The organism is Sphingobium sp., from assembly GCF_032153725.1.
GTDB lineage: Bacteria > Pseudomonadota > Alphaproteobacteria > Sphingomonadales > Sphingomonadaceae > Sphingobium.
The window spans coordinates 1-56621 of the sequence record NZ_JALDYQ010000021.1 but is presented as its reverse complement, the minus strand read 5'-3'; the positions used below and the strand labels follow the sequence as shown (position 1 = coordinate 56621).

The 56621-nt window shown below is 63.4% G+C and carries 53 protein-coding genes and 1 tRNA gene (1 of these 54 running past the window's edge); 25 read left to right on the top strand and 29 right to left on the bottom strand.

All coding sequences use genetic code 11. From position 1 onward, the window contains the following. On the bottom strand, positions 1-723 hold the 5' portion of the coding sequence (locus RUH75_RS09290) for a nucleotidyltransferase family protein (protein ID WP_313804883.1). The gene continues 66 nt to the left of window position 1, outside the view; the window shows 723 of its 789 coding nt (coding positions 1-723); its start codon is at positions 721-723; its stop codon lies beyond the left edge, outside the window. Between the two features lie 36 nt (positions 724-759). Next, positions 760-2289, bottom strand: a complete 1530-nt coding sequence (locus RUH75_RS09285) for a M23 family metallopeptidase (RefSeq protein WP_313804880.1) — start codon at positions 2287-2289, stop codon at positions 760-762. Positions 2290-2515: 226 nt separating this feature from the next. Between RUH75_RS09285 and RUH75_RS09280 the strand changes: the two genes are divergently transcribed. The 4 genes from RUH75_RS09280 (at position 2516) to RUH75_RS09265 (ending at position 6734) form a co-directional block, all read left to right on the top strand. Beyond that, positions 2516-5143 carry a helicase-related protein gene (locus tag RUH75_RS09280; RefSeq protein ID WP_313804877.1) on the top strand — a complete coding sequence of 876 codons (2628 nt, stop codon included), beginning with the start codon at positions 2516-2518 and terminating at the stop codon, positions 5141-5143. Continuing rightward, entirely contained in the window at positions 5136-5432 is a 297-nt protein-coding gene (locus RUH75_RS09275; RefSeq protein WP_313804874.1) for an RNA-binding S4 domain-containing protein, read from the top strand. Before RUH75_RS09280 ends, RUH75_RS09275 begins: the two co-directional genes overlap by 8 nt. 152 nt (positions 5433-5584) lie before the next feature. Then, a complete protein-coding gene (gene fdxA, locus RUH75_RS09270) occupies positions 5585-5923 on the top strand; it encodes a ferredoxin FdxA (RefSeq protein ID WP_176596310.1) in 339 nt (112 codons plus the stop codon). A gap of 283 nt (positions 5924-6206) precedes the next feature. Next, entirely contained in the window at positions 6207-6734 is a 528-nt protein-coding gene (locus tag RUH75_RS09265) for a CarD family transcriptional regulator (protein WP_313804863.1), read from the top strand. Positions 6735-7087: 353 nt separating this feature from the next. On the opposite strand, the gene RUH75_RS09260 is transcribed toward RUH75_RS09265, so the two are convergent. Continuing rightward, entirely contained in the window at positions 7088-7330 is a 243-nt protein-coding gene (locus RUH75_RS09260) for a hypothetical protein (RefSeq protein ID WP_313804860.1), read from the bottom strand. Positions 7331-7592: 262 nt separating this feature from the next. Here RUH75_RS09260 and betI point away from each other — a divergent pair, with 262 nt between their 5' ends. The 3 genes from betI to ahpF all read left to right on the top strand — a co-directional run bounded on the left by betI (position 7593) and on the right by ahpF (position 10745). Further along, the gene (gene betI / locus RUH75_RS09255; protein WP_313804857.1) at positions 7593-8255 is read left to right on the top strand and encodes a transcriptional regulator BetI; all 663 of its coding nucleotides are present in this window, start codon (positions 7593-7595) and stop codon (positions 8253-8255) included. Positions 8256-8362: 107 nt separating this feature from the next. Next, complete coding sequence (ahpC, locus tag RUH75_RS09250; protein WP_313804854.1) at positions 8363-8926, top strand: alkyl hydroperoxide reductase subunit C; 564 nt, start codon at positions 8363-8365, stop codon at positions 8924-8926. A gap of 241 nt (positions 8927-9167) precedes the next feature. Then, positions 9168-10745, top strand: a complete 1578-nt coding sequence (gene ahpF, locus RUH75_RS09245) for an alkyl hydroperoxide reductase subunit F (RefSeq protein WP_313804851.1) — start codon at positions 9168-9170, stop codon at positions 10743-10745. 215 nt (positions 10746-10960) lie between these two features. On the opposite strand, the gene RUH75_RS09240 is transcribed toward ahpF, so the two are convergent. The 9 genes from RUH75_RS09240 to RUH75_RS09200 all read right to left on the bottom strand — a co-directional run bounded on the left by RUH75_RS09240 (position 10961) and on the right by RUH75_RS09200 (position 18823). Next, entirely contained in the window at positions 10961-11587 is a 627-nt protein-coding gene (locus RUH75_RS09240) for a L,D-transpeptidase family protein (protein WP_313804848.1), read from the bottom strand. Between the two features lie 236 nt (positions 11588-11823). Next, positions 11824-12435, bottom strand: coding sequence for a ribonuclease HII (locus RUH75_RS09235; RefSeq protein ID WP_313804845.1), 612 nt, complete (start codon positions 12433-12435; stop codon positions 11824-11826). After that, a complete protein-coding gene (gene thiD / locus RUH75_RS09230; RefSeq protein ID WP_313804842.1) occupies positions 12428-13189 on the bottom strand; it encodes a bifunctional hydroxymethylpyrimidine kinase/phosphomethylpyrimidine kinase in 762 nt (253 codons plus the stop codon). Before thiD ends, RUH75_RS09235 begins: the two co-directional genes overlap by 8 nt. Before the next feature lie 10 nt (positions 13190-13199). Continuing rightward, positions 13200-13424, bottom strand: a complete 225-nt coding sequence (locus RUH75_RS09225; RefSeq protein WP_313804839.1) for a DUF1272 domain-containing protein — start codon at positions 13422-13424, stop codon at positions 13200-13202. Continuing rightward, positions 13424-14764 (bottom strand): phosphoglucosamine mutase, encoded by a 1341-nt coding sequence (glmM, locus tag RUH75_RS09220; protein ID WP_313804836.1) that lies wholly within the window; start codon positions 14762-14764, stop codon positions 13424-13426. Before glmM ends, RUH75_RS09225 begins: the two co-directional genes overlap by 1 nt. Before the next feature lie 137 nt (positions 14765-14901). Beyond that, the gene (locus tag RUH75_RS09215; RefSeq protein ID WP_313804833.1) at positions 14902-16242 is read right to left on the bottom strand and encodes a Xaa-Pro aminopeptidase; all 1341 of its coding nucleotides are present in this window, start codon (positions 16240-16242) and stop codon (positions 14902-14904) included. 313 nt (positions 16243-16555) lie between these two features. Further along, positions 16556-17083, bottom strand: a complete 528-nt coding sequence (rpsI, locus tag RUH75_RS09210) for a 30S ribosomal protein S9 (RefSeq protein ID WP_313804830.1) — start codon at positions 17081-17083, stop codon at positions 16556-16558. After that, positions 17083-17562: a 50S ribosomal protein L13 gene (rplM, locus tag RUH75_RS09205; protein WP_313804828.1), complete on the bottom strand. Its 480-nt coding sequence runs from the start codon at positions 17560-17562 to the stop codon at positions 17083-17085. Before rplM ends, rpsI begins: the two co-directional genes overlap by 1 nt. A 214-nt stretch (positions 17563-17776) precedes the next feature. Beyond that, positions 17777-18823, bottom strand: coding sequence for a COX15/CtaA family protein (locus RUH75_RS09200; protein WP_313804826.1), 1047 nt, complete (start codon positions 18821-18823; stop codon positions 17777-17779). A 145-nt stretch (positions 18824-18968) separates the two neighbouring features. On the opposite strand from RUH75_RS09200, the gene RUH75_RS09195 reads away from it, so the two are divergent. After that, entirely contained in the window at positions 18969-21011 is a 2043-nt protein-coding gene (locus RUH75_RS09195; RefSeq protein WP_313804824.1) for a PAS domain-containing sensor histidine kinase, read from the top strand. A 14-nt stretch (positions 21012-21025) separates the two neighbouring features. Here the strand turns inward: RUH75_RS09195 and RUH75_RS09190 are convergent, their stop codons facing one another. Continuing rightward, positions 21026-21655: a 2-dehydro-3-deoxy-6-phosphogalactonate aldolase gene (locus RUH75_RS09190; RefSeq protein ID WP_313804822.1), complete on the bottom strand. Its 630-nt coding sequence runs from the start codon at positions 21653-21655 to the stop codon at positions 21026-21028. A gap of 229 nt (positions 21656-21884) precedes the next feature. After that, entirely contained in the window at positions 21885-22775 is an 891-nt protein-coding gene (locus RUH75_RS09185) for a 2-dehydro-3-deoxygalactonokinase (RefSeq protein WP_313804917.1), read from the bottom strand. A gap of 111 nt (positions 22776-22886) precedes the next feature. Between RUH75_RS09185 and RUH75_RS09180 the strand changes: the two genes are divergently transcribed. The 4 genes from RUH75_RS09180 (at position 22887) to RUH75_RS09165 (ending at position 28071) form a co-directional block, all read left to right on the top strand. Then, on the top strand, positions 22887-24689 hold the full coding sequence (locus RUH75_RS09180) for an IlvD/Edd family dehydratase (RefSeq protein WP_313804819.1): 1803 nt from the start codon (positions 22887-22889) through the stop codon (positions 24687-24689). Positions 24690-24799: 110 nt separating this feature from the next. Next, positions 24800-26377 (top strand): aldehyde dehydrogenase (NADP(+)), encoded by a 1578-nt coding sequence (locus RUH75_RS09175; RefSeq protein ID WP_313804817.1) that lies wholly within the window; start codon positions 24800-24802, stop codon positions 26375-26377. Next, a complete protein-coding gene (locus RUH75_RS09170) occupies positions 26374-27297 on the top strand; it encodes a Gfo/Idh/MocA family oxidoreductase (protein WP_313804815.1) in 924 nt (307 codons plus the stop codon). The genes RUH75_RS09175 and RUH75_RS09170 overlap by 4 nt, the downstream gene beginning before the upstream one ends. 18 nt (positions 27298-27315) lie before the next feature. After that, positions 27316-28071, top strand: a complete 756-nt coding sequence (locus RUH75_RS09165) for a FadR/GntR family transcriptional regulator (RefSeq protein WP_313804812.1) — start codon at positions 27316-27318, stop codon at positions 28069-28071. 43 nt (positions 28072-28114) lie between these two features. On the opposite strand, the gene RUH75_RS09160 is transcribed toward RUH75_RS09165, so the two are convergent. The 7 genes from RUH75_RS09160 to RUH75_RS09130 form a co-directional block, all read right to left on the bottom strand. After that, entirely contained in the window at positions 28115-29032 is a 918-nt protein-coding gene (locus RUH75_RS09160) for a carbon-nitrogen hydrolase family protein (protein WP_313804809.1), read from the bottom strand. Between the two features lie 38 nt (positions 29033-29070). Next, positions 29071-29670, bottom strand: coding sequence for a GNAT family N-acetyltransferase (locus RUH75_RS09155; protein WP_313804806.1), 600 nt, complete (start codon positions 29668-29670; stop codon positions 29071-29073). After that, a complete protein-coding gene (locus tag RUH75_RS09150) occupies positions 29670-30071 on the bottom strand; it encodes a ketosteroid isomerase-related protein (protein ID WP_313804803.1) in 402 nt (133 codons plus the stop codon). Before RUH75_RS09150 ends, RUH75_RS09155 begins: the two co-directional genes overlap by 1 nt. After that, positions 30068-30913, bottom strand: a complete 846-nt coding sequence (gene fghA, locus RUH75_RS09145; protein WP_313804914.1) for an S-formylglutathione hydrolase — start codon at positions 30911-30913, stop codon at positions 30068-30070. The genes RUH75_RS09150 and fghA overlap by 4 nt, the downstream gene beginning before the upstream one ends. A gap of 9 nt (positions 30914-30922) precedes the next feature. After that, positions 30923-31324, bottom strand: a complete 402-nt coding sequence (locus tag RUH75_RS09140; RefSeq protein ID WP_313804800.1) for a VOC family protein — start codon at positions 31322-31324, stop codon at positions 30923-30925. Between the two features lie 12 nt (positions 31325-31336). After that, entirely contained in the window at positions 31337-31531 is a 195-nt protein-coding gene (locus tag RUH75_RS09135) for a hypothetical protein (RefSeq protein ID WP_313804797.1), read from the bottom strand. 67 nt (positions 31532-31598) lie between these two features. Beyond that, positions 31599-32711 (bottom strand): S-(hydroxymethyl)glutathione dehydrogenase/class III alcohol dehydrogenase, encoded by a 1113-nt coding sequence (locus tag RUH75_RS09130; RefSeq protein WP_313804794.1) that lies wholly within the window; start codon positions 32709-32711, stop codon positions 31599-31601. Between the two features lie 102 nt (positions 32712-32813). Between RUH75_RS09130 and RUH75_RS09125 the strand changes: the two genes are divergently transcribed. Then, on the top strand, positions 32814-33701 hold the full coding sequence (locus RUH75_RS09125; protein WP_313804791.1) for a LysR family transcriptional regulator: 888 nt from the start codon (positions 32814-32816) through the stop codon (positions 33699-33701). A 24-nt stretch (positions 33702-33725) separates the two neighbouring features. On the opposite strand, the gene RUH75_RS09120 is transcribed toward RUH75_RS09125, so the two are convergent. From RUH75_RS09120 to RUH75_RS09100, 5 genes are all read right to left on the bottom strand, one after another. Then, positions 33726-35273, bottom strand: coding sequence for a carboxylesterase/lipase family protein (locus RUH75_RS09120; RefSeq protein WP_313804788.1), 1548 nt, complete (start codon positions 35271-35273; stop codon positions 33726-33728). 99 nt (positions 35274-35372) lie between these two features. Then, positions 35373-36281 (bottom strand): SDR family NAD(P)-dependent oxidoreductase, encoded by a 909-nt coding sequence (locus RUH75_RS09115; protein ID WP_313804785.1) that lies wholly within the window; start codon positions 36279-36281, stop codon positions 35373-35375. Positions 36282-36373: 92 nt separating this feature from the next. Next, complete coding sequence (locus tag RUH75_RS09110; RefSeq protein WP_313804783.1) at positions 36374-38569, bottom strand: TonB-dependent receptor; 2196 nt, start codon at positions 38567-38569, stop codon at positions 36374-36376. A gap of 160 nt (positions 38570-38729) precedes the next feature. After that, the gene (locus RUH75_RS09105) at positions 38730-39776 is read right to left on the bottom strand and encodes an aromatic ring-hydroxylating dioxygenase subunit alpha (protein ID WP_313804780.1); all 1047 of its coding nucleotides are present in this window, start codon (positions 39774-39776) and stop codon (positions 38730-38732) included. A gap of 58 nt (positions 39777-39834) precedes the next feature. Next, positions 39835-41352 carry an aldehyde dehydrogenase family protein gene (locus RUH75_RS09100; protein ID WP_313804777.1) on the bottom strand — a complete coding sequence of 506 codons (1518 nt, stop codon included), beginning with the start codon at positions 41350-41352 and terminating at the stop codon, positions 39835-39837. 442 nt (positions 41353-41794) lie between these two features. Here RUH75_RS09100 and RUH75_RS09095 point away from each other — a divergent pair, with 442 nt between their 5' ends. From RUH75_RS09095 to trxB, 12 genes are all read left to right on the top strand, one after another. Next, positions 41795-42757, top strand: a complete 963-nt coding sequence (locus tag RUH75_RS09095) for a helix-turn-helix domain-containing protein (RefSeq protein WP_313804774.1) — start codon at positions 41795-41797, stop codon at positions 42755-42757. Positions 42758-42856: 99 nt separating this feature from the next. Next, positions 42857-43309: a carboxymuconolactone decarboxylase family protein gene (locus tag RUH75_RS09090; RefSeq protein WP_313804771.1), complete on the top strand. Its 453-nt coding sequence runs from the start codon at positions 42857-42859 to the stop codon at positions 43307-43309. Continuing rightward, complete coding sequence (locus RUH75_RS09085; protein ID WP_409592344.1) at positions 43309-44160, top strand: sigma-70 family RNA polymerase sigma factor; 852 nt, start codon at positions 43309-43311, stop codon at positions 44158-44160. The genes RUH75_RS09090 and RUH75_RS09085 overlap by 1 nt, the downstream gene beginning before the upstream one ends. A 238-nt stretch (positions 44161-44398) precedes the next feature. Next, positions 44399-44938 carry a sigma-70 family RNA polymerase sigma factor gene (locus tag RUH75_RS09080; protein WP_313804765.1) on the top strand — a complete coding sequence of 180 codons (540 nt, stop codon included), beginning with the start codon at positions 44399-44401 and terminating at the stop codon, positions 44936-44938. Next, on the top strand, positions 44935-45933 hold the full coding sequence (locus RUH75_RS09075; RefSeq protein ID WP_313804762.1) for a FecR family protein: 999 nt from the start codon (positions 44935-44937) through the stop codon (positions 45931-45933). The genes RUH75_RS09080 and RUH75_RS09075 overlap by 4 nt, the downstream gene beginning before the upstream one ends. A gap of 167 nt (positions 45934-46100) precedes the next feature. After that, positions 46101-49349, top strand: a complete 3249-nt coding sequence (locus tag RUH75_RS09070; protein ID WP_313804759.1) for a TonB-dependent receptor — start codon at positions 46101-46103, stop codon at positions 49347-49349. Between the two features lie 13 nt (positions 49350-49362). After that, a complete protein-coding gene (locus RUH75_RS09065) occupies positions 49363-49809 on the top strand; it encodes a nuclear transport factor 2 family protein (protein ID WP_313804756.1) in 447 nt (148 codons plus the stop codon). Continuing rightward, complete coding sequence (locus RUH75_RS09060) at positions 49806-51968, top strand: protein-disulfide reductase DsbD family protein (protein ID WP_313804753.1); 2163 nt, start codon at positions 49806-49808, stop codon at positions 51966-51968. Before RUH75_RS09065 ends, RUH75_RS09060 begins: the two co-directional genes overlap by 4 nt. 32 nt (positions 51969-52000) lie before the next feature. Next, on the top strand, positions 52001-52615 hold the full coding sequence (locus RUH75_RS09055) for a thioredoxin family protein (protein ID WP_313804750.1): 615 nt from the start codon (positions 52001-52003) through the stop codon (positions 52613-52615). Between the two features lie 199 nt (positions 52616-52814). Continuing rightward, a complete protein-coding gene (locus RUH75_RS09050) occupies positions 52815-53306 on the top strand; it encodes a nuclear transport factor 2 family protein (protein WP_313804747.1) in 492 nt (163 codons plus the stop codon). Between the two features lie 38 nt (positions 53307-53344). Then, positions 53345-53980, top strand: coding sequence for a YceI family protein (locus tag RUH75_RS09045; RefSeq protein WP_313804744.1), 636 nt, complete (start codon positions 53345-53347; stop codon positions 53978-53980). Positions 53981-54006: 26 nt separating this feature from the next. Beyond that, positions 54007-54948 (top strand): thioredoxin-disulfide reductase, encoded by a 942-nt coding sequence (gene trxB / locus RUH75_RS09040; protein WP_313804911.1) that lies wholly within the window; start codon positions 54007-54009, stop codon positions 54946-54948. Between the two features lie 180 nt (positions 54949-55128). Here trxB and RUH75_RS09035 read toward each other — a convergent pair. The 3 genes from RUH75_RS09035 to RUH75_RS09025 form a co-directional block, all read right to left on the bottom strand. Continuing rightward, positions 55129-55205 (bottom strand) — tRNA-Arg (locus RUH75_RS09035). Between the two features lie 34 nt (positions 55206-55239). Next, the gene (locus RUH75_RS09030) at positions 55240-55722 is read right to left on the bottom strand and encodes a DUF1178 family protein (RefSeq protein WP_313804741.1); all 483 of its coding nucleotides are present in this window, start codon (positions 55720-55722) and stop codon (positions 55240-55242) included. Continuing rightward, the gene (locus tag RUH75_RS09025; protein ID WP_313804738.1) at positions 55719-56549 is read right to left on the bottom strand and encodes a carbon-nitrogen hydrolase family protein; all 831 of its coding nucleotides are present in this window, start codon (positions 56547-56549) and stop codon (positions 55719-55721) included. The genes RUH75_RS09030 and RUH75_RS09025 overlap by 4 nt, the downstream gene beginning before the upstream one ends. Between the last annotated feature and the right edge of the window lie 72 nt (positions 56550-56621).

Here is a 56621-nt window from a genome sequence, read left to right as displayed (position 1 = left end):
CGCCTGATCCATCGCCACCAGTCGGGCGGAAAGGCTGAAGCGCCGTCCCACCCGCGCCATCCCGCCCCGCAGCGTCGAAATCCGCAGCACCGCGCCCAGCAAAGCCAGTGGTCCGAATGCGGAGAGAATCTTCCACCCCTTCTTCCGGTCCTGCTCGACTTCCTGCCAAAGCGCGATCACCGGCCGCGCCCGCGCGCTGCCGAACCAGAAGATATTGGCCCCCGACCACCAGCCGTCGCGAAATTTGAGCCAGGTTCGCCGCGACCCCGGATAGCGCGCCAGCAAGGTCGCCCGCTCCACCATCGCCACGGCAATGTCGGCGCCCGCAGCCTCCCGCACCATCTGGTCCAGCATCGCACCGTCCAGCAGCACATGATCCGCCGTGGTCATCAGCAGGGGAAAGGGAAACGCCCCGCGATCCAGAAAAGCCATCAGCGAAGAGGCAATCCCGCCCCCACTCTTCTCGAACCGCACCTTGGGGTGCCCGGCCAGCCAGGCCGTCGCCGGATCGGCGGCATATAGGTCCGGCGCCTGCGTCAGCACCACCACCCGCCCGATCGCCGGATGCGCCAGCAAGGCCCGCGCCGGATGGTTGATCATCGGCTGCCCCGCCACCGGCACCAGGGGCTTTACCGCCACGCCCGCGGCCACCGCCAGCGGATCAGGAACAGGGCGCGCCCCGGCCAGCAAAATTGCGGTGATGTTGGAAGCCGGTGCGGTCATCCCCGCCCGTTAGCGAACGGAACGTCCACCGAAAAGCTATTTCCCCGAAACCGCCGGCGCCACGCTCTTCTGCGCCACCTGCACCGGCAGGCCGGCTTGCAGGCTCTTCAACTGCATCAACCGGGCCCGGAACGCCGCCAGTTCGCGGCCGGCGAGCTGCGATGTGGTGGTGAACTTCACCGACAGCGGATTGACCGTCTGCCCATTGCGGTACAGTTCATAATGCAAATGTGGCCCGGTCGACAGTCCCGAAGAACCGACATAGCCGATCACCTGCCCCTGCCGCACCCGCTGCCCCGGCGCCGCCGCGATCCGGCTCATATGCGCATAGCCGGTGGCAAGGCCATGGCCATGCTCCAGCCGCACATAATTGCCGTGCCCGCCATGCCGCCCGGCATAGGACACCACGCCATCGGTCGCCGCATAGATCGGCGAACCATAGGGCGCCGCAAAGTCGATCCCGGCATGCATCCGGGTATACCCCAGGATCGGATGCCGCCGCATGCCGAAGCCGGACGACATGCGCCCCGCCACCGGCGCCGACAGCACGCCGCGCCGCTGGCCCACGCCCGACGCCTCGAACCACTGGGTCCGCCCGTCGCTGTTCCACTTCAGCATGTCGATCCCGCGCCCGCTGGCCCGATGCAGCCCCGCGAACAGCAGGTCGCCCACCTCGACATCGCCGGTATCGGCCCGATGATATTCGGTGATGATGTCATAGCGATCGCCCGCCAGGATCGACCCCAGATCGATCTGCTGCGCCACCACCCTCAGGAAGGTCTGGATCGCCTTGGGCGGCGCCCCCGCGGCCCGCGCCGAATGATAGAGGCTCTCGCCCACCACGCCCTGTATGCGCAGCGGCGTATCATCGACATGGATCGCGGTCCGCTGCACCTGCAACACCCCGCCAGCCCGCGAAACCTCCAGTCCCAGGTCCAGCCGCGCCCGGAAGGCCAGCTTGTCCAGCGGCCGCGGCATATCCCGGCTCGCCCGCCGTCCCAGCACGATATCCAGCGGCGTCCCCGGCTTCAGCCCGGCATGAATATCCCCGGCCACCAGACTGGTCACCGTCGCCACATCGCCACCGCTCACCCCGGCCCGCGTCAGCGCGCTCCCCAGCGAATCGCTTCCCCCGATCTGCGCCCGCAGCTCGATCTGCGGCCGCTCCGGCGTCTCGCGCAGCGGCTGCACGGCATCGGTCGGTCCCATGCGCCGCCCGCTATCCGCGCCCAGCGCCAGGGGCGTGATCATCTGGCTGCGCACTTCGTCAAACTGTCTGGACGTCATCAAAGGCTGCGGCTCGCCCGGCAGGGCATGGAAGCCGGGCGACAGATAAAGCGCCGCCGCGCACAGCCCGAAACAGGTCGCAAGTCCCCGGAACCAGGTGAAACTTCCCACCCGCTGGCCAAGGTCGGGGACAAGCTCGACATCCTCGGCCCAGTCGCGCAGCCTCTCGCGCCAGCCGCGCCGATCGTCGGCAGGCACCGGATTGCGGAGGGAGTCAGTCAGCCACAAGGACGCAGAGGCGCCTCCCTGTTGGGCGTTGATCTGACTGCCATGAAACACGGTAAAAAGGCCCCCGGGGCAAATGTCGCCACGACCCCCGCCGCGCGCTCATCCGCAATTCTGTAAAAGCACAGGGTTAAAGTCAAATAAACGCGGCTTTTTTAACCCTTTTTCTGCGGCCAGACGTGCCACTTGGCGGATCGGCGGACCATTTTGGGGCACCCCGCGGATTTACCACCCCTTTCCCCTTGTGCTGGCCTCCAGCTTCCCCGACATAGCAGGGGTCATGGCCCTATTTGCCCGCTCGCCCATTACCGCCGTTCTGGGCCCCACCAACACCGGCAAGACCCACCTCGCGGTCGAACGCATGTGCGGCCACTCCTCCGGGATGATGGGATTTCCGCTGCGCCTGCTGGCACGCGAGGTCTATGACCGGGTGGTCGGCATGAAGGGCGCCAACCAGGTCGCCCTCATCACCGGCGAGGAAAAGATCGCCCCGCCGGGTGCGCGCTATTTTCTCTGCACAGCGGAATCCATGCCAGTCGAGGGCGACTATGCCTTCGTCGCGCTGGACGAAGCGCAACTGGGCGCCGACCCGGAACGCGGCCATATCTTCACCGACCGCCTTCTCCGCGCGCGTGGCCGGGAGGAAACCATGATCCTCGGCTCGGCCAGCATCAGCCGCGTGGTGAAATCGCTCGTCCCCGATGCCGAGATCATCGGCCGCCCCCGCTTCTCCACCCTCTCCTACGCCGGCGCGAAGAAGCTCTCCCGCCTGCCCAAGCGCTCCGCTGTCGTCGCCTTCTCGGCCGAGGAGGTGTATGCGGTGGCCGAAATGCTCCGCCGTTTCCGGGGCGGCGCGGCGGTGGTGATGGGCGCCCTTTCCCCCCGCACCCGCAACGCGCAGGTGCAGATGTTCCTGAATGGCGAGGTCGACTATCTGGTCGCCACCGACGCGATCGGCATGGGCCTCAACCTCGACGTCGCCCATGTCGCCTTTGCCTCGCTGCGCAAGTTCGATGGCCGCCGCTCCCGCCGCCTGACCGTCAGCGAAATGGCCCAGATCGCGGGCCGCGCCGGTCGCCACCACCGGGACGGCACCTTCGGCAGCCTTGGCCATGAGGATGGCGACGCCGCCTTCACCCCGGAGGAAATCGAGGCAATCGAAGCCCACCGTTTCCCGCCGGTCGAACAGCTTTTCTGGCGCAACGGCACCCCGCGCACCGACCGGCTCGACCATCTCCTCTTCGACCTTGAGCAAAAGCCCGAGCGCCCGGAACTGCGCGCCGCGCCCGAAGCGGTCGACCTGGCCGTCCTCAAACGCCTTGCCGACGACCCGCTCGTGATCGAACGCGCGAGGGGCGGGAAGCAGGTCGAACGCCTCTGGGCCGCCAGCGGCCTGCCCGATTTCCAGAAGCTGGGCGCGGAACATCATGCCCGCACCGTCAGCCGCATCTGGCGCTTCCTTTCAGAGGGCCATGGCCACATCCCCCGCGACTGGTTCGCCCAGCAAATCGCGCGACTCGATTCGGTGCAGGGCGATATCGACACGCTTTCGGGCCGGATCGCCGCCGCGCGCACATGGTCCTATATCGCCCATCGCGCCGACTGGCTCGCCCACCCCGCCGAAATGGCCGAGCGCACCCGCGCGCTGGAGGAAAAGCTCTCCGACGCGCTCCACGCCGCGCTGACGCAGCGTTTCGTGGACCGCCGCACCACGGTTCTGCTAAGGGATATCGGCCAGAGCGCGGCCAATCTGCCGGTCGATATCGAGCCGGATGGGACAGTCTGCGTCGATGGCGAGACGATCGGGCGACTTGACGGATTTCGTTTCTCGGTCGATCCCGCTACCCGGCATCAGGACAGGAAGATGCTGCTGGCGGCCGCGGAACGGCGCCTTGGAAGGATATTGCGAGTGAAGGCTGAAGAATTACTGGGCGCACCCGATACAGATTTCGCGCTCATGGACGAGGCAGGACAGGCGCCCGGCATCAGCTGGCAGGGCAATGCGGTAGCCACGCTGCATGGTGGCGCCACGCTGCTGACCCCGGAAATCCGGCTGGATCGCGCGCTTCTGGCGCTGGGACAGGATGTGCAGAAGCAGATCAGCGCCCGCCTCACGACCTGGTTCGACGCGCAGAAGGAAAAGCACCTCCTGCCGCTCACCAAGATGGTCGCCAGTTCGCAGGACGCCGAAGTCCCCGCCGTCGTCCGCGCCGTCTTCGCGCAGCTCGCTGACGCAGGCGGCGTGATCGCGCGCACGGACCTCGATTCGGCGCTCGGCCATCTCGACAAGGATCAACGCCATCTGCTGCGCCGCGCGGGCATCGATATCGGCGTGCTGGACATCTACCACCCCGGCCTGCTGAAGCCCGGTTCGGCCCGCTGGCGCGCTGCGCTGCTCGCCGCGCGCATCGCCAAGCCCTGCCTGCCGCTGCCCGTCCCCGGCCTCACCATCATCCCGGCAGGCGAAAAGCCCGAACAGATGGGCGCCCGCATCGCCGGTTTCCGGGGCTTTGGCGAACAGATGCTGCGCATCGACATGGCCGAACGCATGGCCCGCACCGCGCATGAAGCCATCGCCAGGAACGAAGCCTTCACCGCGCAAAGCCCGCAGATCGTCTCGCTCGGCCTGTCGGAAGAAGCCTTCCTGCAACTGATGCGCCTCGCGGGCTTCCGCGCCGTGGAAGCCCCGGCCGAGGGCGGCCCCAACTGGGTCTTCCGTGGCCGCCAGAAGCCCCGCCCTCAGCATCAGCACCCCCGCAACGACAAGCGCGGCGCCCCATCGTCCGGCAAGCCCCAGGGCAAACCACGCGGCGACCGGGCACCCCGCCCCGCCGCCTCGTCCGGCCCTGCGCCCACCGGCAACCACGCTTTTGCTGGCCTTGCCGAGCTGCTGGGCCGCAATGGCTGACGCGGGCATGGTGACGGTCCACGGACCAAGCCTGCGCATCGACAAATTCCTCTGGTTCGCGCGCCTCGCGAAGAGCCGATCGGTCGCCCAGAAAATGGCGGAGGACGGCCATATCCGCCTCAACGGCCGCCGCATCGACCGCTCGCACTCTCCCGTGCGGGCGGGCGACCTCATCACCTTCCCGCACCCCAGCGGCGTCCGCGTGGTCCGCATCGTCCAGCTACCGGGCAGGCGCGGCCCCGCCCCGGAAGCCCAGTCCTGCTACGAGGAACTGACCGTCGGCGCCTGACCATCCCCGTCTTCGCGGGAATGACGGGGAAAAATGGAACAGCAGCCTCCACCAACCCCCCGCTACCCGCTTCACAACAATATCCTCATTGACCTTCGCGCCGACCGCGCATAGCAGGGCGCCGATTGTCCTTATGCCAAGAGTGCTGACCCATGACCTACGTCGTGACCGATAACTGCATCCGCTGCAAATATATGGATTGCGTCGAGGTTTGCCCCGTGGACTGTTTCTACGAGGGCGAGAATATGCTGGTCATCAATCCGAACGAATGCATCGACTGCGGCGTGTGCGAGCCGGAATGCCCGGCCGAGGCGATCCTGCCCGATACCGAGAATGGCCTCGAAAAATGGCTGGAACTCAACACGAAATTCTCCGCGGAATGGCCGAACATCACCGTGAAGGGTGACGCCCCCGCCGATGCCGACGCCATGAAAGGCGTGGAAAACAAGCTGGAGCAGTTCTTCTCGCCCGAACCCGGCACTGGAAGCTGATCTCCGGCAGCTGATCTGACGCACCGCAGCGACGCGCGACGCCCGCTCCAAAACCAGCTATTGCGTTTTATTTCCATGCCCATCCCCGGATTTTGTGTCCGGGGGTGGTAATTTTGTTACGAATCTGCTAAATAAGCGCCAACAGGTGGACATGGTCGCGTCCGCTACGGAGACAAATGCCTGATGTATTGATGGTGGCGCCGCGCTTCCCCTGGCTCGTGCAGCTTTTCGCACCTGCAACGCGAATGCCACCGCTCCTCCCGGAATAATGGAAAGGTTTCAAATGGCTGCCAAGGCGCTGTCCTTTGACGTTGGTGATTATGTTGTTTACCCCAAGCATGGCGTTGGCCGCGTCATAGAGCTTCAGAAGGAGCAGATTGCGGGCATGGAGCTGGAGCTTTATGTCCTGCGCTTCGAAAAGGAGCGCATGACGCTCCGCGTGCCCACGAACAAGGCCGAAGGCGTGGGCATGCGCAAGCTGTCCTCCAACAAGACGCTGGAGGAAGCGGTCGAGACGCTCAAGGGCAAGCCCAAGGTGAAGCGCACCATGTGGTCGCGCCGCGCCCAGGAATATGAAGCGAAGATCAATTCGGGCGACCTGGTGTCGATCGCCGAAGTGACCCGGGACCTGTTCCGTGCCGACGATCAGCCCGAACAGAGCTATTCCGAACGGCAGATCTTCGAAGCCGCCTCCAGCCGCCTCGCCCGCGAACTCGGGGCGATGGAAGAAACGGACGAGCCCAGCGCGCTCAAGAAAATCCTGCGCATCCTCAACGAAGCCGCGCCGAAATACGCCAAGGTGGAAGGCTGACGCGCTTCGGCTAGTGGATTGATTTTGACATTTGCGTCCCGCCATCCGGATAGCACGGTAGCAAATGTCAAAATCGTAAAATCCACTAGAATCATAAAGTTGCTAGTGGTCCGAAAAGATTCTGACATTTGCGCGCGACTTGGCCGATAGGGATGCAAATGTCAGAATCGGACCACTAGAGTGATTTCGAGCCGGATGGCATCATCTGGCGGCTCGGCAATCACGGAGGACAAAGAATAGCCAGACATTCCGGTTCAATCTGAACCGGCATGACTCTAAGCCGACATCGGCAGACCAAGGAAAAAGGGCGTCCCTGATCGGGGCGCCCTTTTCTCATACATGGAAACCTGGACCTATTGCTGGTCCTTCACGGCGCCCGCCGCATCCTTGGCCGCGTCGCCGACGTCACCTGCCGCCTGCCCGACCTGCGTGGCGGCGCCTTCCACTGCGCTGTCCTTGCGCGTTTGACTGCTGATCAGGAAGAAAGCGGCAATCGCCACCACCACGATCAGCAAGAGAACGGCTACCATAGTGCCGCCGCCGCCACGCTTTTCGATCACCGTGGTCGTCGCCGGACGCTCCTGATAATCCGCCATATTATCCTCCTCGTCTTCACGCCACCCGACGTCATCAATGCGCAGGCAGGCGAACGGGTTCCTGCCCCTTGTCCGGCAGACGCGCCCGTCACTGTCAGCGGCAGAAGTGCACAGCTGTGATCAAGACGCGTCATTCATCTTTCTCCTTGCAATTGACCCAATAAACCGCTGAACGCGGGCCTTCGATCCATTTTCCTGGAAAGGGGACGGACCGCTTGCCAGCCGGTCCGACAGGGAGCAGGATCATGGGCGGGGAAGAGAGATGGAACAAAAGGTTGAGGGTCGCCCCGAAAGGGCGCGATTTGTTCGCGAATCCGCCGATGTCCGGCGGCAGGCCCTGATCGAAGCAACAGCACGCTGCCTTGCGGAAAAGGGCGTGGGTGCCACCTCCGTCCGGGCGATCTGCGCTTATGCGGGCGTGTCGGCGGGCCTGCTCACCCATTATTTCGACGGTGTCGACGCGCTGATCCTGGCCACCTATCGCGATGTCGGGGAAAAGGTCGCCGCCGCGATGGAACGCGCGGTGGCGGATGCCGGCCCTGACCCCCGGGCCCGTCTCTGGGCCTATCTGCGCTCCAACTTTCAGCCTCCGGTGCTGGACCCGGCCCTGCTGGCAACGTGGATTTCCTTTTGGAGCCTCGTCAAGACCAACCCGGAAATCGCCGCCACCCACGCCGAAACCTATGGCGGCGGGCGGGAGCGCATGGAGGTGCTGCTGCGCGAAGCGGCGCCCCAAATCCCCCGTCCGGCCGCCCGCATCGCCGCCATCGGCCTGACCGCCATGATCGACGGCCTCTGGCTGGAACTGTGCCTCGATTCGTCCACCTTCACGATTGAAGAGGCGCTGGGCCTGATCGGGGAGGCGATGAATTACGTCCTTGAGAAACCAAGAGAGGACTCTGTCGATCAATCACACGGACATTGATCGCTTTTCTCAATCAGGGCAGACAAGAAAACCAATTTCCCTCGAACCGTCATCTTCCCTAGCTAGGCCGGGCAAACAGCAAACCCTTGTAAGGAACTGGAAAGCCCATGGCTCTTATCAACACGACCATCAAGCCGTTCACCGCCACCGCATATAAGCAGGGCAAGTTCGTCGACGTCACCGACGCCGACGTGAAGGGCAAATGGGCCGTCTTCTTCTTCTACCCCGCCGACTTCACCTTCGTCTGCCCGACGGAACTGGAAGATCTGGCTGACATTTACCCCACGCTCCAGAAGCTGAACGTCGAAGTCTACTCGGTGTCGACCGACACGCATTTCAGCCACAAGGCCTGGCACGACACCTCGCCGGCGATCGGCAAGATCAACTATTTCATGCTGGGCGACCAGTCGGGCCAGATCACCAACAATTTCGACGTGATGCGCCCGGGCGTAGGCCTGGCCGACCGCGCGACCTTCCTGGTCGATCCCGAAGGCGTGATCCAGTTCATGGAAATCACCTCGGAAGGCGTGGGCCGCAACGCCACCGAACTGCTCCGCAAGGTGAAGGCTGCGCAATATGTCGCCGCCAACCCCGGCGAAGTCTGCCCTGCCAAGTGGGAAGAAGGCGAAGCCACGCTGGCCCCGTCGCTCGACCTGGTCGGCAAGATCTAAGAGCTGAAACGGCAGCTGCCGGATCGGGTCGAGTTCGCTCCCTGATCCGGCAGGGTACTACAAAACATCGTGTTCCTGCGCAGGCAGGAACCCAGTCCCGCGGTCTGAACTGGACTCCTGCCTGCGCAGGAGCACGTTGTGCCAAGATCAAAAACCTCCGCACCATGCCGGGCCTTCACCCCGCCCCGGCGAGCGGACAGCCGCGCCCCGGATCGGCGCGCTTGGGCCTATGGAGAAAATAATGTTGGACGCAAATCTCAAGGGCCAGCTCAAGGCCTATATGGCGAACATCACCCAGCCGATCGAGCTGGTGGCGTCGCTGGACGATGGCGCCAAGAGCCATGAGCTGAAGACGCTGATCGACGAGATCGCGGAATTGTCCGACAAGGTGTCCGTCACCATCGGCACGGACAGGCGCGTCCCCAGCTTCATGATCCGCCGCACCGGCACCGACATCGGCGTGACCTTCGCCGGCCTGCCCATGGGCCATGAATTCACCTCGCTCGTCCTTGCGCTCCTGCAAGTCGGCGGCCACCCCTCCAAGGCGGCGCAGGACCTGATCCAGCAGATCAGGGACATTGACGGCGATTTCGCCTTCGAAACCTATTTCTCGCTGTCCTGCCAGAACTGCCCCGACGTGGTGCAGGCGCTGAACCTGATGGCCATCCTCAATCCCCGCATCAGCCACGTCGCTATCGACGGCGCGCTGTTCAAGGAGGAGGTCGACGCCCGCAAGGTCATGGCCGTCCCCACCGTGTTCCTGAACGGCGAACCCTTCGCCAGCGGCCGCATGGAGCTGGAACAGATCGTCGCGAAAATCGACAGCGGCGCCGTTTCCCGCGCCGCCGAAAAGATCAAGCGCCAGGACCCGTTCGAGGTGTTGATCGTCGGCGGCGGCCCCGCGGGCGCGGCGGCAGCGATCTACGCGGCCCGCAAGGGCATCCGCACCGGCATCGCGGCGGAACGCTTCGGCGGCCAGGTGCTGGACACCATGGATATCGAGAATTTCATCTCGGTCAGCCATACCGAAGGCTCCAAATTCGCCGCCGCGCTGGAAGCCCATGTGAAGGATTATGATGTAGAGATCATGAACCTCCAGAAAGCCGCCAGGCTGATCCCGGCGAAGACCGAGGGCGGATATCATGAGGTCGTGCTGGAAAACGGCGCCTCGCTGAAGGGCCGCACCGTCATCCTCTCCACCGGCGCGCGCTGGCGGCAGATGGGCGTGCCGGGCGAAGAGGAATATCGCAACAAGGGCGTCGCCTACTGCCCGCATTGCGATGGCCCGCTGTTCAAGGGCAAGCGCGTGGCGGTGATCGGCGGCGGCAACAGCGGCGTGGAGGCGGCGATCGACCTTGCCGGCATCGTCGCCCATGTGACGCTGATCGAATTTGACAGCCAGCTCCGCGCCGACGCGGTGTTGCAGCGGAAACTGGCCAGCCTGCCCAATGTCCGCATCATCACCTCGGCCCTGACGACCCGGGTGGACGGCAATGGCGAACGCGTCACCGGCCTCAGCTACAGGGACCGCACTCACGGCACGGAGCATGATGTCGAACTGGAGGGCATTTTCGTCCAGATCGGCCTTGTCCCCAACACCGAATGGCTGAAGGACGCCATCGCCCTGTCCCCGCGCGGCGAGATCGAGATCGACGCGCGCGGCGAAACCAGCCAGCCGGGCATCTTCGCGGCGGGCGACTGCACGACCGTGCCCTACAAGCAGATCGTGATCGCTTGCGGAGCCGGATCGACGGCAGCGCTCTCCGCCTTCGATTATCTCATCCGCCTGCCCGCGGAAGAGACGGCCGAAGCAGCCTGATCGACAGGGCGGCCGATTCCCCGGCTGAATCGGCCGCCGGCCACGCATCGCTCGCATAGCATGCGCCCAGGCTCCAATTTATTGGATCAAAATGGAACCCTGTTCCTGCGAAGGCAGGAACCCAGTCCCGCCGTCTGAACTTGCTTCCTGCGTTGACTTACGCCGCCTCTCTGGTCGCAGGCACATGCTGCGCTTCAATCCGAACAGGTCACTCCCTATCGCCGGATCAACCGCAGCCGGAAAATCCCCGGATCAACCTCCAGCATCGGCGCCGCCGCGGGAATCTCGTCCCGCTGCGCCAGCACCACCGGCGCTTGCGGCGCAAAGGTCACGACCGCGCTCCCCGGATCGCCCGCCACCAGCGCATCCACCATCAGCGCCGGACTCAACCGATCCGACGTCACGCTGACCAGCGTGCCCACCTCCGTCATCCCGAACAGCTTGCGCGCAAAGGCATAAGGCAGTCTGATACACCCATGGCTCGCCGGATGGCCGGGGTTATGCCCCGCATGCAGCGCGATCCCGTCCCAGGTCAGACGCTGCATGAACGGCATGGGCGCATTGGAATAGATGTTCGACCGGTGCCATTCCCGCTTCTGCAACACCGAAAATTCCCCGGTCGGCGTGCGATGACCCTTCATGCCCGTCGACACGCTGGCGATGCCGACCAACCGATCGCCATCATAGACATGCACCATCTGCCGCTCGACGCTGATCACCATATAGAGCGGCCCGGCGAAGGGCCCCTCCTCCAGCCAGCGATAGCCCCCCGGCGCCACCGGCTCCTGCGCTACGGCGGGCACGGCGATCAGCAATAGAATCCAGGTCAGAAAGGCACGCATATACGCTTTCTTAACCACAAGATGCGCGGATGCCAGTCCCCCAAAAGGCGCATCAGGGTATCAGACTGGGACAGCATCTATTGGCTGTCCTACAGCCCCCGGCCTGCGCTAGAACGCTCGCCAAGCGAACGGATCGAAAACGGTCCAGCGCCAACCCGGCTCTTTGAACTGTCCGGTTCCCCCCATGAAAGCACGCTTTCCCGTGCTTTCATCGTGTCACCTATGTCACCCAAATCCTACAGCAGGCTCAGCTGCGCCACCGGCGCAAAGCTCCTGCGGTGCAACGGCGTCGGTCCATGCTGCCTCAGCGCCGCAAGATGCTGGGGGCTGCCATAGCCCTTGTTGCTTTCCCAGCCATAATGCGGATGCACCGCCGCCGCCTCGATCATCATCCGGTCCCGCGCCTCCTTCGCCAATATGGAGGCCGCCGCGATCGACAGGCATTTGGCGTCGCCCTCGACGACCGCCGTTGAAGCCCAGCGCCATTGCGGACAGCGATTCCCGTCCACCAGCACATGCGCGCAATCCTGGCCCAAGGCTTCGACCGCCCGCGTCATCGCCAGCATCGTCGCCCAGAGGATGTTGAGGCTGTCGATCTCCTCGACCGAAGCAACGCCAAGGCCCCAGCACAAGGCCCGCGTCTTGATCTCCCCCTCCAGACCGGCCCGGCGCTTCGCGCTCAGCTGCTTGCTGTCATTCAGGCCTTCGGGGCAATCCTCCCGCCGCAGGATGACCGCGGCGGCGACCACCGGCCCCGCCAGCGGCCCCCGCCCCGCTTCGTCCACCCCTGCGACCAGCCCCGGATGGTGCAGCAGCTCATGGAAAAAATCAGGCCCAGGGTCAGGCATGGTCCTGAAATCCGACGGGCGCGCCCATCGGCCCGTGCCCGTGCCCCAGACCCGGCGCCAAAGCGAGCGCTTCCCGCACATATTTGCGCCCACGCTCGATCGCATCGACCAGATCCCGGCCCTGTCCCAAGCCGGTCGCGATCGCGCTCGCCAATGTACAGCCAGTGCCATGCGTATGCGGCGTATCGATGCGCGCATCGCTCCACGCCTTGCGCGCGCCGCGCGGCCCGATCAGCCGGTCGGTCAGCATCGGCCCCTCCCCATGGCCGCCCTTGGCCAGCACATGGGTCGCGAAGCGACGGGCTATCTCCTCCCCGCCCAACGCCTCCAGCTCCGGGATATTGGGCGTAACCAGCGTCGCCAGCGCCATCAGCCTTTCGAAGGCGGCGATGGTTGCTCCATCCGCCAGAACCGACCCGCTGGTGGCCACCATGACGGGATCGAAGACGATCGGCACTCCCTCCATCGCCGCCAGTCGCTCCGCCACCGCGGCCGCCGTCTCCGCCGAACCGATCATGCCGATCTTCACCGCGTCGACGCCGATGTCGCTGATGACGCTCTCCATCTGCTGCAACACCATGGCGGTCGGCACGGGATGCACGCCCTGCACCCCCAGCGTATTCTGCGCGGTGATCGCAGTGATCGCGGTCATGGCATGCCCGCCCAGCAGCGTCACCGTGCGGATATCCGCCTGGATGCCAGCTCCGCCCCCGCTGTCGGACCCCGCAATGACAAGAATGCGCGCCAATGTCATGCCGTCAGCTTCATGCCCTGAAATGCCGCTCCGTCGAAGCCGGATGGCGTTTCAGCGCATCCCCTGTCCGGGTGGGCCGGTCCATCATTTCCCCACCGCAATTTGGGCAACGATCATCCAGCGCCTCGGCGCAAGGCGCGCAATAGGTGCACTCGAAGGAACAGATGAAAGCCCCCGGCTCGTCGGCAGGCAGGTCCATGCCGCAACGCTCGCAATCGGGCCGCATCTCAAGCATCAGGCCGCCGCCTTCGCCACGGCGTCGCAAATGCGTTCGACCACATCCCTGACCTGCTCCTCCCGGTCGCCCTCGGCCATGACGCGGATGACGGGCTCCGTGCCCGAAGGCCGGATCACGAGCCGCCCGCAGCCATTCAGCTCCGCCTCGGCCTGCTTGATCACCCTCTGCACATCCTCATGCTCCAGCGGCTTGCCACCGGAAAACCGGACGTTCTTTAGCAGCTGCGGCACCGGATCGAACTGGTGCAACACCTCGCTCGCGGACTTGCCCGACCGCACCAGCGCCGCCAGCACCTGCAAGGCCGCCACCGTGCCGTCGCCGGTCGTCGCATAGTCGCTCAGGATCATATGCCCCGATTGCTCTCCGCCGACATTGAAGCCGCCCTCGCGCATCCGCTCCAGCACATAGCGATCGCCGACCTTGGTGCGCTCCAGCGTCATGCCCTGCCCGGACAGATGGCGCTCCAGCCCCAGGTTGGACATGACCGTCGCCACCAGCCCACCGCCCCGCAGCGTCCCGGCCCGCGCGAAATTGCCCGCGATCAGCGCCATGATCTGATCGCCGTCGACGATCGCGCCATGTTCATCCACCACGATCAGCCGGTCCGCATCGCCATCCAGCGCTACGCCGATATCCGCGCCCGACGACACCACCGTCTCCTGCAACAGCAACGGCGCGGTCGATCCGCACTGGTCGTTGATATTGATGCCGTTGGGCGCGACGCCGACTGCCACCACCTCCGCGCCCAGCTCCCAAAGGGCGGAAGGCGTGACCTGATAGGCGGCCCCGTTGGCGCAATCGACCACGATCTTGAGCCCGTCCAACCGCAGATCGGCCGGAAAGCTGGACTTGACCGCATGGATATAGCGCCCCCGCGCGTCCTCCACGCGGCGGGCACGGCCAATATCCTGCGCTGCGGCGAGCGGAATGTCCTGCTCCAGCATCGCCTCGATCTTCAGTTCGTCCTCATCGGACAGCTTGTAGCCGTCCGGCCCGAACAGCTTGATGCCATTATCGAAATAGGGATTGTGGCTGGCCGAGATCATCACGCCCAGATCGGCGCGCATCGAATGGGCGAGCAACGCCACGGCGGGCGTCGGAATCGGCCCGAACTGCACCACATCCATCCCGACCGCCGTGAAACCCGCGACCAGCGCATTTTCGACCATATAGCCCGAGAGCCGGGTATCCTTGCCGATCACGACCCGATGCCGATGCGTGCCGCGCTTGAAATGCTTGCCCGCCGCCATGCCGACCTTCATCGCCAGATCAGCCGTCATCGGCCATATATTGGTGCGCCCTCTGATGCCGTCGGTGCCGAAATATTTCCTGCTCATCATCCTCGCCCGCTCATGGGGTGAAACCTCTTCCTGCTCCCATAGCAATCTTTGTCCGACTTTCCACCGGGGAGCGGCCATCCCTTTGCAAATGGACGGACTCAATGCAGCGATGGACGCCCTTTCCAGCGCAGTCTTCATGAAGGTGCCGGTGCTGGGCGAGCCATTGCCGCTTCGATTTCCTCCACGGCGCGCGGCACGCCCTCGCTCAGCCGCTCCGATCCATTGGCGGTGACGAGATAGAGATCCTCGATCCGGATGCCGTAATTGGCGGACTGGACGTAAAGCCCCGGCTCCATGGTGATGACCGCGCCTGCGGGCAGCGGTTTGGCCATGTCGCCGGCATCGTGCACGTCAATGCCCACCAGATGGCCCAGACCGTGATAAAAGTCATCGACCCGCCCGGCCTTGCGGAACACATCCTTCGCCGCCTCGACCAGATCCTCGTAATAGACGCCGGCCTTCAACTTCGCGACCGCGGCGCCCTGGGCCGCCAGCACCAGCTCATAATGCGCGCGCTGTTCGGCGGTGAACCTGCCGCTTGCGGGAAAGGTGCGGGTGACGTCGCAGGCATAGCCGCCCACGGACGCCGCCGCATCGATCAGGATGAGGTCATCGGCGCCGATCACCCCGTTGCCGCCGGTATAATGCAGCGAGGCCGCATTGCGACTTGTGGCGACGATGCTGTCATAGGCCAGCCCGTCTCCGCCGCCCGCGCGGAAAGCGTCTTCCACTATCGCCTTGAGCTGCCTTTCCGTCATGCCGGGGCGCACCTGTTTCATCGCGGCGACGTGACCGCGCGCGGTGGCCGCCATCGCACGGCGCATCAGTTCCAGTTCACGCGGCTCCTTGACGATGCGGAGCGATGGCAAAAGACCGCTATCGTCCTTCAGCGAGACGCCGGGCACCCGCTGCATCACCTTGCCATAGAGGTCCAGCGCCCTGGGCACCGGGGCAGACGTGCTGGCGATGGGGCCAAGGAAGTGCAGCGTCCTGGACCGCTCGGCCAGGGTGGTGACGAGACTGCCGAGTCCCCCGGTGCGCGATACGCGGGCAAAGCCGGTCCGCCGCTCCAGTTCCGTGCCCAAGGGCAGCCGCTCCACCTCCCAGCGTTCGACCTCCGGATCGCGCGAGGGCAGGAGCAGCCATTCCCTGATGGTCCGTTCGGCAGGCGCCATGACAAGGATCGCGCCGGGTTCGTCAACGATGCCGGTGAGCCAGGCAAAGTCGCCATCCTGCGCGAAAGCCGGGGCAACGGTGGCGGTGCTTTCCACCGGACCCGCGCCATAGACGACGGCGACGCCGTCCTTCAGCAGCTCCATCACCCGGCGGCGGCGTTCGCGAAATATTTCGGGGGCGAAAGGCGCTGTTCCTGCTGGAGTCGCAAAGCCTTGAGGCGGCGCAAGCTGGGCGCCGAGGCGCGTGGAAAGTGCGAGCGATGCCGCCGAGCCTGCCAGAATCGTCCGCCGATCGAACATGCCTTCCTCCCTTGCCGTGCGGACAGGAGCAGCAAGAAGCGTATGATGTCAATGATACGGCAAGGCCCTGCCGCTCTGCGAGGCCTGTCCGGATCAGGGTGACACAGGTGACACGACAGCTATGCGGGAGAACGCCGTTTTTTGGATATTCGCCTGTTTCAAAGAGCCGCGTGGACCGTAGCCGGCCGGGGCAGCTGTAGGACAGCGGAAAATAGCGGGCGAAGATTGACCTCCCCTCAGGGCCAAAATCAACCACCAAAGAAAAAGGGGCCGGAAAACCGGCCCCTTCCCAAATTCGTTCTGATCGAACCGATCAGCGCTTCGAGAACTGGAAGCTGCGGCGGGCCTTGGCCTTGCCGTACTTCTTGCGCTCGACGGTGCGGCTGTCGCGGGTCAGGAAGCCTTCGGCCTTGACCGCGCTGCGCAGCGCCGGCTCGTACTTCGACAGAGCCTGAGCGATGCCGTGCTTCACGGCGCCGGCCTGACCCGACAGACCGCCGCCCTTGACGGTGGCGATCACGTCATACTGGCCTTCGCGCTCGGTGACGCCGAAGGGCTGGTTGATGACCAGACGCAGGGTGGGGCGAGCGAAATAGATTTCCTGATCGCGGCCGTTGACCGTGATCTTGCCGGTGCCGGGCTTCACCCAGACGCGGGCGACAGCGTCCTTACGACGGCCGGTCGCATAGGCGCGGCCAAGGCTGTCGATTTCCTGGGCGCGCAGCGGAGCCGAGGGCTGAACCGGAGCGATCGGCGCATCAACAGCGACGGTTTCGGTAGCGGCCGGAGCGTTGGCGGCCAGCGACGCGAGGTCGGACAGGGACTGGCGGTTATCGGACATTATGCACCCACCTTGTTCTTGCGGTTGCGCGACGCGAAGTCGAGCACTTCGGGGTTCTGCGCAGCGTGCGGATGCTCGGCGCCGGCGAAGATGCGCAGGTTGCGCATCTGCTGGCGGCCCAGCGGGCCACGGGGGATCATGCGCTCCACGGCCTTTTCAAGCACGCGCTCGGGGAAACGGCCTTCCAGCACCTTCTGGGGGGTGGTTTCCTTGATGCCGCCGGCATAGCCGGTGTGCTTGTAATAGATCTTGTCGGTCAGCTTGCGGCCGGTGAACTTCACCTTTTCCGCGTTGATGATGATGACATTGTCACCGCAATCGACGTGGGGGGTGAAGCTCGGCTTGTGCTTGCCGCGCAGGATGTTCGCGACGGTCGAGGCGAGGCGGCCGACGACGAGGCCTTCCGCGTCGATCAGGACCCACTTCTTTTCGACCGTTGCCGGGGTTGCCGGCTTGGTGGTCTTCATCAGCGCCTTCATGGTGCCAATCTCCAGTTGAAATATATAAACCGATCGCCGTCGCCGGCTTTCGGAAGATGCGCGCTAATGACGGGTGAGCGGCTCCAAGTCAAGAGATTCGGCGGCTTTGCTGACGGGTAAAATAATACCCGTGCCCAAGCAGGTTGACCGTCGGCCCAGCAAGAGAAGGCGCCGTCGGCAAGTTCGGCAATGCGCGCCACCAGCGCGAAGGCGCTCACCCCCGCCGTTCCCCCAGGGCATGGGCGGCCCAGATGGCCGAGGCGACGACCAGCGCGCCGACCGCCTGGTGCAGCACCGCCAGCGGCAGGGCGATGCCGCTGATCACCGTCGCGATGCCAAGCGCGATCTGGGTTCCGACGGCGGCGTTGAGCGCGATGGAGGGTCCCCGCTCCCCAGCCTGCTTTGCCATGCGCGCGAGCATGATCAGCATGAACGCCGCCACCCAGGCCCACCAGCGATGGATGAAATGCACCAGATAGGGATCGCTCGACAGCGTCGCCCAGAGCGAGCCGAGCCATTCAATCCCTTCCGGCACGAGATGGTCGTTCATCAGGGGCCATGTGCTGGAGACATAGCCCGCATCCAGCCCGGCGGTGAATGCGCCGAACATCAGCTGCACCAGCAACGCCACCAGCGCGGCCACCGCGAAGGGATGCAGCATGGCAGGCCTGGCGAAGGGCGTGCGCGAGCGCGTCATCAGGTCAAGCGCGGTCCAGATCAGGCCGCCCATGATGAACAGGGCCGTCAGCAGATGCACCGCCAGCCGATAATGGCTGACATCGGTGCGCACCGACAGGCCCGACTTCACCATCCACCAGCCGATCGCGCCCTGCAACCCGCCCAGCGCCAGCAGCGCCAGCAGGCGCGGCCCATAACCCTGCGGAATCACCCGTTTCCACGCAAACCAGAGCAGCGGCAGCGCGAAGGCCACGCCGATCAGCCGCCCCAGCAACCGGTGCACCCATTCCCAGAAGAAGATGAACTGGAAATCGCCGAGCGTCATGCCCTGCCGCAGCTGCTGATATTCGGGAATCTGCTGATAGTCGCGAAATGCCTCCATCCACTGGTCGTGGGTCAGCGGCGGGATGGCGCCGGTGATCGGTTTCCATTGGGTGATCGACAGGCCGGATTCCGTGAGGCGGGTGATCCCGCCGACCACGACCATGCAGAAGACGAGGGCGGCGACCATCAGCAGCCAGCGCGCGATCGGCGCCGGGCGGGGGACGGCAATGGCGGGGCGGCTCAGGGTCAGCGCGGTCATGGCGCCGATCCATGCGCCCTTGTCCCGCCGGTTGCAAGAAGAAGCCGGAACATGAACAAAAGGTCATAACGTCTTCTGCACGAACGGATACAAGTGGAGGAACAAGCGTATCTGGCCTCATGAGAAGCTTAACCGAGGATAATGGATGAGCCAGCCCGCCAGCACCGCGAGCATGATCGCCGCGCAGGGTCCGGTGGGCGCCCTGACCGCGCGGATCGACGCTGGCTCGCCGCTGGGTCCGGTTGCGGGCTGGTCGCCGGTTCTGGTGTCGACGGTCCGCCTCATGCTGTCGTCCAAGGCGGAGATCGTGCTGTTCTGGGGACCTGAGTTGTGCGCTCTCTACAATGAAGCCTATGTGCCGACCATCGGCGACAAGCATCCGCGCGCGCTGGGCCGCCCGGCGCGTGAAGGCTGGGCCGAATTGTGGGACGATCTGGAACCGCTGCTGCGATCCGTGATCGAGGATGGCGAGACGGTTCAAGCCAAGGACCGCCCCTTCTATATCGAGCGGGACGGCGGCCAGGGCGAGCGCGTCTGGTTCGACATCAGCTATTCGCCAGTGTTCGAGGCGGACGGGTCGATCGGCGGCGTATTGTGCATCGTCAGCGAGACGACCAGGCGGGTTCTGGCCGAGCAGGCGATAAAGGCGGATCGCGCGCGGCTGTGGACATTGGCGCGCGACCCTTTTCTGATCGCGGACATGAATGGCGTGTGGCTGGCGGCCAGTCCCGCATGGACGGAAATTCTGGGGTGGAGCGAACAGGACCTGATCGGCCGCACGTCCGAATGGATGGAACATCCCGACGATCTGGCCAGAACGCGGGGGGAGATGGCCGATCTGGTGCAGGGCATGCCGACACCGCGATTCGAGAACCGCTTCCGCGGGCGTGACGGCAGCTATCGCAATTTCAGCTGGTCGGCCGTGCCGGAAGGCGACCTCATCTACTGCGTCGCCCGTGACGTGACGGAACAGCGCGCCCATGCCCGGGCACTGGCGGAGACGGAAGCGGCGCTGCGTCAGGCGCAGAAGATGGAGACGCTGGGCCAGCTGACCGGCGGCGTCGCGCATGATTTCAACAATCTGCTACAGATCGTCACCGGCAATCTGGAACTGTTGCAGCGGGGATTGGGCAAGGATCGGGCAAAGCTTCGCCGGGCGGCGGACAATGCCATGACGGGCGCCGAACGGGCGGCGCTGCTGACGCAGCGGCTGCTCGCCTTTTCCCGCCGCCAGCCCCTTGCCCCTGAGCGGATCGATCCCAACCGGCTGGTGAGCGGCATGTCCGATCTGCTGGGCCGGACCCTGGGCGAGACGATCGAGGTGGAGACGATCCAGAGCGCGCGCGTCTGGCCGATTGAGATCGATGTCAACCAGATGGAAAATGCGCTGCTCAATCTGGCGGTCAATGCGCGCGACGCAATGCCCCAGGGCGGCAAGCTGACCATTGAAGTCGCGAACACCCATATCGATGCCGATTATGCCGCGCGGGACACGGAGGTATCCCCCGGCCAATATGTGCTGATCTGCGTATCCGACACTGGCGAGGGCATGGATGAGGAGGTGTTGAGCCATGCCATCGAACCCTTCTTCACCACCAAGGATGTCGGCCGCGGCACCGGGCTTGGCCTGTCGATGGTCTATGGCTTCATCAGGCAGTCGGGCGGCCATATCCGCGTCTATTCGGAAAGCGGGCACGGCACAGCCGTGAAAATCTATCTGCCGCGCTTCTACGGGCCCCTGCCGAACAATGATATCGGGACGGTGGATCGCTGCCCGCCCGAATGCCGGGGCGATGAAACGGTGCTGGTGTGCGAGGACGATGACAAGGTGCGCGCCTATGCCGTCGAAGTATTGAGGGAGCTGGGTTATCGGGTGATCGAAGCGGGCAATGGCGCGGCCGCCCTGAAGGTGCTGGATGGCGCGCCGCAGCGGATCGACCTGCTGTTCACCGACGTCATCCTGCCCGGCGGCATGACCGGCGCCGATATCGCGCGGGAAGCACAGGCGCTGCGGCCGGGGCTAAGGGTGCTGTTCGCGACCGGCTATGCGCGCAACGCGATCATCCATCATGGGCGGCTCGATCCGGGGGTGGAGTTGCTGACCAAGCCGTTCAGCTATGCGGAACTGGCGGCCAAGGTGCGGACCATGCTGGACCGCCCCGAGGCGCGGCAGACCGCCATGGGCTGAATCCCCCACAGACCCTAAAGCGTCCGCCTCCATGCGGCGACCAGTTCCATCGCCCTTTCCCTGATCAGCGTGGCGCCGTCGCCAGGGCGATAGAGCGCGCTGCCCACGCCGATCCCTTCGCAACCGCCAGCCAGCCATTCACCGATCGTGTCCGCACCCGTGCCACCGACCGCCCAGACGCCGACATCCCTTGGCAGCACGTCCTTCACCGCCTTCACATAAGCGGGGCCGAGGCGGGCGGCGGGGAAGAGCTTGATGCGGCGGGCGCCCGCCTTGATCGCGGCGAAGGCTTCGCTGGGCGTCATGAAGCCGGGCAACAGTTCGAGGCCGAGTTCCGCGCCCCGCGCGATGACCTGCGGGTCGGTATTGGGCGTCACCATGATGCGGCCGCCTACGCCGTGGAGGCCTTCCGCTGCCTCGACCGACAGCACCGTGCCGCCGCCGATCAGCGCGCGATCGCCGAATTCAGCCTGCATCGCGCCGATGCTCCTGAGCGGATCGGGCGAATTCAAGGGGACTTCGAGGATGCGGATGCCAGCTTCGACCAGGGCGGCGCTGATGTCGATGGCTTCCTCTGGCCTGAGGCCGCGCAGGATGGCGCAGATGGGCGGGGCGCCTTCGGCAAGCAGGTCATCGAGGGTCATGGGTTCTCCAACATGGTGTGCGGGTGGATGATTTGGCCATTTGTGGACATTGAGCGTGCCGTGCTCCTGCGCAGGCAGGAGCCCAGTTCGGATGTTGCCATGACGAAGGGAGGGCGGGACTGGGTTCTCACGAGCCACTCGTCTCGTTCGAATGCCTGCGCAGGAACACGGTGCGCTTCAAGGAACGCGTAGCTAAGCGGCCCGTCTGACTTCCACCCGGTTCCGTCACTCATGCCAAACCCAGACCGGCCAGGGCGCAGGCGTCGCCATCCAATATTTCCGACGCCAGCCCCGACTTCCCCAGCGCCTGCGCATAGCGCACCGCAAGTCGCGCGTCGCCGATCAGGAGAATCCTGTCCGTCGCGCCCAATGTGCTGCGGATTTCCGCAATCTCGCAGCCGATGATCAAGCCGGACAAATAGCCCCTCGCCCAATCCGCCGATCGCCCGGCCCGCAGCCGCATGGTCCGGGCGGCGAAGAGCGAGGAGAGCAGGCGACCCTCGCCCGCGCGCTCCAACCCCTCTGCGAACCCCTGGGCTTCCTGCGCCGGATCGGCTTCATCGATCTTCGGCCCAAGCGTCGAGCGGTCGCGCAGTAGCGCGAACAATTCTCCCGTCGGCATGGTGCGGAATGAAACGATGCGGCCGTCCTCCACCACCGACCATTTATTGTGCGTGCCGGGCAGGACGATCAGGTGACGCCCCTGCCCCAGCGCGCGATCGCGGGCGATGGCGCCGAAAATCTGGGTTTCCTCGCCGCGCATCACATCGGGCATGGCGTCGGCGCCGGTGCAGGCGAGGCCCGCCATGATGCTGAGCGGCGTGCCGCGCCAGTCGAAGCGCACGGCGGCGGCCCGCCAGGCTTCGGCATCGGCCGGGCATTCGGCATAGGGCGCCTCCACCCAGCCGTCGCGGGCGCCGACCATGCCGCAAAGGCGGATTTCGGCAGGCGCGCCATCCTCCAGCCAGGGGGCGATGGTGGCGGCGAAGGCGGCTTCGGCCTCATGCCCTGACGCGCCGATGCCGGGACCGTCGCGGCGGGCGGCGATACGGCCCTGCTCCACGCGGAACAGGCGCAGGCGGCTGGTGCCCCAATCGCCGACGATCTCATAATGGCTCATCAAATTCGTCATTCCGCCCGATGCATCCTTGAATTTATATTTGTCTGAGTATATCGGAGAGGCAAGCGCGTCAACGCACAGAGCCAATTTCTTCGACAGGGTGCCCTTTTCATGAGCGATTCGTCCAAGCCCGCCAACAAGCTGCGCAGCCGCGCCTGGTTCGACAACCCCGACAATATCGACATGACCGCTCTCTATCTGGAGCGCTATCTGAACTTCGGCCTCAGCCTCGAAGAATTGCGCAGCGGCAAGCCGATCATCGGCATCGCCCAGACCGGCAGCGACCTGTCGCCCTGCAACCGCCATCATATGGTGCTGGCCGAGCGCATTCGCGAAGGCATCCGCGAAATGGGCGGCATCGCGCTGGAGTTTCCGGTGCACCCGATCCAGGAAACCGGCAAGCGGCCGACGGCGGGACTGGACCGCAACCTGGCCTATCTGGGGCTGGTCGAGGCGATCTACGGCTATCCGCTCGACGGCGTGGTGCTGACCACGGGTTGCGACAAGACCACGCCGGCGCTGCTGATGGCGGCGGCGACCGTCAACATTCCCGCCATCGCGCTTTCCGTAGGCCCGATGCTGAACGGCTGGCACAAGGGCGAACGCACCGGCTCGGGCACCATCGTCTGGCATGCGCGCCAGCTGCTGGCGGCGGGCAAGATCGATGATGAGGGCTTCATCAAGCTGGTGGCGTCCTCCGCGCCCTCGACCGGCTATTGCAACACCATGGGCACGGCTTCGACCATGAACTCGCTGGCCGAGGCGCTGGGCATGATGCTGCCCGGATCGGCGGCGATCCCGGCACCCTATCGCGATCGGCAGGAGGCCGCCTGGCGCACCGGCAAGCGCATCGTGGAGATGGTGGCGGAGGACCTCAAGCCCTCCGACATCCTGACGCTTGACGCTTTCCACAATGCCATAGTGGTGAACTCGGCCATCGGCGGGTCGACCAACGCGCCGATCCACCTCGCCGCCATTGCCCGCCATATCGGCGTCGACCTGCCGCTGAAGGATTGGGAGACGGTCGGGCACAAGGTGCCGCTGCTGGTCAACCTTCAGCCTGCGGGCGAATATCTGGGCGAGGATTATTATCGTGCCGGGGGCGTGCCGGCCGTGGTGGGCCAGCTGATCGCGCAGGGCCTGATCCGCGAGAATGCCATGACCGTCAACGGCAAGACCATGGGCGCGAACTGCAAGGGCGTGGAGATCGAGGATGAGAAGGTCATCCGCCCCTTCGCCGAGCCGTTGAAGCAAGAAGCGGGCTTCCTCGTCCTGTCGGGCAATCTGTTCGACGCGGCAGTCATGAAGACCAGCGTGATTTCGGAGGAAATCCGCGACCGCTATCTCTCCAACCCCAACGACCCCAATGCCTTTGAAGGCCCGGCGGTCGTGTTCGACGGGCCGGAGGATTATCATGCGAGGATCGACGATCCGGCGGTCGGCATCACGCCCGACACGCTGATGTTCATGCGCGGCGCCGGGCCGATCGGCTATCCGGGCGCGGCGGAGGTCGTGAACATGCGGCCGCCCGCCTACCTCATCACCGAGGGCGTTTCCGCCCTGCCCTGCATTGGCGACGGGCGCCAGTCGGGCACGTCGGGCAGCCCCTCCATCCTCAATGCCTCGCCCGAAGCGGCGGCGATGGGCGGCCTTGCGCTGCTCCAGACCGGCGACCGGGTGCGCATGGACCTGAACAGGGGCGTGGTGAATGTCCTGATTTCCGACGAGGAGCTTGCCAGCCGCCGGGCGAAGCTGGCGGCGCAGGGCGGGTTCCAATATCCTGCCTCGCAAACGCCGTGGCAGGAAATCCAGCGATCGGTCGTGGGCCAGATGGACACCGGCGCGATCCTCGAAGGGGCGGAGAAATATCAGCGCATCGCCCAGACCATGGGCCTGCCCCGCGACAATCACTGACACAGGGACACTGACCCTTGCTGATCGCGCATCGTTCAAGCCCCAAACCGGGCACCACTTTCCGGGCCTGAAGCGGTAGCAAAGCCATTTTGACTTATTGGGAGATATCCATGTTCAACGGAGCCATGCTCATCGGCGCGAGCGAGCGTCAAGGCGGCGAGCCTTTCTTCGCCGTCAACCCGTCGACCGGCGCCAAGGGCGACGTCGCCTTTTCCAGCGCCATGCCCGCTGAGGTCGAGGAAGCCGCCGCGCTGGCCGACGCCGCGTTCGAGAGCTTTTCGACCCTCTCGCCCGACGCCCGCGCGGCCTTCCTGGAGACGGTGGCCGACAATATCGTCGCGATCGGTGATCTGCTGATCGAAACCGCCATGGCCGAAACCGGCTTGCCCCGCGCCCGTCTGGAGGGCGAGCGTGGCCGCACCGTTGGCCAGTTGCGCCTGTTCGCCGGCTATGTGCGTCTGGGCGACTGGCTGGACGCGACCATCGACGTCGCGCTGCCGGAACGCCAGCCCCTGCCCCGCGCGGACCTGCGCCGCGTCAATCATTCGGTCGGCCCGGTCGCCGTGTTCGGCGCGTCCAACTTCCCGCTGGCCTTCTCCGTGGCGGGCGGCGACACCGCCTCGGCCTTCGCGGCTGGTTCGCCGGTCGTGGTCAAGGGGCACTCGGCCCATCCCGGCACCGGCGAGCTGGTCGCCCGCGCCATTCAGGCAGCGGTCAAGGCCTGCGGCCTGCATGAAGGCGTCTTCTCCTATCTGCCCGGCAACAACCGCGCGCTCGGCAGCGCCCTCGTCGCGGATCACCGTATCAAGGCGGTCGGCTTCACCGGCTCGCGCGGCGGCGGCACGGCGCTGATGAAGATCGCGGCCGAGCGTGCCGAGCCGATCCCGGTCTATGCCGAAATGTCGTCGATCAATCCGGTCGTGCTGCTGCCCGGCGCGCTGGCCGCCCGTGCGGAAGCCATGGGCGCCGCTTTCGTCGGATCGCTGACCATGGGTTCGGGCCAGTTCTGCACCAACCCCGGCCTCGTCATCGCGCTGGACGGCCCGGACCTCGACAGGTTCGTGGCTGCCGCCGCCGAAGCCCTGTCGGGCGCCCAGCCGCAGGTCATGCTGACCCCCGGCATCCACGCCGCCTATGAGCAGGGCGTCGCCGCGCTGGTCGGCGCGGATGGCGTCACCACCGTCGCCCGTGGCACCGCACCGGAGGGCTGCAACCGTGGCCAGGCCGCCTTCTTCTCGACCGACAGCGCGACCTTCCAGTCGAACCCGGTGCTGGCAGAGGAAGTCTTCGGTTCCTCCTCGGTCCTCATCCGCTGCTCCAGCATCGAAGAGATCATCGCGACCATCGCGGGCCTTGAAGGCCAGCTCACCGCGACGCTCCAGATCGGGGAAGGCGATGAGGGCGGCGCCGCGAAGCTGCTGCCCACCCTGTCCCGGAAAGTGGGTCGCATCCTCACCAATGGCTGGCCCACCGGCGTCGAAGTAACCCATGCCATGGTCCATGGCGGCCCCTTCCCCTCGACCGCCGATGGCCGTTCGACCTCGGTCGGGACGCTGGCGATGATGCGTTTCCTGCGCCCGGTCTGCTATCAGGACGTTCCGCAAGCGCTGCTGCCCGCCGCGTTGCAGGGCGCCAATCCGTGGAAGCTGACGCGCCGGGTCGAAGGCAGGCTGGAAGTCGCGGCATGACGATCAGGGCAGGTCTGGTAGGCCTCGGCAAGATCGCGCGCGACCAGCATCTGCCCGCGATCGACAGGACAGAGGGCATCGAACTGGTCGCGGTCGCCAGCCGCAACGCGCAGGGCGCGGGGGTCAGCAATTATCATGACCTCGGCGCCATGCTGGCGGGTGAACCTGATCTGGACGCGGTGATCCTCTGCCAGCCGCCGCAGGTCCGCTATCAGGCGGCGCGACAGGCGATATTGGCGGGCAAGCATGTCTTTCTGGAAAAGCCGCCGGGCGCCACCGTGTCCGAGGTGGAGGCGCTGATCGCTCTGGCAAAGGCACAGGGCGTGACCCTCTATGCCAGCTGGCACAGCCGCTACGCCGCCGCCGTCGCGCAGGCCAGGGCATGGATTGCGGAGCGCAAGATCGAGCGCATATCGATCCAGTGGCGGGAGGATGTGCGGCACTGGCATCCGGGCCAGCCTTGGATATGGGAAGCGGGCGGCTTCGGCGTGTTCGATCCGGGCATCAATGCCCTGTCGATCCTGACCGAAATCGTGCCGGAGCCGGTGACCATGCTGTCCGCCAGCCTTGACGTGCCGGAGAACCGGGACGCCCCCATCGGCGCAGACCTCAAAATGGCGACCGCTTCGGGCGCGCCGGTGGAGGCCGTGTTCGACTGGCGCCAGACCGGGCCGCAGACCTGGGACATCGCCGTCGAAACCTCCAGCGGCAGCCTGTTGCTGTCCGAAGGCGGCAACACGCTCCGACTGGATGGCGAGATCCAGCTGAAGGCGCCGGACGAGGAATATCCGGCCATGTACCGGCGCTTCGTCGGCCTGACGGCGGACAGGGCGATCGACGCCGACATAGCGCCCTTGCGATTGGTGGCGGATGCCTTCCTTTGTGGGCGGCATTGCCCTACGACGAGGTTCGACGACTGAACAGGGAAGGCAAGGATTTTGGGGAGCGCACGCAAGGACGTGACGGAACGCAAATTTGCGACGGACGAAGGCTCGCTCCGCATTCATCAGGCGATTGCCCGGCAATTGGGCACTGCGATCCTGATGGGCACGCACAAGCCCGGCGACCTGTTCGAAGGGGAGATCGAAGCGTCCGTGCGGCTCCGCGTGTCCCGCACCGCCTATCGCGAAGCGGTGCGCATCCTGATCGCCAAGGGCATGCTGGAAAGCCGCCCCAAGGCGGGGACCCGCGTGCTGCCGCGCCACCGCTGGAATGTGCTGGACCCCGAAATGCTCGCCTGGATGTTCGCGGGGGAACCCGACCGCGATTTCATCCGCGATCTGTTCGAACTGCGTGGCGTCATCGAGCCGGCAGCGGCGGAATTTGCCGCGCGGCGGCGGACGGATGAGCAATTGGCCATCATGACGCAGGCCTTGACGGAGATGGAAAGACATGGCCTCTCCACCCCCGACGGCCGGGCCGCGGACCAGCGTTTCCATCATGCGATCCTGGCCGCGACCCATAATGACGCGCTGGCCGCGCTGGCAAGCTCGGTGGGGGCGGCGGTCAGTTGGACCACGACCTTCAAACATCGCAAGAAGCTGTTGCCGCGCGATCCCCTGCCTGACCACAAGGCGGTCTATCAAGCCATTGCCAGCCGCGATACCGCTGCCGCGCGCACGACCATGACGGAACTGCTCCGGCTGGCGCTGGCCGACATGGACATTGCCCTGTCGGAACCGGGCGGCATCTGAGAGCGGGCGGCCTGCCGGCCCTGAACGGGACCGGGAAAGCGATTCATTCGAAAATCCGGTCCAGGACAGGCTCCGCATAGTCGGATGCCACCGCCACGCGCAGCGGGACGTCCTGCTCGGGCCAGTCACGAAACGGCAATACCGTCCCGGCCTGGCGCCATATGTTCACCAGCCGCAGATCGACATGCTGGACCAGCCATTGCGCCTGGTTCGCTTGCCCGATGGCGAACACGCCATTGTCCGGCGTGATGCCGTCCGGCGGTCCGTAAACCCCGGCCGCGCCATGATTCTCGTCCAGCGAGGGAAGCCATGGCGGGGCGCCGACCGTCGGCGCCTGAACGACATAGCATTGATTTTCCAGCGCGCGCGCCTGCGCGCCGATGCGCACGCGCCAATAGCCCTGCATGCTGTCGGTGGCGGACGGCGCGAGAATGATGTTGGCGCCTGCTTCCGCCTGCGCCCGTGCGATCAGGGGAAATTCCGCATCATAGCAGATGGAAATCCCTACCCGGCCGAACGACGTTTCCATGACGTGAATCGCATCGCCACCCGATATGCCCCAGATTTCCCGCTCGAACCGAGTCATCACGATCTTGTCCTGATATCCGGATGTGCCGTCGGGACGGAAGAGGCGAGCGCGATTGACGATGGCTCCGCGCCCGTTGCGGCACGGGCGGCTGCCGCCCAGGATCGTCACATCATGATGCATGGCGAGTTGACGGTGCAATTCGTCGATTTTCTCGCCAAGCGCCATGACGTGGTCCAGCGACGCCTGAAGGTCCGATGCCACCTCCGGTTCGCAGCCGGCCAGTTCCATCGCGGCATATTCGGGAAAGACCAGAAGTTGCGCGCCCTGTTCCGCCGCCTCGAACACCCAGCGGCTGAGCTTGGCCTCCCATGCGCCATAGGACGGCAATCGCTCGATCGGATATTGGGCGGCTGCGATGCGAAGGTCTGTCACCCCATCTCCCTTTTTGCGAGATCCCGTTGCGACGGCGCCTATAGCGGCTTCATCCAGAAACGCATCCGATGTTCGCGCTCGTGGGGTTCGCCGACTTCCTGCCACATCATGGTCGTGTCGAACTGCGCCGAGGGGTGATAGCCGCGCTTGCGCCAGAATGGCTTCAGGTCGCGGGCCTTCTCCGGCTTTGACGGATGATCTTCATCCCGCTGGACCGCGCAGAAGGTCGCGCGGTTCGCCCCGGCCCTGCGCGCCTCCGCCTCTCGCTCGTCGAAAAAGCGATGCCCCAGACCCAAGCCGCGGAACGCGGGAAGAAGCACGGACTCACCGAAATAGAAGAGCCGCCCGACATCGATGCCCGCAGCCAGAAAGGGAGCCCTGACGATATCGGACTGGGTCGCCATGGGCGAGGCCGTCGCCATGCCGACGGGGATTTCCCCCAATCGGGCAACCACCAGCATCGCCGCATCGTCGTTCAGAAACTCGGCCAGATAGTCCGCTTCATAATCCAGGCTGCCATCATAGAGATAGGGCCAGGCACGAAACACCGTCATGCGCAACGTGGCCAGCTCCCGCAGCGACATCGCATCCCGGCCGATGCGTTCGACCACGATCTGCGCGGCCAGGTCCGTCTGCATCAACCCGCCTTCACCTGATCCAGCCAGTGGGCAAGATTGTAGTGGTTGCTGACCCGCGCGATCCGGCCGTCGCTCAGTTCGAAAAAGGCGCCGACGCGCAGATGGTAAGGCTGGCCGGATGCAGGCGGCAGATCGGAGTCCGTTTCCAGATATTGCCCCTCCAGCATGAACTCCGCCGCCGCCCGACGCCCATCGGCCGAGGTCAGGAACACAGGGTCGATGACCTGTTCCCTGTAGCAGCGGTTCATATGGTCGAGAAATTCGGCAAAGGCCGCCTTTCCTTCGCGCGCCGCGCCCTGCGAGGGTTCATGCACCACATCCTGCGTCAGCAGGTCGAGCATCGCGGCGCTGTCGCCACGATTGAAGGCCGCATAATAAAGGCCGAGCAGTTCCGCGCTCACGGCTTCGTTCCCAGCCGCTCCGCATGCCAGCGCAGATGGTCGGCCATGAAGGAGGAGATGAAATAATAGCTGTGGTCATAGCCGGGCTGCATCCGCAGCGTCAGCTTCTGTCCGGCGGCCTTGCAGGCGGCCTCCAGCAATTCGGGGCGGAGCTGTTCTGCCAGAAACTGGTCGGCGCCGCCCTGATCGACCAGCAGGTCTGGCAACCGGGCGCCATCCTCGATCAGCGCGACCGCATCATGGCGACGCCAGGCCGCCTTGTCCGTGCCGAGATAGCCGGTCAGCGCCTTCTGTCCCCAGGGCACCTGCGACGGGGCGACAATGGGGGAGAAGGCCGACACCGCCTTGAAACGATCCGGATGATTAAGGCCGATGGTCAGCGCGCCATGGCCGCCCATGCTGTGACCCATGATCGACTGACGGTTCATGTCGGCGGGGAAATGCGCCGCGATCAGCGCGGGCAGTTCCTCCGTCACATAGGACCACATGCGGTAATGGGCGGCAAAGGGCGCCTGCGTCGCATCGACATAGAAACCGGCGCCAAGGCCGAAATCGTAGGCACCCCCGGCATCATCCGCGACACCCTCGCCACGCGGCGAGGTGTCGGGCGCGACGAAGATCAGGCCCAGTTCCGCACAGGCCGCCCGGAACTCGCCCTTTTCGGTCACATTGGCATGGGTGCAGGTCAGTCCCGACAGATACCAGACCACCGGCAGCTTCGCGCCCTCCGCATGCGGAGGAACATAGACCGAGAAGGTCATGTCGGTGCCGCTCGCGGCGGAGGCATGCCTGTACACGCCCTCCACCCCGCCGAAAGCCAGATTGGTGCTGACCTGTTCCATGCTCATCGATCAGTTGCCGTCCGTGAAGGCATAGGCGCAGACCTTGTTGCCCGCCGGGTCCCGCAGATAAGCGGCATAGGCGCCGGGCAGGTGGCCACGCGGGCCAGCCGCGCCTTCGTCCACGCCGCCGGCGGCAAGACCGGCCGCGTGAAATGCATCGACCTGGTCAGTCGTGGCCGCGGCGAAACCGACGGTCACGCCATTGCCGGACGGCGCTTCGCCATTGCCCGGGCGCAGGACGAGAAACGCAGGCTTGTCCTTGCCATAGAGCACGACGTTCTCGCCGAACGGCCCGAGGTTCTTCACGCCCAGCGGCGCGAGGGCCGCATCATAAAATGCCGTCGAAGCGGCCAGATCGCTCGCGCCGAGGCAGGCATGCGAAAAGACGCCGTCACCGGATATAACCGCCATCTGATATACTCCTTAGCTGGATTGTCGTGTTTGTGTGTCGAAGCGGACAAGAAGGCGGCTCGCGACGCTTTCCCGAACAGGCACGCCCAGAAGCAGCTTGTTCCATGTGTTCAGGCTGATCCCCAGAACCTCCATGATATGGTCGGGCTTTCGACCATGGAGGCATTGTTCCATCCGGGCGACCAGCGCAGGATCGATCCGGCGCATGGCTCTGTGATGTCTATCGATCTTTTCCATGCCGCGATTGCCGCCGTCCAAACCGGAGCGCCTGTAATCAGAAGACCACGACGCTGCGAATGCTCTCCCCCGCATGCATCAGGTCGAAGCCCTTGTTGATCTCTTCAAGCGAGAGGACATGGGTGATCATCGGGTCGATCTCGATCTTGCCGTTCATGTACCAGTCGACGATCTTGGGCACGTCGGTCCGTCCCTTGGCGCCGCCGAAGGCGCTGCCCTGCCAGACGCGGCCGGTGACCAGCTGGAACGGACGGGTGGAGATTTCCTTGCCCGCCTCAGCCACGCCGATGACCGTCGAGACGCCCCATCCGCGATGGCACGCTTCCAGCGCCTGACGCATCACTTCGGTATTGCCGGTGCAGTCGAACGTATAATCCGCGCCGCCGTCGGTCAGGGCGACAAGATCGGCGACCACTTCGGCCGTGCTCTTGCCCCTGGGATTGTAGAAATGGGTCATGCCGAAGCGCGTGCCCCATTCCGCCTTGCTATCGTTGACGTCAACGCCGATGATCCGGTCCGCGCCAACCAGACGGGCCGCCTGCAACACGTTGAGGCCGATGCCGCCCAGACCGAAGACGATGACGTTGGAACCCGGCGTGACCTTGGCGCTGTTGATGACCGCGCCGACGCCGGTGGTGACGCCGCAACCGACATAGCAGCTCTTGTCGAAGGGCGCGTCCTCGCGGATTTTCGCGACCGCGATTTCCGGCAATACGGTGAAGTTGGAAAAGGTCGAGCAGCCCATATAATGGAAGATCGGCTGGCCCTTATAGCTGAAACGGGTCGTGCCGTCGGGCATCAGCCCCTTGCCCTGGGTGGCGCGGATGGCGGTGCACAGGTTGGTCTTGCCGCTCAGGCAGCTTTTGCACTGGCGGCATTCCGGCGTGTAGAGCGGGATCACATGATCGCCGGGCTTCACCGAAGTGACGCCGGCGCCGACCTCCCGCACGATGCCCGCGCCCTCATGGCCCAGGATCGAGGGGAAAATGCCTTCGCTGTCGAAGCCGTCCAGCGTATAGGCGTCGGTGTGGCAGATGCCGGTCGCCATGATTTCGACCAGCACTTCGCCCGCCTTGGGACCTTCCAGATCGACTTCGACAATTTCCAGGGGTTTTTTCGCTTCGAAGGCGACAGCGGCGCGGGTCTTCATGCGGATGTCCTCAAATGAAAATGATGGACAGCCTTTAGCATTGCTCCAATTATGCGTTAATATGGTTCTTTTGAAATACACTATGTCATATGAGGTATAATCATGTCGAAATGGGACGGCATAGACGAATTCATCGCCGTCGCCACGACCGGCTCGTTCACGCGGGCCGCCCGGGCCATCGGAATGTCCCCTACCCATGTCAGCCGCGCGATCATGATGCTGGAGCAACGCGTGCAGGCGCAACTGTTCCACCGGACCACGCGGACCGTTCGGCTGACGGACACCGGGCGGGTATTTTTCGAACGATGCGAACAGATCGCGCAGGAAAGGGACGAGGCCATCGCGCTCGTCTGCGAGCAGGGGGAACCGCAAGGCGACCTTCGCGTCACCTGTTCCACGGCCATGGGCGAACGTTTTGTCGCACCGATCATCCGTCGTTTCGCCATGCCCTATCCCCGGCTCAACGTCAGCATCGACCTTACCAATCGCCTCGTCGATCTGGTGGCGGAGGGATATGATCTGGGCATCCGCACGGGCAGCGCGACGGACCCGCGCATGATCGCGACCTGCATTGCTTCGCGCAAGGTCCTGACCTGCGCGGCGCCCAGCTATCTGGCACGCCATGGCGCCCCGAAGAGCCTGGAAGAGCTATCGGATCACGAGTGCATCGGCGGCACCTCTTCGACATGGCATTTCCATGTTCATGGAACCGAGGTGTCGCACCGGCCCAGCGGGCGTTTCCGTTGCAATAGCGGCCATGCGGTGATGGAAGCGTGCATTTCCGGCCTTGGAATATGCCAATTGCCGGAATTCTACATACTTCCCTATCTGAAACACGGCATGGTCGAATTATTGCTACAGGATTTTCAGGCGATGGATGAACCCATCTGGGCCGTATATCCGCAGAGGCGTCATTTGCTGCCCAAAGTCCAGGGCGTCATCGATTGCCTCAAACGGGAACTGTCGACGGCGATGAACTCCAGCGGTTGAATATTTCCGTTGAGGCGACGCGGTTCACTGGCCCTTCCCCATGCCGAGCGCCATGCCATTCTCCTTCTCCCATTTGGCGAACCAGGGCTGGAGTTGCTGCTGCCGGAAATTCGGGATGGCCCGCGTCCGGGTGCCGATGACCAGCGGGTCGATCGTGCCGGGGGCGGTGCGCGGCCATTCGGGCAGGCCCCGGCCATTGGGATCGCCCTTGGTGACGAAGTCGTAGAGATAGGCCTGCATCATGGCCGCCATCGTCCTGTCCTCAACCGAGGGCGATTGGACCGCTCCGAACCGGGCGCCGCCGAACAGATAGGGCCAGTCCGCGCAGTGGCTCGCGCCGGGAAGGCTGCCACGCTGCGCGGTGTCGACATAGTCGAAATGATAGGACCAGATGGGTGCGCCCCGCGCCGCCATCGCCGCCGTGGCCATGGCGGCCGAGGTGAAGATGAAGTCGGTCTGCACCTGACGGAGCATCTCTGCCTCGCCGATCGGGCCGTCGGCCTGATAGGCGCCCTTCAACGCCTCGACATCGATGCCGAAGCGCTGCTCCAGCTTCGCCCTGTCGAAGCCCATCAGCCCGAAGATGCTTGCCTCATTGCTGGTGGAACCGATGATCATCGGGACGCGCGCGACCTTGCCCTGATTGTAGAGGATGGGGATGGCGGCGGGCAGCAGCCTTCCGTCGATGATCGCGCCATGATCGGGCGCCCCCGGATCGCCGGCCAATATGCTGTCGACCGGCAGCGCGCGCAGCCGCGCCAGCCCCGCCGCGTTCGCGGAAGGAACGCCGACGCGGCCGGCGAAGGCAAGCCCCTGTTCCTCCGCCTTCTTCAGCGGGCGCGTCGCGTTGAACAATCCGCCGCCCGAATGGACGCTGGCCTTCGCGAACAGGCCCCGCGCTTCCGGCGAGGCGACGAGCGAATTGATGCTGGAGCCGCCCGCCGAACAACCCATGATCGTCACGTTCGACGGATCGCCGCCGAATTTGGCGATGTTCCGCTTCACCCATTGCAGCGCGGCGATTTCGTCCATCAACCAGAAATTGCCAGTGGCCTGTCCGCGCGCTTCCGCCGTGAGCGCAGGATGAGCGAAAAAGCCCAGCCGCCCCAGCCGGTAATTGGGCGCGACGAGGACGACGCCGCGCCTGACGATGGAGGGCACGCCGCCTTCCAGCACCTCGCGGTTGGACCCGACGAAAAAGGCGCCGCCATGCATCACGACGATGACCGGCAACTTCGCTCCCTTCGCATCCGGCGTCGCGACATTGACCGTCAGGCAATCCTCGCTCTGCGGATCGTCGGCCTTGCCCGGCCGGGTCGGTTGCGGGCAGATCGGGCCGAAATCACGAGCGTCGCGCACGCCCTTCCAGAGCTTCGCCGCCCTGGTCGGACGCCATCGCAGGTCGCCGACCGGCGGCATGGCATAGGGAATGCCCTTGAACAGGGAGATGCCGTCCGCATCGACCCCGCGCACCTTGCCCAGATCGGTCTGGACGACGGTCTGGGCCAAGGCGTTTCCGGTCAGGGACAGCGTGCATAATGCAGCAAGAAACGGCTTGATGGCGCGCTTCATGGGAGAGTCCTTCGCCTTGGGGAGCCGCGCCTTTATCCGTCGTGCGTTTTTCGTAACATCACAAAAATTGCATTTCAATGCATTTTTATACCCTGATATTCAGTCGAGTATTTTCCGAGGGTCTGCCCCGGTCGTGACCCGATCCACCCCCACGGCCTTCTGGAGAGTCTCGATGCCGGAGGCGGGAAAGTCGGCATGCTCGTCGAACCGCGCGACCTCCGCCCACCGCGCCGTCACTTCGGCAACCGTGCAATTCCCGGCGGGCAAGCGCAGTCCCGCCGAACGCTGCCACCGCAATAGTCCACCCCAGCCGCCGCCGGTTTCCAATATGGCGCCCGTCTCCTGCGATCCGGGATGCATCATCGCAAGAACGAAGGGGGCGACGGCATCCGGCTTCAATCTTGCGCTGAGGTCCGGGCCGAGCACATCCCTGCTCATTCCCGTTGCCGCGAGCGGGGAAACCGCATTGACCAATATGTTGCGCGACATGCCCTCCAGGGCGAGGGACCGCATGAGGCCGATGATGCCCCCCTTGGCAGCGGCATAATTTGCCTGGCCGAAATTGCCGTGAACCGCCGCGGTCGAGGTCGTCAGCATGATCCGCCCATAGCGCTGCTCAATCATATGGGGCCAGGCTGCGCGCGTGCAGGCGTGCGCCCCTTCCAGATGGACGCCGACGACCTCCTGCCAGTCCTCGTCGCTCATCCTGGCGTAGGAACGATCGCGAACGATTCCGGCATTGACGATCAGCCCGTCGATCCGGCCGAAGCGCCTGAGCGCGGCATCGATAATGATGCTCCCGTCCCGGACATCGGCAATGCATGGCTCGGCAACGCCGCCTGTCGCGCGAATGGCATTTGCAACCTGCCTCGCGCTGTCTCCCCGCCCGGCCACGAGGACCTGACCGCCCTCGCGGGCCAGTTCAAGGCTATAGGCACGGCCGATGCCCGCGCCGCCCCCGACGACGACGACCACCTGTCCTGCGAACAGTCCGTCCGGTCCATTCATGTCCATCTCGCTCCAGGGGTGGATCGACATTCAGTTCTGACGGCCTGCAAAACCGCCATCTACAGGCCGTCAGCGCTGAATATCTATCCGTCCTAGAACTTGAAACCCACGCTGGCCCCATAGGTGCGCGGGGGAGCGGGGTTGCCGGCGAGGCCAACCGGCGCGAGGATATTGACGCCGAAGTCATATTGCTTGTCGAACAGGTTCTTCACCCAGACCGTCGCGAAGAGGCTGTCATCCTTCGATGTCCACCGTTCGGTGAGATTGGCGACATAACGCGTGGGGAGTTCGAAGCGATTGCCCGGGTCGATATAGGCCTTGCCCCGATAGTTGAGGTTGAGGGACGTCGTGAACGTACCGATCGCGGTCGGCAGTTCATGCGTCGCTGCAAAAGTATAACTCCATTCGGGCGTGTTGGTGATCGAATGGCCCTTCGCATCCTCTGAACCGGCCGCCACGACCGTACCGTTGCTGGTGCATTGGGTCGGGACGCCGGGCGCCGAAAGATCGCACAGCACATATTTGGGCGCGAGCGGATAGCTCCTGTAATAAGCATCCAGATAGGTGCCTGATAGCGAGAGCGTCAGCGAGCGGAAGGGCCTTGCGACGACCTCGAAATCCAGCCCCTTGATGCGCGCTTCGGCGGCGTTGATCGTGATCGTCGCCCCGGACGCCGTGTAGATCTGCTGCTGAAGGCCTGAATATTCATAATAGAAGGCCGACAGGTTGACGCGCAGGTGACGGTCCAGCAGGTCCAGCTTGGTACCCGCTTCCCATGCCGTCAGAAACTCCGGCAGGACGCGGGGATTCTGGGTTTCGGTGGCAAAGCCGCCCAGCCCCTGCTGGTTGTAGAAGCCAGAGTTGAAGCCCCGCGATACCGATGCATAGACCATGGCGGTCGGGCCGAACTTGTGATCGAGGGCGACGCGCCAGGTGGGTTCCTTGAACGTCTGCGACAATTTGCCGATGCTTGCGGGATTGAGGACGCCATTGACCTCGACCCTGCCTTCAATGCTGCGCTTCTCGAACGTGTATCGACCGCCCAGCGTCAGCTTGGTGTTCGGCAGGATTTCATAGGAAAGCTGCGCATAGGGCGCGATCGATTTGTCGACATCGGTCGCGAATGACTGGCGCGTGGTGCCATTGGGCGGGGTGCCGAAGGTGAACGGCAGCAGCCCGTTCAGTCCATAATAATAGAAGGCGCCGGCCACCCAGTCGAAGCGTCCGCCGGTGCCCGACAGGAGCTGGAGCTCCTGCGTGAAGGACTTGCGGCGATTGCGATCAATGGTCAGATTGGTGATATTATTGGGGCCACCGTCAAAATCGATGATCCCCAGTTCTCGTCCGGTTTGATAGGCGGTGATGCTGCGGAACGTGACATCCGAGAACTTCGTCTCGAAGGTCGCGCTGCCACCACCACTTCTGACCTTGTAATATGGGTCGCGCGGCCCCAGATTGACGTCATAGTCCCCGGGGAAGAAGGCGCTTCCGCGGGTACGGACAACCCCCTGCACATTGATGAAGCCATAGCCGAAGGCGGGCGCGACGGTGGTCCCCGCATTGCCCCTGCCCTGCGAGTAGAAGCCGGTGAGCATCAGCGAACTGTCTTCGCCCAGTTCGGCGCGGAGGCGTGCGCGGGCCGATGCGGTGCGCGTCTTGAAGACGTCATGCCCAGTCGCCAGATTCCTGCCGAACCCCTCATTCTGGTTGCTGTAGGCCGCGGCGACGTCATAGGCGACGCCCTGCGCCAGAGGCCCCGTGACATAGGCATTGGCATCGACCGTCTCATAATTGCCATAGCCGAATTCCGCCCGGCCCGATGCCGTTTCGCTGGGTGGCGCCGTGGTGATCTGAACCACGCCGCCAGTGGCATTGCGTCCGAACAGCGTGCCTTGCGGTCCCTTCAACACCTCTATGCTGGAAATATTGGCGAAGTCCATCCGATTGCCCATCGGCATATAGACGCCATCGACAAAGGTGAGGACTGCCGGCGTTGTGTTCGTGCTGTTTGTCCCCACGCCGCGAATATAGAGGGATGGGCGACTGGATGTCGGCAGGACGAACACGCCACCAACGACTGAACTAAGGTCGTCCGTGCCGTTGATCTTCGCGTTTTGGAGCGTGTCGGACGAAAAGCTCTGGAGCGAAATGGGAACGGACTGGGCGGACTCGGTTCGCCGTTGCGCCGTCACCACGATGTCGGCGATCTGTCCCGATTGCGATTCGGCCGAACCTTGCGGCGGTTCGGCCTCGCCTGTCGCCTGCGCATAGGCCGGACTTCCCAACATCGAAACAACAATCGTCGAAACTGAAAGCAGAAAGACGCTGCTTTTATTTTTACTGATCCTGATCATTTTTCCTCCCCTATCCGGATTTCATTTTGACGCTTCGAAATGTCCATTTGTGTTTTATTCGATGATATCCGCCGACGCGGATGGACCACTCCTGCTAGACGGTTTCGGAAACTGGACGATCTTCCTTTTGGTCTTCGTCCTGCATTGTCTTCAGCCTGCGGCGCACGCGGACGGCCGCCTCATCGACACCGAGCAGAAGCGGCTTGAGATCCCAGAAATCACTGTCACCCATGCGCGCCTGAACCAGCGCGATCATTGGCTCATCTTCGGTTGCGAAGACCTTCCGCCTCATGTCTGCGATGAAATCATTCAGCGCCCGATCATCGACATGGTAATTCCGTGAAGCCGCGAAGAAATAATGGGTGGAAGTCCTTGTTTCCGGCGTCATGAAATGGGCGTTGAGGTCGATATAGCCGTCCTCTTCGCCCTTTCCCGCAGGGATGATGACGTTCTTCAGACGCATCGCCGTGGGCGGCGACCAGCTGACCTGCGAAAGCTGATCCGCGCGCTCGAGCGGGGCATGGAGCTTCGCATGAAATGGAGAGAGCGCCACGTCGGTGACGGACCAGCGCACCTCTACCCCCTCCCCGGTTTCGCGTGTCACCGGCTTGACCTTGTGCACCATGCCATTGCCGGCGATGGAGTTCGCATGGAGATATTGGGTGTGGGTGAGGTCCATGATGTTGTCGATCAGAATCTCAAAGCCCGCCGCGATATGAAGCTCGCCTGCGCTGAACGCCGTGTCGGGCGCATCGGCAAGATAGGAAAAATCGGGTATCAGCGAGGGATCGGCATCTTCCGCGACGCCCATCCATACCCATACGGCCCTATGCCGCTCCTGAAGCGGATAGGAGCGGACATTGACGGCACGCAACGGACGGCCATAGGGATTGCGAGCACAGGCTCCCGCACTGTTGAATTCCAGTCCATGATAGGGGCATTGAAGATTGTCTCCAACAGTCTTGCCCCTGCTGAGCGGTGCAAAGCGATGGGGGCACCGGTCGTGCAGGGCGCCCAATTCACCCTGCTCGGTGCGATAGAAGACAAGGGGCTGGTCAAGGATTGTCCGCCCGATGACGCCTGTGGGGGGAAGATCCTGCGACCAGCAGGCAATATACCATGCATTTTCTGGACTATACATACAGGATGACCCTTGAAATTTCTCGTCCCGTTGCCGACGACTGTGCCGGCCCGGCCAGTCAATGGTTGAAAATGCCGATCTCGCCCTCCGCCAGATTGACGACGACGCATTTGCTGTGGGTGTAATGTTCGAGGGGCGCGAAGGCGCTTTCCCGTCCAAAGCCGCTCTGCCTGGTGCCGCCCAACGGCATGCCGGGCCGAACATTATAATAGCGATTGACCCACACCGTCCCGGTATCCATCGCCCGGGACAGCCGGTGCGCGCGCGCGAGGTTCCGGGTCCAAAGCCCGCCAGCCAGACCATAGACGCTGTCATTCACCTGACGGATCAGTTCCTCCTCCCCGTCCCAGGCGATGATCCCCGTGACCGGTCCGAAAATCTCCTCCTGGGCAATGCGCATATCGTTGCGAACCCCGGTGAAAATCGTCGGTTGGATGAAAAGCCCCTTGTCCAGGCCCGGCACCGATGCCCGCCCGCCGCCATGAACCACGGCGGCGCCTTCGGCCCGGCCCAGATCGATATAGGATAATATCCTGTCGAACTGCGCGACCGATGCCTGAGCGCCAAGCTGTGTCGCGGGATCAATCGGATTGCCCTGCCGGACCTTGGCGATCCGCTCCCCGATCCGCGCGATCAGCGCATCATGAATCCTACGATGGGCAAAGACGCGTGACCCAGCGAGGCAAACCTCGCCCTTATTGAATATGGTCGTGAGAACGATCGATTCCGCCGCGGCGTCCAGATCCGCATCCTCGCACACGATGTTGGCGGACTTACCGCCCAATTCCATCGTCTGGGGTATGAGGTTGACGCTCGCATATTGGATGATCTTCTGCGCTGTCGCGCGCGAGCCGGTAAACGCCACTTTGCGCACCAGCGGGTGAGCGACCAGAGCCTCCCCGATCGCGGCGCCATAGCCGGTAACCACATTGACGACGCCGCGCGGCAGCAGGTCCGCAACCTCGGCAATGAATTCCAACACGGCGAGACAGACCGTCTCGGCGGGCTTCAGCACGATCGTACAGCCCGCGGCGAGAGCGGGCGCCAGCTTCATGGCCGTCATGACCAGAGGAACATTCCACGGTATGATCTGGGCCACGACCCCGACCGGCTCCCGATGAACGAGAGCCGAGCAATCTGGGAAGTCGAGCAACTCGCCGCTCAGGAAGGCTGGCGCGCCCGCATAATATTCGAACTGGGTGATACAGTGGGAGACATCGTTCAGCGCATCGGTGATGGGCTTGCCATTATTGAGCGTCTCGAACATCGCGAATTCGGCCTGACGGCGCCGGAGCCTGGCCGCGATCTCAAGTAGAATCCGTTGCCGCTCCAGTGGCTCGCTGCGAGCCCAGGCGGGGAAAGCGGCATGGGCAGCCCGGACCGCGCGGTCGATGTCGACTTCATCTCCCGCCTGTATCGCCCCGAGCAGCTCTCCGGTTGCCGGATTCGACAGCTCGATCGTCGCCCCTCCATGCCCGCCGACCCACTCATTATTGATGAAATGCCCAAAGGTCCGGAACTGCGCACATTCCCGCGCGAGCGCTTCCGATCGCTCCAGCGTCAGGCCATCAGGCACCGAAACACCCCGCGATGCAGGTGATAGAAAGCGACAGGGGCGCGCAGGCGAGACATCCGGCCAGCACGCCAGGCGTCCGAGGCGCCGAGGCCGCACGAAAGGTTACGCTGCGTGAGCGTTGGGACATCCCCTTCCTCTCCTTTTATAATCTTCTTCGTAAGATAAACACCGATTCGAAGCGATGCAAGCCGAAACCGCAGGCCCCATTTCGCAACCGCTTCCGTGCAGCTTACTGCCTGTTTTTCAAATAGTTCAGGAAATGGGCGCACAAATTCCAGCACTGGGGCGCAAGCTCGTTCGCGATAGACCAAATGCCGACGACGCAAGCCACGAGCGCATGCGGAGGAGGTGCCCGCGATTGCTTCCCGATGTGCGGGGGCGGCTTGTTTGCGCCCCTCATAGCCATTAGTGTCGCGGCAAAGAAAAATCCCGGAGGAGCCCCATGGCGGTCGAGGTTCATGACTGGTCCGTCCGATGCGGACCGCAAGGATCGCTGAGGGACTGGAACGATTCCGTTCGCGCCCATGTCGCGGACGCGATGTTTGATGCAAAGGAACGGGACGGCTTTGCTGGCAGCATCGCCACGCGAACCCTCGGCGGCCTGCGCCTGACCGCTGTTGAAATAAACGCGTGCCGGGTAGCGCAGAAAAGCGCGCGCGCTCCCCTGTCGGACAACCGGCGGTTTTCGCTTCATCATATCAGAAATGGCAGGTTGAATTTCGAACAGGGCAACCAGTTGGTCACGGCCGATCCGGGCGACTTTGTGCTCATCGATAATTTTCAGGGCTTCCAGCTGGAAACCGCCGAAGGTGTTCGCTGCGTTTCAATCGATCTTTCGGAAGCCTGGCTGAAACGCCAACTGCCCGACCCCTTCGCGTGCCTGATGAAAAAAGCCGACAGGACGAAAATCTGGGCAGCGCCGTTCGGCATGATGCTCTCCTCCATCGCCGACACGAATGACATGGCGAGCCTGGCACGCCACAACCTCATCGCGGATCAGACGGGCAGCTTCATCGCCCTGCTTTTCGATGATCGCGCCCAACGTGCGGGCACGCATCGGGGCAGGCTGGGACAGCATATATTGGAAGTTCTGCGCGAACATCATGCCGATCCGGAGATCACGCCTGCCAGCATCGCGCGGCATGTGGGCATCTCCAAACGATCCTTGCACCAGATATTGGCCGCGGCTGGAACGACCTTCGGCGCGGAAATATCGCGACTGCGGATGGAGCAGGCTCGCAAGCTGCTCGCTGACAAGGCTTATGCGCCGCTGAAAATCTCCGAGATTGCGTGGCTGTGCGGATATCTTGACGCATCCTATTTCACGCGCTGCTTCAGCCGCCTTGAAGGCCGAAGCCCGAGGATTTTCCGCCTTGAAGCTTCCGGCCCCACGTCCTGCGACTAGATGCGTCCCGGTTTCCGTCCAAAAAAATTCTCTCCCATGTCACAAACGCGCATTCCATCTCGTCAAGGGCGCATCACCCAAGATGGAAGGATATCCACCATGACACCCCGCGCCGACATCTACAGCCTCGCCCCCGATATCTTCAAAGCCTGGTACGCCTTCTCGATGCAGGTCGGTGAATGCGGACTGGAGAAAAACCTCCTTGAACTCGTCAAGATTCGTGCCTCTCAGATCAACGGCTGTGCCAATTGCCTCAACATGCATACCGCCGATGCGCGTCGCATGGGCGAGACGGAGCAACGGCTGCATCTTCTGGCCGCATGGCAGGAAGCGCCGTGCTATAGCGAACGCGAACGGGCAGCGCTCGCCTGGACCGAGCATCTGACGGAGGTGGCGACCCGCCGCGCGCCCGATGCTGTCTATGCGGCGCTGGACGCCCAGTTCGACAAGGAGGAACAGGTAAAACTCAGCATGGCGATCAACGTCATCAACGGCTGGAACCGGCTGGCGGTGGGCTTCAACCTCTACGCGCCCGAACTGGGCTGGAAATGATGGAGAGCGCCGCCACCGGTTTCGATGCCCATCGCCCGATGCTCCTGCGCGTCGCCTATCGCATGCTCGGCTCGATGAGCGACGCGGAGGATATGGTGCAGGAAGCGTTCATCCGCTGGGCGGAGACGGACCGGTCGGCGGTGCGCGTGCCTGCCGCCTTTCTGCGCCGCGTCGTCATGCGCCTGTGCCTCGATCAGTTGAAGTCGGCGCGCGCGCGGCGCGAAACCTATGCCGGCCCCTGGCTGCCCGAACCGATCGTGGAGGAGGAACCGGTGGAGGATGTCACCCTGCCGCTGATGCTGGCGCTCGAACGGCTCTCGCCGCTGGAGCGCGCTGCCTTCCTGCTCCACGATGTGTTCGGGGAGAGCTTCGAGGATGTCGCGGCATCCATTGGCCGCGACCCCGCAGCCTGCCGCCAGCTTGCATCCCGGGCGCGCGTCAATGTGCGGATGGAACGGCCGCGCTATGCCGTAGACCGGGATCACGGCATGGCCATTGCCGCGGCTTTCCTCCAGGCATCGCAGGGCGATGATATCCGGCATCTCGGCGCTCTGCTGTCTCAAGATGTGCGTTTTCATTCCGATGGCGGCGGCAAACGCCCCGCCGTGGCGCGCATATTGGTGGGCGCCGACGAGGTGAGGCGCGCGTTCGCGGCGCTTTGGCGGCTGCGTCATGGAACCGCGGAACTGGTGCGCTATGCCTTCGTCAATGGTTTACCGGGCTTCGTCACGCGGGAGGCGGACGGCGTGTTGCAGACGACGGCGCTGCTCATCGAAGACGGACGGATCCGCGCCATTTATGTGATGCGCAACCCGGACAAGCTGCGACATCTGGAAGAAGCGATGCATTAAGGGGGTGGCCGCAGCCGGTGATCTGACCCGGCCGAGTGGGGGAAAGGGCCGGTGCCGCCATGCGCCGACAGGGACATTTCCAAACGGCCTCTGAAGGGGCTAGCACAATCCATGCCATATGAGTGAGCCGCCAGATTACGAGTGAGCGGCCAAATTGCTTCAGGCTGTTTCCTCGATATTACGAAGGTGCTAGGCCAACCATGCTGGAGCCTTCAAGTGGTTCAGGCCTGGGGGATTCATGGCTGATACGGTCATTACTTGGATCAGTGTGCATATTCTGCCTCACGAACCGGCTGTTCGTCGTTGGTTGCGTCGCATCCAGCCAGCACATGGTTATGAAGACGACATAATCCAGGAAGCCTATTGCCGTATTGCGAGCATTGTGGACTGCTCTCATATCATGAGTGGCCGCAATTATTTCTTCGCGACAGCCAGGAACATCATTTTGGAGCGCATGCGTCGTGACCGCATCGTAAAAATTGAAGCGATGGCGGAAATTGAGACGTTGTGCATCTTAGATGATAAGCCATCCGTGGAACATGTGGTCAGCAGCCGTCAACAACTGCAACTGGTGCAGGAGATGATAGAAGCGCTGCCTCCTCGGTGTCGTGATGTGTTCGTGATGAGAAAGGTTGAACAATTATCCCAACGGCAAACAGCGGAGCGGCTCGGCATTACCGAGAATATCGTGGAAAAGGAGGTCGCGCGTGGCCTTCGACTGCTGCTGCTTGTCATGGCCAAATCCGATGAAGCGGGCGACGAAGTGGAGATCGGATGATGGCGCCTGAAAGCGGTAATGCAATCGAGAAAGCGGCGTCGGCCTGGGTCGCGCGGATGGCGTCGGGCAATGTCAGTATCGCTGATCGGGGCGACCTGCAGGTCTGGCTTGACGCGGACCCCCGTCGTCGGGGTGCCTATGTTCGCGCGCAGGCGATGTGGCGGATGCTTGATGTGGTGGCGAGCAATTCCCGGCTGGACGAGGATGATCCACAGTCCAATATCACGCGTTTGGCCGTCAGTCGGCCTCCTGCCGATGGCATCGCCGCTTATGTCTCACGTCGCGGCCTGATCGCTGGGGGAGGCGCCCTTGCTGCCTCCCTGGCGTTGGCACTGGCCATCCCCTCAATGAACAAGCCAAAGCCTCAGAGCTTTGTGACAGCGTCCGGGCAGATCAAGCAGTTTTCCCTGTCGGATGGATCGCATATCCTGCTCGACCGCGCCAGCCGGGTGGATGTCGCGATGTTGTCAGATGAGCGACAGGTGAACCTGCTGCATGGAGAGGGATGGTTCGAGGTTGCCAAGGATAAGGCAAGACCTTTCATTGTTCAGTCAGGCGATATGCGGGTCCGGGCGGTGGGAACGGCTTTTTCCGTAAGCCGCGGCGATGACATGCAATTGATCGTAACGGAGGGCGTGGTTGAATTGTCGTTCACGACCATGCCCAAGCCTCTCCGTTTGCATCGGGGCGAGAGCGCTACGATCGATCGGCATGGCCAGCTGCGTCTTGCCGTGTTGACGGAAGACGCCATTCGCCGTCGCCTGGCCTGGCGCGAGGGCAGCATTGGCCTGGACGGTGAAACGCTGGGAGAGGCCGCAGCGCGTTTCAACCGCTATAATCATATGCAGGTCGTGATCAATGACGAACAACTTTCAAGAGAGCAGGTTGTCGGCTGGTTTTCGGTGACCGATCCGCAAGGCTTCGCCGAAGCGGCGGGTGCGATGCTGAACGCGCATGTCGTCCGGCAGAACGGCGCGATCCATCTAAGCAGATAAGTCCTTGCAAGGCATCCATATTTAAGTTTTGCCTTATTCCAATATGTTATGCCTCATAACAATAATATGCCGATCCGGAGCGGCGGATTTTCTCCTGCGGTACATCTTACCCAATGACCTCGTCACGACACGTCATCAAGGCGCGCACGGCGAGAGAGGAGAGGTAAATGCACGGACATTGTTTCAAGGCCGGCCTGCTCGCGGCAACGGCCATCTATGCACAGCCGGTCATGGCTACCGCACAGATCAGAACATTCGACGTTCCGGCCCAATCGGCGCGGACGGGCCTGCCCCACTTTGCGCGGCAGGCGGGCATCCAGATACTGATATCCGCCAAGGATGCAGCCAATATCCACATCAATGCCGTCCGTGGCAGCTATGACGTACATGAGGGGCTGAAAAAACTGATCGCAAATACGGGATTGGAAATCGTGCGCGACGACGGGCGCACCATGACCCTTCACCGTGCCGCGTCCGTCGGCAAAACTGTTGCGGAACCGGGCAGGCAACAGATCGCGATGAACGATGCTGCTCCCGCCCCCCGGGTGGCGGACGTTCCCAGGGAGGTCGAGGAGCCGATACAGGAGATCATCGTCACAGGCACCAACATCAAACGCCTGGATCGTGCGGCACTGCCCGTGAGCGTCATCGATCAGAGTGCGATGGAAGCGCGCAACGCCAGCACGCCGGTCGGCCTGCTGACCAGCCTGCCGCAAGTGACGGGCGCGTCGCTTAACGAATCGGCGAACGGCTCCTTTTCCGCGCGCGGCGATTTCGCCGCCATCAACCTGCGTGGCGTGGGCAGCGGCAATACGCTGGTCCTGCTGAACGGTCGGCGGCTGGTTCCGCATGCGATCAGTTCGACAGACGAAGGCGGGCTTCCCCACGCTTCGGTCAATGTCAATCAACTGCCGACCCATGGCATCGATCATCTGGAACTGCTGCGCGATGGCGCATCGTCAATCTATGGCAGCGACGCCGTTGCCGGTGTCGTGAACTATATTGTCGATCAGAAATTCACCGGCACCACCATGACCGCTCGCGCGACCGCCAACGAATATGGCGATGGCAAGGAATATCAGGGGTCAATCCGGACGGGTTTCGATTTCGCCAGCGGTCGGGGCCATATGGTCACGACCGTCGATTATTATCATCGCGACGCCATTTTCCTGAAAGACCGCCCCTACACCGCCGACGGCACATTCGTTCAACAGGCGCCTGCGCCCTGGAATACAGCAAGTACGCTGATTCCGCTGTCGGCCAATCCCTTTTACCGCCTGCAGGCTGCAGGCGCCTATCCCAGCTATCGGGTCGGGTCGAGCAGCACGACGAATTTCGTGGTGCCCCAGGCCGACGGCAGCCTGGCGATCAGCACGACCACGCCGGTACGCAGCGCCACATCGCCCGGCTATTATTTCAACAATAATGCCTATCAGGCGATCGTGCCCAGCAGCAGCCGGATCAACATCTTCAATTCGGCCCGGTTCGACATCAATTCCCGCCTGACGGCCTTCACCGAATTGTCATTCTATCAGGCGAAGTCGACGCTGGTGCGTCAACCGATAAGCTATAATGGCGGCAGCTTCGCGGATCAGAAAATCATCGTTCCGGCAAGCAGCCCGTTCAATCCGTTCGGGCAGCCGGTCACGTTGCTGACGCGGGTATTCACCGACCTTCCCAATGAACGGGATGAGATCAAGGATACCGTCTATCGCATATTGGGCGGTCTGCGCGGCACGATCGGATCCAGCTGGAACTGGGAAACCGCCGCCTATTACAATGTCGGCAAGGTGACCGACATCGGCCACAATGCGGTGCGGGAAAGCCTGTTGAACAAGGCCGTGCAAGCCGGCACCTTCAACCCCTTCGGCTACACCTTCAAGACCGTGAATGGGGCGGTCGTCGTGGATCAGCCCTACAGCAATCCCCAGAGCGCCTATGCGTCCATCCTGGATGATTTCCGCCGTGATGGCCGTACGTCGCTCGCCAGCGTCGATTTCAAGATGAGCGGCAAGGTCGCCGAAATATGGGCCGGCGCGATTTCGGTCGCGTTCGGTGGCGAGCATCGGCGCGAGACGTTCAGCTTCTCGCTGCCACCCTATGCTGGTCTTAATCCCGCTGGATCAGGCCTGGCGACGGACGACAACGACTTCATCCTGTTTGGCCCGGCAGCGAATTGGTCGGCCAGCCGCAAGGTTTCCAGCCTGTACGGCGAAATGGTGGTGCCGCTTGTGTCACCGGACAATGACGTGCCGCTCGTTCGCTCGCTCGAATTTACCGGATCGGCGCGGTTCGAACATTATAGCGATTTCGGATCGGTCCTGAAGCCCAAGGTTGGCGCGACCTGGCGACCAACATCATGGTTGCTGTTCCGCGGCTCCTACAATGAAGGGTTCCGTGCCCCCAATCTGCCGATGCTGAATGGCGGAGAGCGCAAAAGCCTGTCGGTGTTCCTCGACCCGCTCACCAATATCAGCGGTCCGCGATGGACGATTTTCGCCGGCAACGCCAATTTGAAGCCAGAGGAATCGACGGGCAGATCCTTGGGCTTCGTGCTTGATATTCCCTTCATTCCGGGATTGTCCTTCAGCGCGGACCATTGGCAAATTCGCCAACGCAACCTGATCACGACGGTCGCGGTGTCCGACATATTGCTTGCGGACGCGGCACTGCTCAACCCGATCATCGCGGCCCACCCGGGCGTTCCTTTCAGCCAGCAGTCCTTCGGCAGCGGCACCTCTGCTTATGCAGGTGATCCGCGGGTGATCCGCAATGCCGACAACAGCGTTTACGGCGTCCGCACGCCACCCTTCAACTCGGCCCATTCCGTTATTTCAGGCGTGGACCTCAGCCTCAGCTATCGCACGCCCCAATGGTCCTTTGGCCGCTTCACGTTGCAGGCGGATGCAGCCAATCTGCGACGCTATGACCTGACGCCCAAGGCAGGCGCGCTGGTCGACAACAAACTCGGCCGCGACGGCGCGGCCAAATGGCGTGGCAATCTGAGCCTGAGTTGGGAAAATGCGGGGTGGTCGGTCAGCACGAGCGCCTATTATGTCGGGTCCTTCCAGAACAGCAGCATCACGCTGCCCAATTCAACGCCCGCCTTGCTGGCGCAGTCGGAAGCTCTCTACCAGTCGCTGGGGCGGCCTTCCTACATCGCGAAAGTCGTCAATCAGGGCACGACCTTTTATCGCTATGTCATTCCCGCGACGACGACATTCAACGCCTCGATCGGCTATAGTTTCGACAAGGATAGCGGGGGCCTGGCGGGGCTTGGCATTCGACTGGGCGTCGTCAATCTGACCGATCGCAAGCCCCCGGTGGACGGCACGCCGCAAGGTTACACAACTGCGGTTTACGGCAATCTGCTGCCCGGCCGCACCTGGACCCTCGATATCACCAAGACATTCTAGAAGAGAGGCAGCAATGCGCATCGCATTCACCACGGCTTGTCTCGCCCTGCTCATGCAGGCGGGTCCCACGCATGCGAAGGAGGCCGATGGCCGGACCAAAAACGCCGTTCTGGCATTGGAAAGGGCGCGGCTTGATGCGACGGTCCGTCATGACAATGTTGCGCTGGAAAAGATGACCACGGCGGACCTGACTTATGTTCACGCCAGCGGGATTCGTCAGAACCAGTCGCAATATCTGGCCTATGTGGCCGCCGGTGGCGTGACGTTCGGCCAATATAGCATTGATGACGAGCAGGTCGAAATTCATGGCGATGCCGCGGTCACCCACGGCATGTTCCATTACACGACCGACGCCCGCGTCAATCCGCCCCATAGCGGGCAAACCCTGTTCACTGCCGTTTACGTCCGCACGGCAGGCCAGTGGCAACTCTCCGCCTGGGAGGCAACGAAAGCACCATGATCAAGCCTCTGCGAAACATCCTCCTTTGCATCGCGTCGCTGATCGGCGCGACCGGGGCGCTGTCCGGCATCGCGGAGGCCACGCCTGTGCGAGACGGCAATGTGGTTGCCGAACTGATAGCGCGGGACAAGTCCGTGATACCAGGGCAGCCTTTGCTGCTGGGGGTTCATCTGAAGATGAACCCCGGTTGGCATACCTATTGGCGCAACCCCGGCGATTCAGGCATCGCGACGACAATCGCATGGAAACTGCCTGACGGATACAAGGCGGGGCCGATCGATTGGCCCGCACCACAGCGCCTGTCGCTCGCGTCGATCGTCAACTATGGTTATGAAGGCGACGTCCTGCTGGCCAGCCGGATTGATCCGGGCAAGACCAAGGCATCGTCAGCGTCGTTTCACGCGCGCGTGGACTGGTTGGTGTGCAGTGCGGAAGAATGTATTCCCGGCGGCGCCGACCTTGATCTCACGCTACCGGTTTCGTCCGGCATGGCGGCGATCGAACCGGCAAATGCGGCGTTGTTTCAGCAGGCGCAGGAACGGATGCCGCGTCAAAGCGTGCGCTGGATATTGCATGCGGAGCCGAATGGCACGACAGGCTATCGCCTGATCGCCAGGCCCAACGGCGACGGTGGCAAGATACCTGACAGCCTTTATTTCTTCGCTGCGGACAGCGGCACGGTCGAGCCTTCGGCGGCGCAGCCCGTAACTGCGGCGGATGGCTCCTTCTCGGTCACGCTCAAGCGCTCGCAATATAGTGACGGTTCCACGAAAATGCTGCGCGGCGTATGGATGTCGAAAGCGGCTGACGGTTGGGGTGACGGCATCACGGCGCTGGCAGTTGATGCGCCGCTTGAACCAGCTGGATCGGGCAAAGCCGTCCCGTCCGAAGCGTCGGCATCGATCGGCCTTCTGGCGCTGGCCGGCATGGCGTTCACGGCGTTTCTGGGTGGCATGATCCTGAACCTGATGCCTTGTGTCTTTCCGGTCCTTTCGATCAAGATACTGGGGTTCGTCCAGAATGCGGGCGAGGATCGGGGGAAGATCGCGCTGCATGGCTGGATCTATACGCTGGGCGTTCTGACGTCCTTCTGGATACTGGCCGGATCGTTGCTTGTCCTGCGGGCGGGGGGCAGCCAGCTTGCCTGGGGATATCAGTTGCAATCGCCCTTGTTCGTGATCCTGCTGTGCATGTTGCTTTTCATGCTGGCCTTCAGCCTGCTTGGCGTGTTCGAGATCGGGGCTGGCGTTGTCGGGGCGGCGGGCAAGGTGCGGACCGGGAACGGCCATGGCGGCTCCTTCCTCAGCGGGGTTCTCGCCACGCTGCTGGCGACGCCCTGCACCGCGCCCTTCATGGGGACGGCGCTCGCCTTTGCCCTGACCCAGCCGGCGCCGATCGCGCTGGCGGTGTTCACGGCCCTGGCGCTGGGCATGGCCGCTCCATATCTGATCCTGTCGCTTCGTCCCCAGTGGCTGAAATTCCTGCCGCGTCCCGGCGTCTGGATGGACAGCCTGAAACAGGCCATGGCGTTCCCGTTGATTGGCACCATTATCTGGCTGCTCTGGGTGTTTGGCTTGCAGACCGGCATGGACGGCATGCTCAACGCCCTGCTGGCGCTTCTCGGCCTGTCCGTCGCGCTTTGGCTCTGGGGTCGCTGGGGTGCTCTTTACCGGGAGCCGAAGGTCCGGAAGCGGGCGGCGGTGGCCGCGCTGGCGATTTCCGCAGCGGCTCTTTTCTTCGGCTGGAGCGGGTCCTCGATGGTGCCGGATCAAACCGCAGTCGCGGCGACCGGCTCGCAAGGTCAGCCAGTCTGGGAAAGCTATACGCCGGAGCGGGTTGCAGCACTGCGCGCGCAGGGCCGCCCGGTGTTCGTCGATTTCGGCGCCGCGTGGTGCGCCACCTGCATCGTCAACGAACGCATGGTGCTGAATACCGATGAAGTCCAAAAGGCCTTTGCAGGCAAGAATGTCGCGCTGATCAAGGCGGACTGGACCCGCCGCGACCCCGTTATCACGCGAGCGCTGGCCGGTTTCGGCAAGAGTGGCGTTCCGTTCCATGTCCTGTACGGGGCCGGAGACGGGCAGCCGCTGCTGACACGTGATCTGGTCGGCAAAGCAGAGTTGATCGATGCCATCGGTCAGCTCCCAAAGCCCCAATAATCGCAATTTTCATTAGTAAAGGACATATACCCATGTTCAGGAACATCCTCACCGGCGCGCTATCGATCATGATGGCATCGATGCCCGTCGCGGCGCAGGCCGAAGTGACCCTGGGTGGTCAGGCGCCGGATTTCAAACTGACTGACATGCACGGCAAACCCGCGACACTCAGCCGGTACAAGGGCAAATATGTCGTCCTCGAATGGACCAACCCCAAATGCCCGTTCGTCCGCAAACATTATGGCAGCGGCAATATGCAGCGTCTGCAACGCACCTATACGAAGCGCGGCGTGGTATGGCTTTCGATCAACTCGGCCGCTGCAGGGAGGGAAGGTTATTCAACGCCGGAACAGGCCCTGGCGACATCCATCGAGCAAAAGGGCGCGCCGACTGACGTGCTGCTCGATCCGACCGGACAAGTGGGCCATCTTTATGGCGCCCGCACGACGCCGCATATGTTCATCATCTCGCCCGCAGGCAGGATCCTGTACATGGGCGGGATCGACAGCATCCCGTCGAACAAGCCCGAAGATTTGCCGAAAGCGAAGAATTTCGTGGCCGCCGCCCTGAACGAAGCGCTGGCGGGCAAGCCTGTCACTGTCAAGACCTCCATGCCTTATGGCTGCTCGGTGAAGTACGCGCTGTAGCAATCCAAGGTTTTAGAGCGCGCTGCGTTAGATCGGACGCAGGGTGCGCGCTCTAATTCTTTGTTGTCGCATCGTTTCAAGCGCAAAACCGGTTCCCACTTTTGCGCACGATGCTCTAACGCTCGACGCCAGTTGCAGCGCCGTCGGCAGGACGGGGCTGCAATGCGGGCGCTCGCGCTCAGCTGAAAGGATAATCCGCATGCTTCAGCCTTTCCTGGCCCGCTTTCCATCGACCAGGTTCGTCCTGTCGCTTCTGGCTGTTTCGGCCCTTTCCACCTTTGCCCATTCCACTCCCGCCATGGCATCTGCGTCATCATCGAAGCCGGATCAGATCATCGCCTTTGAAAAGGCCCGGCGCGAAGCCGTGGTCCATGTCGATCTGAAGGCGCTTGCGGCGATGAGCGCCCAAGGCCTCGTCTATGTGGATGCATCGGGCATCAAGCGTAACCGCGCTGAATATCTTGATCATATCGCCACCGAAGGCGTGACATATCATTCCTACAGCCTGGACGATCTGCATGCGAAGGTCTTTGGCAATCTGGCGGTGCTGACCGGCATATTCCGCTTCGATGTGGAGGTGAAGGGCCGCCTGAATCACGGCGTCCAATATTTCACCTCGGTTTATGTCCATGAAAACAAGGGCTGGAAGCTGAAGATCTGGCACCCGACCCGGGCCACCGACATTTCCTGATTCTGCTGCTACACCCGTCCAATCAAGGATTGCCTTGCATGAAATCGCGCTTCTTTGCCCTTGCCGCGCTCCCCTTGGCGATGGCCGCTCCCGTTATAGCCGCGCCTGGCATCGTTTCGACCCGTCCCATGGATATGCCCGCCGGCCAGTGGCGGATCGATCCGGGGCATGCCAGCGTCACCGCCCGGTTGAGCCACATGGGATTTTCGCTGTTCACGTTACGCTTCGACCGGATCGACGCGCATTTCGATTATGATCCCAAAAAGCCGTCGGCATCGGCGGTCGCGGTCAGCATCGATCCCAGGTCGATCAATACCGGACAGCCTGCGCTGGACCGGGAACTGATCAAGGAACCATGGTTCGACGCCGAACATGGTAAGGGCATCAATTTCGTGTCCAAAAGCATCGATCCGGGCGACGGGCACAAGGGAACGATGACCGGCGACCTGACGATAAGGGGCATTACGCGCCCCGTGACGCTGGCAGTCGTTTTCAACGGCAGCGGTTTTGCGCTGGGCGCTCCTGTTCCGCATGCCGGATTTTCGGCGACAGCCATCGTGCGCAAGTCGGAATATGGCATGACCAAATATGCCAATCTGCTGGGGGACGACGTCACCATTACCATTGAGGCCGAATTTTCGCAGGTGCCCGCCAAGATGGGGAGCAGCCAGTGAGTCCCGGTTCGACCCGCAGCGCGCGCATGGTCATACTGGGTTCCGGCCCGGCCGGCCTGAGCGCGGCGATCTACGCGGCGCGGGCTGGCATGGCGCCGGTCGTGATCCAGGGGATGCAACCTGGCGGCCAGCTTACCATCACGTCCGACGTCGAAAATTATCCGGGCTTTCGTGACGCTGTGCAGGGGCCATGGCTGATGGAGCAGATGCAGTTGCAGGCGGAGCATGTCGGCGCCAGCATATTGTGGGATACGATTGTGGATGTCGACCTGACGCAGCATCCATTTCGTCTGACTGGCGACAGCGGAACGCTCTATGTCTGCGATGTCCTGGTCATCGCCACCGGCGCGCAGGCCAGATGGCTCGGCGTTCCGGGTGAAGAGGCACTGGGCGGCCGGGGCGTATCTGCCTGTGCCACATGCGACGGCTTTTTCTATCGCGGCCGCAAGGTGGTGGTGATCGGCGGGGGCAACACTGCGGTGGAGGAGGCATTGTATCTGACCAATCACAGTCAGGATGTCACCCTGATCCATCGCCGTGACAGCTTGCGGGCGGAAAAGTTGTTGCAGGAACGGCTGTTTGCTCACCCGCACATCCGGATTCTATGGAACAAGGCTGTTGCCGGTTTCGTGGCTGGAGAAGGGCAGGCCGGACTGGTCGGCGTCGATCTGATCGACACGGTGGATGGAGGCCGCAGTCATTTAGCGGCGGATGGCGCCTTTGTTGCGATAGGACATACACCAGCGACATCGCTGTTCGCAGGCAAGCTGGCGCTTGATACCGACGGCTATCTGATGGTCAAGCCGGGAACTGCCCTGACCTCCGTGCCGGGCGTTTTTGCCGCCGGTGATGTGGCGGACAAAATATACAGACAAGCCGTAACGGCCGCCGGAATGGGCTGTATGGCGGCGCTCGATGCCGAACGCTTCCTGCAAGACATTGATATGGAACGCATTATGGCAGCCTGAGAGATTTATATTAGTCGAACCGGTTTTCTCGCATCCAGTCCATTATGCGATCTGCCGTCTTACATTGACAAAGTCCTTCTCAAACAGTCGAGCATCCCGCTCGACTGGAAGGGCTAGCGCAAGGTGCTCGGGTTCTAACCTTCTCCCGAAAATCGCGGGACATCGCGATTTGAGAATGCGTGGTGCGCCCAACAGGATTCGAACCTGTGGCCTTCGGATTAGGAATCCGACGCTCTATCCTGCTGAGCTATGGGCGCCCGGTGATGGCTCTATGCGGTCGAAGCGGCGGGGTCAATTCTTCGCTTCAGGCGGAATCACCGGAAATGGCAGCGGCGCGACCTCTACCCCTTCCGCGATCAGCGCGCGCGCTTCGTCCAGCGCGACCTCGCCATGAATGCTGGAGCGATCCTGCTCGCCATAATGCATGGCGCGGGCCTGTTCGGCAAAACCGCGTCCGACCCAAGTGGAATCCTCCAGCGCCTTTTGCTGGGCTTCTGCCAGCGCTTCCACCAGTTCGCGCATCTTCGCTTCCTCGCCCGCGCCCATGGCGATCGATGCGCTGTCGGAGGAAGCGGCGGCCACCGGCACGTCCCGACGGCTGTTGCCCTTGGGCGCGACGGCGGGCGCCATCAGCGCCTTGCCGATCCGATCGTCGCCGCAAAACGGGCATGACAACAGGCCCCGCGCCTTCTGGTCTTCATAATCGGCACTGGACCCGAACCAAGCCTCAAACACATGACCTTGGGATTCGCATTTGAGGTCGAAAACGATCACGACACTGTCACATCCATGGGCAATGATCGCCGGTTGGCGAGCGCGGGAACTCGGCCGCGCACGTCCTCTATGCGCGACAGATCGATGTCCGCAAGAGCAAGGCCCGTCATTTCGCCCATATCGAGCAATATATCCCCCCATGGGTCAGCGATCAGGCTGTGCCCATAGGTGGTGCGGCCGTCGGCATGGAGGCCGGTCTGCGCGGCGGCAATGACGAAGCAGCCCGCCTCGATCGCGCGTGCGCGCAGCAGGACATGCCAGTGCGCCTTGCCCGTCGGCACGGTGAAGGCCGCGGGCATGAGCAGCACTGTCGCGCCCGCATTGGTGAGCGCCCGGTAAAGATCGGGAAAGCGCATGTCGTAACAGATCGACAATCCCATGCGCGCCCAGGGCGTATCGACCGCGACGACCTGCTCGCCCGGCCCGTAGACCGACGATTCGCGCCAACTCTCCCCCGTCGCCAGATCGACGTCGAACAGATGGATCTTGTCATAACGGGCGCGGATTTCGCCGCTGGCGTCGATCATGAAGCTGCGATTGGCCCAGCGCCCATCGGCACGCTCATCCTTGAGCGGAAGGGAACCGAGATGCACCCACAATCCGTGCTTCGCCGCAGCCTCCCGCACGGCCGTCAGCACCGGATCGTCCGCTTCGGATCGCAGCGTCGCAGCCGCGCGCTGCCGGTCGCGGTCCAGATAGCCCGCCATTTCCGGGGTGAAGAGCATATCCGCCCCCTCCCCCCTGGCCCGCGCGGCCATGTCCGCGATCGCGGCGGCATTGGCGGTGGGATCGATCCCGCTGGTCATCTGGAAGATCGCGGCGCGCATTCCGGTCTATACCCCCAGCAGGGCGTCGAGCTGCCCGCCCCGATTCAACGCCGCCATATCGTCGCTGCCGCC

What these genes read in the sequence shown, in the direction of transcription:
- RUH75_RS09060 (WP_313804753.1), top strand. Translation starts at nt 49,806, where the DNA reads ATGATCAAGCCTCTGCGAAACATCCTCCTTTGCATCGCGTCGCTGATC.
- RUH75_RS09260 (WP_313804860.1), bottom strand. Translation starts at nt 7,330, where the DNA reads ATGGCGGATTATCAGGAGCGTCCGGCGACGACCACGGTGATCGAAAAG.
- RUH75_RS09195 (WP_313804824.1), top strand. Translation starts at nt 18,969, where the DNA reads ATGAGCCAGCCCGCCAGCACCGCGAGCATGATCGCCGCGCAGGGTCCG.
- RUH75_RS09025 (WP_313804738.1), bottom strand. Translation starts at nt 56,549, where the DNA reads ATGCGCGCCGCGATCTTCCAGATGACCAGCGGGATCGATCCCACCGCC.
- RUH75_RS09190 (WP_313804822.1), bottom strand. Translation starts at nt 21,655, where the DNA reads ATGACCCTCGATGACCTGCTTGCCGAAGGCGCCCCGCCCATCTGCGCC.
- RUH75_RS09050 (WP_313804747.1), top strand. Translation starts at nt 52,815, where the DNA reads ATGCTTCAGCCTTTCCTGGCCCGCTTTCCATCGACCAGGTTCGTCCTG.
- RUH75_RS09140 (WP_313804800.1), bottom strand. Translation starts at nt 31,324, where the DNA reads ATGGCGGTTATATCCGGTGACGGCGTCTTTTCGCATGCCTGCCTCGGC.
- betI (WP_313804857.1), top strand. Translation starts at nt 7,593, where the DNA reads ATGGAACAAAAGGTTGAGGGTCGCCCCGAAAGGGCGCGATTTGTTCGC.
- RUH75_RS09155 (WP_313804806.1), bottom strand. Translation starts at nt 29,670, where the DNA reads ATGCAGACGGACCTGGCCGCGCAGATCGTGGTCGAACGCATCGGCCGG.
- RUH75_RS09070 (WP_313804759.1), top strand. Translation starts at nt 46,101, where the DNA reads ATGCACGGACATTGTTTCAAGGCCGGCCTGCTCGCGGCAACGGCCATC.
- RUH75_RS09085 (WP_409592344.1), top strand. Translation starts at nt 43,309, where the DNA reads ATGGAGAGCGCCGCCACCGGTTTCGATGCCCATCGCCCGATGCTCCTG.
- fdxA (WP_176596310.1), top strand. Translation starts at nt 5,585, where the DNA reads ATGACCTACGTCGTGACCGATAACTGCATCCGCTGCAAATATATGGAT.
- RUH75_RS09225 (WP_313804839.1), bottom strand. Translation starts at nt 13,424, where the DNA reads ATGCTTGAGATGCGGCCCGATTGCGAGCGTTGCGGCATGGACCTGCCT.
- rpsI (WP_313804830.1), bottom strand. Translation starts at nt 17,083, where the DNA reads ATGTCCGATAACCGCCAGTCCCTGTCCGACCTCGCGTCGCTGGCCGCC.
- glmM (WP_313804836.1), bottom strand. Translation starts at nt 14,764, where the DNA reads ATGAGCAGGAAATATTTCGGCACCGACGGCATCAGAGGGCGCACCAAT.
- RUH75_RS09265 (WP_313804863.1), top strand. Translation starts at nt 6,207, where the DNA reads ATGGCTGCCAAGGCGCTGTCCTTTGACGTTGGTGATTATGTTGTTTAC.
- ahpC (WP_313804854.1), top strand. Translation starts at nt 8,363, where the DNA reads ATGGCTCTTATCAACACGACCATCAAGCCGTTCACCGCCACCGCATAT.
- RUH75_RS09115 (WP_313804785.1), bottom strand. Translation starts at nt 36,281, where the DNA reads ATGAATGGACCGGACGGACTGTTCGCAGGACAGGTGGTCGTCGTCGTC.
- RUH75_RS09180 (WP_313804819.1), top strand. Translation starts at nt 22,887, where the DNA reads ATGAGCGATTCGTCCAAGCCCGCCAACAAGCTGCGCAGCCGCGCCTGG.
- RUH75_RS09235 (WP_313804845.1), bottom strand. Translation starts at nt 12,435, where the DNA reads ATGCCTGACCCTGGGCCTGATTTTTTCCATGAGCTGCTGCACCATCCG.
- RUH75_RS09200 (WP_313804826.1), bottom strand. Translation starts at nt 18,823, where the DNA reads ATGACCGCGCTGACCCTGAGCCGCCCCGCCATTGCCGTCCCCCGCCCG.
- fghA (WP_313804914.1), bottom strand. Translation starts at nt 30,913, where the DNA reads ATGGAACAGGTCAGCACCAATCTGGCTTTCGGCGGGGTGGAGGGCGTG.
- RUH75_RS09275 (WP_313804874.1), top strand. Translation starts at nt 5,136, where the DNA reads ATGGCTGACGCGGGCATGGTGACGGTCCACGGACCAAGCCTGCGCATC.
- RUH75_RS09110 (WP_313804783.1), bottom strand. Translation starts at nt 38,569, where the DNA reads ATGTTGGGAAGTCCGGCCTATGCGCAGGCGACAGGCGAGGCCGAACCG.
- RUH75_RS09095 (WP_313804774.1), top strand. Translation starts at nt 41,795, where the DNA reads ATGGCGGTCGAGGTTCATGACTGGTCCGTCCGATGCGGACCGCAAGGA.
- RUH75_RS09125 (WP_313804791.1), top strand. Translation starts at nt 32,814, where the DNA reads ATGTCGAAATGGGACGGCATAGACGAATTCATCGCCGTCGCCACGACC.
- RUH75_RS09280 (WP_313804877.1), top strand. Translation starts at nt 2,516, where the DNA reads ATGGCCCTATTTGCCCGCTCGCCCATTACCGCCGTTCTGGGCCCCACC.
- RUH75_RS09135 (WP_313804797.1), bottom strand. Translation starts at nt 31,531, where the DNA reads ATGCGCCGGATCGATCCTGCGCTGGTCGCCCGGATGGAACAATGCCTC.
- RUH75_RS09075 (WP_313804762.1), top strand. Translation starts at nt 44,935, where the DNA reads ATGATGGCGCCTGAAAGCGGTAATGCAATCGAGAAAGCGGCGTCGGCC.
- RUH75_RS09045 (WP_313804744.1), top strand. Translation starts at nt 53,345, where the DNA reads ATGAAATCGCGCTTCTTTGCCCTTGCCGCGCTCCCCTTGGCGATGGCC.
- RUH75_RS09090 (WP_313804771.1), top strand. Translation starts at nt 42,857, where the DNA reads ATGACACCCCGCGCCGACATCTACAGCCTCGCCCCCGATATCTTCAAA.
- RUH75_RS09105 (WP_313804780.1), bottom strand. Translation starts at nt 39,776, where the DNA reads ATGTATAGTCCAGAAAATGCATGGTATATTGCCTGCTGGTCGCAGGAT.
- thiD (WP_313804842.1), bottom strand. Translation starts at nt 13,189, where the DNA reads ATGACATTGGCGCGCATTCTTGTCATTGCGGGGTCCGACAGCGGGGGC.
- trxB (WP_313804911.1), top strand. Translation starts at nt 54,007, where the DNA reads ATGGTCATACTGGGTTCCGGCCCGGCCGGCCTGAGCGCGGCGATCTAC.
- RUH75_RS09080 (WP_313804765.1), top strand. Translation starts at nt 44,399, where the DNA reads ATGGCTGATACGGTCATTACTTGGATCAGTGTGCATATTCTGCCTCAC.
- RUH75_RS09175 (WP_313804817.1), top strand. Translation starts at nt 24,800, where the DNA reads ATGTTCAACGGAGCCATGCTCATCGGCGCGAGCGAGCGTCAAGGCGGC.
- RUH75_RS09120 (WP_313804788.1), bottom strand. Translation starts at nt 35,273, where the DNA reads ATGAAGCGCGCCATCAAGCCGTTTCTTGCTGCATTATGCACGCTGTCC.
- ahpF (WP_313804851.1), top strand. Translation starts at nt 9,168, where the DNA reads ATGTTGGACGCAAATCTCAAGGGCCAGCTCAAGGCCTATATGGCGAAC.
- RUH75_RS09130 (WP_313804794.1), bottom strand. Translation starts at nt 32,711, where the DNA reads ATGAAGACCCGCGCCGCTGTCGCCTTCGAAGCGAAAAAACCCCTGGAA.
- RUH75_RS09215 (WP_313804833.1), bottom strand. Translation starts at nt 16,242, where the DNA reads ATGTTCGATCGGCGGACGATTCTGGCAGGCTCGGCGGCATCGCTCGCA.
- RUH75_RS09055 (WP_313804750.1), top strand. Translation starts at nt 52,001, where the DNA reads ATGTTCAGGAACATCCTCACCGGCGCGCTATCGATCATGATGGCATCG.
- RUH75_RS09185 (WP_313804917.1), bottom strand. Translation starts at nt 22,775, where the DNA reads ATGAGCCATTATGAGATCGTCGGCGATTGGGGCACCAGCCGCCTGCGC.
- rplM (WP_313804828.1), bottom strand. Translation starts at nt 17,562, where the DNA reads ATGAAGGCGCTGATGAAGACCACCAAGCCGGCAACCCCGGCAACGGTC.
- RUH75_RS09240 (WP_313804848.1), bottom strand. Translation starts at nt 11,587, where the DNA reads ATGCGTGCCTTTCTGACCTGGATTCTATTGCTGATCGCCGTGCCCGCC.
- RUH75_RS09170 (WP_313804815.1), top strand. Translation starts at nt 26,374, where the DNA reads ATGACGATCAGGGCAGGTCTGGTAGGCCTCGGCAAGATCGCGCGCGAC.
- RUH75_RS09065 (WP_313804756.1), top strand. Translation starts at nt 49,363, where the DNA reads ATGCGCATCGCATTCACCACGGCTTGTCTCGCCCTGCTCATGCAGGCG.